The sequence below is a fragment of the Microbacterium sp. UFMG61 genome, assembly GCF_015354505.1.
In the GTDB taxonomy this organism is placed as follows: domain Bacteria; phylum Actinomycetota; class Actinomycetes; order Actinomycetales; family Microbacteriaceae; genus Microbacterium.
Map to the genome: position 1 here is coordinate 1 of NZ_JACAFP010000012.1, position 56,381 is coordinate 56,381.

At 69.1% G+C, this 56,381-nt stretch carries 56 protein-coding genes and 1 pseudogene (1 of these 57 running past the window's edge); 42 read left to right on the forward strand and 15 right to left on the reverse strand.

Translation table 11 applies throughout. The annotated features are described in order from the left end of the window. Positions 1–169 precede the first annotated feature (169 nt). Positions 170–1,717, forward strand: a complete 1,548-nt coding sequence (locus tag IXW21_RS14945; RefSeq protein ID WP_194765055.1) for an MFS transporter — start codon at positions 170–172, stop codon at positions 1,715–1,717. A 48-nt stretch (positions 1,718–1,765) separates the two neighbouring features. Here the strand turns inward: IXW21_RS14945 and IXW21_RS14950 are convergent, their stop codons facing one another. After that, entirely contained in the window at positions 1,766–2,407 is a 642-nt protein-coding gene (locus IXW21_RS14950) for an SDR family oxidoreductase (RefSeq protein WP_194765056.1), read from the reverse strand. A 105-nt stretch (positions 2,408–2,512) separates the two neighbouring features. Next, positions 2,513–3,955 carry a DUF6421 family protein gene (locus IXW21_RS14955; protein WP_194765057.1) on the reverse strand — a complete coding sequence of 481 codons (1,443 nt, stop codon included), beginning with the start codon at positions 3,953–3,955 and terminating at the stop codon, positions 2,513–2,515. 71 nt (positions 3,956–4,026) lie between these two features. On the opposite strand from IXW21_RS14955, the gene IXW21_RS14960 reads away from it, so the two are divergent. Next, entirely contained in the window at positions 4,027–4,485 is a 459-nt protein-coding gene (locus IXW21_RS14960; RefSeq protein ID WP_194765058.1) for an Lrp/AsnC family transcriptional regulator, read from the forward strand. A 37-nt stretch (positions 4,486–4,522) separates the two neighbouring features. Here the strand turns inward: IXW21_RS14960 and IXW21_RS14965 are convergent, their stop codons facing one another. Then, on the reverse strand, positions 4,523–5,557 hold the full coding sequence (locus IXW21_RS14965) for an ArsR/SmtB family transcription factor (protein WP_323742271.1): 1,035 nt from the start codon (positions 5,555–5,557) through the stop codon (positions 4,523–4,525). A 45-nt stretch (positions 5,558–5,602) separates the two neighbouring features. Here IXW21_RS14965 and IXW21_RS14970 point away from each other — a divergent pair, with 45 nt between their 5' ends. The 8 genes from IXW21_RS14970 to IXW21_RS15005 all read left to right on the forward strand — a co-directional run bounded on the left by IXW21_RS14970 (position 5,603) and on the right by IXW21_RS15005 (position 10,622). Further along, on the forward strand, positions 5,603–5,977 hold the full coding sequence (locus IXW21_RS14970; RefSeq protein ID WP_194765059.1) for a cupin domain-containing protein: 375 nt from the start codon (positions 5,603–5,605) through the stop codon (positions 5,975–5,977). 35 nt (positions 5,978–6,012) lie between these two features. Further along, the gene (locus IXW21_RS14975; RefSeq protein WP_194765060.1) at positions 6,013–6,303 is read left to right on the forward strand and encodes a DUF4287 domain-containing protein; all 291 of its coding nucleotides are present in this window, start codon (positions 6,013–6,015) and stop codon (positions 6,301–6,303) included. A 29-nt stretch (positions 6,304–6,332) separates the two neighbouring features. Further along, positions 6,333–6,977, forward strand: a complete 645-nt coding sequence (locus IXW21_RS14980) for a dihydrofolate reductase family protein (RefSeq protein ID WP_194765061.1) — start codon at positions 6,333–6,335, stop codon at positions 6,975–6,977. Positions 6,978–7,027: 50 nt separating this feature from the next. Next, complete coding sequence (locus tag IXW21_RS14985; protein ID WP_194765062.1) at positions 7,028–8,005, forward strand: 1,4-dihydroxy-2-naphthoate polyprenyltransferase; 978 nt, start codon at positions 7,028–7,030, stop codon at positions 8,003–8,005. A 74-nt stretch (positions 8,006–8,079) separates the two neighbouring features. Beyond that, the gene (locus IXW21_RS14990) at positions 8,080–8,358 is read left to right on the forward strand and encodes an SAV_915 family protein (RefSeq protein WP_194765063.1); all 279 of its coding nucleotides are present in this window, start codon (positions 8,080–8,082) and stop codon (positions 8,356–8,358) included. Positions 8,359–8,362: 4 nt separating this feature from the next. Next, a complete protein-coding gene (locus IXW21_RS14995; protein ID WP_194765064.1) occupies positions 8,363–8,662 on the forward strand; it encodes a hypothetical protein in 300 nt (99 codons plus the stop codon). Continuing rightward, the gene (locus IXW21_RS15000) at positions 8,662–9,849 is read left to right on the forward strand and encodes a hypothetical protein (protein ID WP_194765065.1); all 1,188 of its coding nucleotides are present in this window, start codon (positions 8,662–8,664) and stop codon (positions 9,847–9,849) included. The genes IXW21_RS14995 and IXW21_RS15000 overlap by 1 nt, the downstream gene beginning before the upstream one ends. Further along, positions 9,837–10,622: a hypothetical protein gene (locus IXW21_RS15005; protein WP_194765066.1), complete on the forward strand. Its 786-nt coding sequence runs from the start codon at positions 9,837–9,839 to the stop codon at positions 10,620–10,622. The genes IXW21_RS15000 and IXW21_RS15005 overlap by 13 nt, the downstream gene beginning before the upstream one ends. A gap of 39 nt (positions 10,623–10,661) precedes the next feature. Here IXW21_RS15005 and IXW21_RS15010 read toward each other — a convergent pair whose 3' ends face one another. Beyond that, a complete protein-coding gene (locus IXW21_RS15010; protein WP_194765067.1) occupies positions 10,662–10,979 on the reverse strand; it encodes a DUF4229 domain-containing protein in 318 nt (105 codons plus the stop codon). A 50-nt stretch (positions 10,980–11,029) separates the two neighbouring features. Further along, complete coding sequence (locus IXW21_RS15015; RefSeq protein WP_194765068.1) at positions 11,030–11,932, reverse strand: hypothetical protein; 903 nt, start codon at positions 11,930–11,932, stop codon at positions 11,030–11,032. Between the two features lie 121 nt (positions 11,933–12,053). On the opposite strand from IXW21_RS15015, the gene IXW21_RS15020 reads away from it, so the two are divergent. The 5 genes from IXW21_RS15020 (at position 12,054) to IXW21_RS15040 (ending at position 18,059) form a co-directional block, all read left to right on the forward strand. Then, the gene (locus IXW21_RS15020; protein ID WP_194765069.1) at positions 12,054–13,064 is read left to right on the forward strand and encodes a glycosyltransferase family 2 protein; all 1,011 of its coding nucleotides are present in this window, start codon (positions 12,054–12,056) and stop codon (positions 13,062–13,064) included. Then, positions 13,061–14,419, forward strand: coding sequence for a polysialyltransferase family glycosyltransferase (locus tag IXW21_RS15025; RefSeq protein ID WP_194765070.1), 1,359 nt, complete (start codon positions 13,061–13,063; stop codon positions 14,417–14,419). The genes IXW21_RS15020 and IXW21_RS15025 overlap by 4 nt, the downstream gene beginning before the upstream one ends. A 4-nt stretch (positions 14,420–14,423) precedes the next feature. Next, positions 14,424–15,692 (forward strand): acylneuraminate cytidylyltransferase, encoded by a 1,269-nt coding sequence (locus tag IXW21_RS15030; protein ID WP_194765071.1) that lies wholly within the window; start codon positions 14,424–14,426, stop codon positions 15,690–15,692. Positions 15,693–15,777: 85 nt separating this feature from the next. Next, a complete protein-coding gene (locus tag IXW21_RS15035) occupies positions 15,778–16,650 on the forward strand; it encodes an N-acetylneuraminate synthase family protein (protein WP_194765072.1) in 873 nt (290 codons plus the stop codon). Between the two features lie 17 nt (positions 16,651–16,667). After that, positions 16,668–18,059, forward strand: a complete 1,392-nt coding sequence (locus IXW21_RS15040) for a DUF6716 putative glycosyltransferase (RefSeq protein WP_194765073.1) — start codon at positions 16,668–16,670, stop codon at positions 18,057–18,059. 9 nt (positions 18,060–18,068) lie between these two features. Here the strand turns inward: IXW21_RS15040 and IXW21_RS15045 are convergent, their stop codons facing one another. After that, a complete protein-coding gene (locus IXW21_RS15045) occupies positions 18,069–18,671 on the reverse strand; it encodes a TetR/AcrR family transcriptional regulator (protein ID WP_194765074.1) in 603 nt (200 codons plus the stop codon). 120 nt (positions 18,672–18,791) lie between these two features. Between IXW21_RS15045 and IXW21_RS15050 the strand changes: the two genes are divergently transcribed. Continuing rightward, a complete protein-coding gene (locus IXW21_RS15050; RefSeq protein WP_194765075.1) occupies positions 18,792–19,505 on the forward strand; it encodes an SDR family oxidoreductase in 714 nt (237 codons plus the stop codon). 31 nt (positions 19,506–19,536) lie between these two features. Further along, positions 19,537–20,535 carry an NADP-dependent oxidoreductase gene (locus IXW21_RS15055; protein WP_194765076.1) on the forward strand — a complete coding sequence of 333 codons (999 nt, stop codon included), beginning with the start codon at positions 19,537–19,539 and terminating at the stop codon, positions 20,533–20,535. A 67-nt stretch (positions 20,536–20,602) separates the two neighbouring features. Here the strand turns inward: IXW21_RS15055 and IXW21_RS15060 are convergent, their stop codons facing one another. Continuing rightward, positions 20,603–21,394: an ABC transporter permease gene (locus IXW21_RS15060; RefSeq protein WP_194765077.1), complete on the reverse strand. Its 792-nt coding sequence runs from the start codon at positions 21,392–21,394 to the stop codon at positions 20,603–20,605. Next, a complete protein-coding gene (locus IXW21_RS15065) occupies positions 21,391–22,437 on the reverse strand; it encodes an ABC transporter ATP-binding protein (protein ID WP_194765078.1) in 1,047 nt (348 codons plus the stop codon). The genes IXW21_RS15060 and IXW21_RS15065 overlap by 4 nt, the downstream gene beginning before the upstream one ends. 61 nt (positions 22,438–22,498) lie before the next feature. Between IXW21_RS15065 and IXW21_RS15070 the strand changes: the two genes are divergently transcribed. Next, positions 22,499–23,485 (forward strand): helix-turn-helix transcriptional regulator, encoded by a 987-nt coding sequence (locus IXW21_RS15070; protein WP_194765079.1) that lies wholly within the window; start codon positions 22,499–22,501, stop codon positions 23,483–23,485. Here IXW21_RS15070 and IXW21_RS15075 read toward each other — a convergent pair. Next, positions 23,474–24,409, reverse strand: a complete 936-nt coding sequence (locus IXW21_RS15075) for a hypothetical protein (protein WP_194765080.1) — start codon at positions 24,407–24,409, stop codon at positions 23,474–23,476. The two genes, IXW21_RS15070 and IXW21_RS15075, sit on opposite strands and share 12 nt — an antisense overlap. 135 nt (positions 24,410–24,544) lie before the next feature. Here IXW21_RS15075 and IXW21_RS15080 point away from each other — a divergent pair. Then, a pseudogene (locus tag IXW21_RS15080) lies at positions 24,545–24,620 on the forward strand. 24 nt (positions 24,621–24,644) lie between these two features. Here IXW21_RS15080 and IXW21_RS15085 read toward each other — a convergent pair. After that, on the reverse strand, positions 24,645–25,838 hold the full coding sequence (locus tag IXW21_RS15085; RefSeq protein WP_194765081.1) for a low temperature requirement protein A: 1,194 nt from the start codon (positions 25,836–25,838) through the stop codon (positions 24,645–24,647). A gap of 108 nt (positions 25,839–25,946) precedes the next feature. Then, positions 25,947–26,561: a TetR/AcrR family transcriptional regulator gene (locus IXW21_RS15090; RefSeq protein WP_194765082.1), complete on the reverse strand. Its 615-nt coding sequence runs from the start codon at positions 26,559–26,561 to the stop codon at positions 25,947–25,949. A gap of 70 nt (positions 26,562–26,631) precedes the next feature. On the opposite strand from IXW21_RS15090, the gene IXW21_RS15095 reads away from it, so the two are divergent. Both IXW21_RS15095 and arfB read left to right on the forward strand, forming a co-directional pair. Then, on the forward strand, positions 26,632–27,918 hold the full coding sequence (locus IXW21_RS15095) for an MFS transporter (protein WP_323742272.1): 1,287 nt from the start codon (positions 26,632–26,634) through the stop codon (positions 27,916–27,918). 59 nt (positions 27,919–27,977) lie between these two features. Beyond that, a complete protein-coding gene (gene arfB, locus IXW21_RS15100) occupies positions 27,978–28,418 on the forward strand; it encodes an alternative ribosome rescue aminoacyl-tRNA hydrolase ArfB (RefSeq protein WP_194765083.1) in 441 nt (146 codons plus the stop codon). A 22-nt stretch (positions 28,419–28,440) separates the two neighbouring features. Here the strand turns inward: arfB and IXW21_RS15105 are convergent, their stop codons facing one another. Next, entirely contained in the window at positions 28,441–30,513 is a 2,073-nt protein-coding gene (locus IXW21_RS15105; protein WP_194765084.1) for a bifunctional lysylphosphatidylglycerol flippase/synthetase MprF, read from the reverse strand. Positions 30,514–30,725: 212 nt separating this feature from the next. Between IXW21_RS15105 and IXW21_RS15110 the strand changes: the two genes are divergently transcribed. The 4 genes from IXW21_RS15110 (at position 30,726) to IXW21_RS15125 (ending at position 34,906) form a co-directional block, all read left to right on the forward strand. Further along, positions 30,726–31,772, forward strand: coding sequence for a PQQ-dependent sugar dehydrogenase (locus IXW21_RS15110; RefSeq protein ID WP_194765085.1), 1,047 nt, complete (start codon positions 30,726–30,728; stop codon positions 31,770–31,772). Positions 31,773–31,986: 214 nt separating this feature from the next. Further along, positions 31,987–32,340: a PLD nuclease N-terminal domain-containing protein gene (locus tag IXW21_RS15115; RefSeq protein ID WP_194765086.1), complete on the forward strand. Its 354-nt coding sequence runs from the start codon at positions 31,987–31,989 to the stop codon at positions 32,338–32,340. Further along, positions 32,337–34,016 carry a 2-succinyl-5-enolpyruvyl-6-hydroxy-3-cyclohexene-1-carboxylic-acid synthase gene (gene menD / locus IXW21_RS15120; protein WP_194765087.1) on the forward strand — a complete coding sequence of 560 codons (1,680 nt, stop codon included), beginning with the start codon at positions 32,337–32,339 and terminating at the stop codon, positions 34,014–34,016. Before IXW21_RS15115 ends, menD begins: the two co-directional genes overlap by 4 nt. Before the next feature lie 47 nt (positions 34,017–34,063). Beyond that, a complete protein-coding gene (locus IXW21_RS15125) occupies positions 34,064–34,906 on the forward strand; it encodes a polyphosphate kinase 2 family protein (protein ID WP_194765088.1) in 843 nt (280 codons plus the stop codon). Between the two features lie 114 nt (positions 34,907–35,020). Here IXW21_RS15125 and IXW21_RS15130 read toward each other — a convergent pair whose 3' ends face one another. Continuing rightward, positions 35,021–36,307 carry an isochorismate synthase gene (locus tag IXW21_RS15130; protein WP_194765089.1) on the reverse strand — a complete coding sequence of 429 codons (1,287 nt, stop codon included), beginning with the start codon at positions 36,305–36,307 and terminating at the stop codon, positions 35,021–35,023. A gap of 232 nt (positions 36,308–36,539) precedes the next feature. Between IXW21_RS15130 and IXW21_RS15135 the strand changes: the two genes are divergently transcribed. The 6 genes from IXW21_RS15135 (at position 36,540) to IXW21_RS15160 (ending at position 42,568) form a co-directional block, all read left to right on the forward strand. Further along, on the forward strand, positions 36,540–37,103 hold the full coding sequence (locus IXW21_RS15135) for a hypothetical protein (RefSeq protein WP_194765090.1): 564 nt from the start codon (positions 36,540–36,542) through the stop codon (positions 37,101–37,103). 9 nt (positions 37,104–37,112) lie between these two features. Beyond that, positions 37,113–37,847: a class I SAM-dependent methyltransferase gene (locus IXW21_RS15140; RefSeq protein WP_194765091.1), complete on the forward strand. Its 735-nt coding sequence runs from the start codon at positions 37,113–37,115 to the stop codon at positions 37,845–37,847. 43 nt (positions 37,848–37,890) lie between these two features. After that, positions 37,891–38,952 carry a polyprenyl synthetase family protein gene (locus IXW21_RS15145; protein WP_194765092.1) on the forward strand — a complete coding sequence of 354 codons (1,062 nt, stop codon included), beginning with the start codon at positions 37,891–37,893 and terminating at the stop codon, positions 38,950–38,952. A 58-nt stretch (positions 38,953–39,010) separates the two neighbouring features. Further along, positions 39,011–40,405: an FAD-dependent oxidoreductase gene (locus IXW21_RS15150; protein ID WP_194765093.1), complete on the forward strand. Its 1,395-nt coding sequence runs from the start codon at positions 39,011–39,013 to the stop codon at positions 40,403–40,405. 62 nt (positions 40,406–40,467) lie between these two features. Then, positions 40,468–41,520 carry a hypothetical protein gene (locus IXW21_RS15155; protein WP_194765094.1) on the forward strand — a complete coding sequence of 351 codons (1,053 nt, stop codon included), beginning with the start codon at positions 40,468–40,470 and terminating at the stop codon, positions 41,518–41,520. Positions 41,521–41,548: 28 nt separating this feature from the next. Continuing rightward, entirely contained in the window at positions 41,549–42,568 is a 1,020-nt protein-coding gene (locus IXW21_RS15160) for an alpha/beta hydrolase (protein WP_194765095.1), read from the forward strand. Between the two features lie 6 nt (positions 42,569–42,574). On the opposite strand, the gene IXW21_RS15165 is transcribed toward IXW21_RS15160, so the two are convergent. After that, the gene (locus IXW21_RS15165; RefSeq protein WP_228528618.1) at positions 42,575–43,210 is read right to left on the reverse strand and encodes a GntR family transcriptional regulator; all 636 of its coding nucleotides are present in this window, start codon (positions 43,208–43,210) and stop codon (positions 42,575–42,577) included. A 497-nt stretch (positions 43,211–43,707) separates the two neighbouring features. Between IXW21_RS15165 and IXW21_RS15170 the strand changes: the two genes are divergently transcribed. Next, complete coding sequence (locus IXW21_RS15170) at positions 43,708–44,397, forward strand: GntR family transcriptional regulator (protein ID WP_194765096.1); 690 nt, start codon at positions 43,708–43,710, stop codon at positions 44,395–44,397. Positions 44,398–44,996: 599 nt separating this feature from the next. Here the strand turns inward: IXW21_RS15170 and IXW21_RS15175 are convergent. Then, positions 44,997–45,485: a YajQ family cyclic di-GMP-binding protein gene (locus IXW21_RS15175; RefSeq protein ID WP_194765097.1), complete on the reverse strand. Its 489-nt coding sequence runs from the start codon at positions 45,483–45,485 to the stop codon at positions 44,997–44,999. Positions 45,486–45,674: 189 nt separating this feature from the next. Here IXW21_RS15175 and IXW21_RS15180 point away from each other — a divergent pair, with 189 nt between their 5' ends. The 10 genes from IXW21_RS15180 to IXW21_RS15225 all read left to right on the forward strand — a co-directional run. Beyond that, positions 45,675–46,883, forward strand: coding sequence for a sugar ABC transporter substrate-binding protein (locus tag IXW21_RS15180; protein WP_194765098.1), 1,209 nt, complete (start codon positions 45,675–45,677; stop codon positions 46,881–46,883). A 67-nt stretch (positions 46,884–46,950) separates the two neighbouring features. Then, on the forward strand, positions 46,951–48,555 hold the full coding sequence (locus tag IXW21_RS15185; RefSeq protein WP_194765099.1) for an ABC transporter permease subunit: 1,605 nt from the start codon (positions 46,951–46,953) through the stop codon (positions 48,553–48,555). A gap of 1 nt (position 48,556) precedes the next feature. Beyond that, a complete protein-coding gene (locus IXW21_RS15190) occupies positions 48,557–49,486 on the forward strand; it encodes a sugar ABC transporter permease (RefSeq protein ID WP_194765100.1) in 930 nt (309 codons plus the stop codon). A 105-nt stretch (positions 49,487–49,591) separates the two neighbouring features. Next, positions 49,592–49,744 (forward strand): hypothetical protein, encoded by a 153-nt coding sequence (locus tag IXW21_RS15195; RefSeq protein ID WP_194765101.1) that lies wholly within the window; start codon positions 49,592–49,594, stop codon positions 49,742–49,744. A gap of 122 nt (positions 49,745–49,866) precedes the next feature. After that, on the forward strand, positions 49,867–50,961 hold the full coding sequence (locus IXW21_RS15200) for an ABC transporter (RefSeq protein WP_194765102.1): 1,095 nt from the start codon (positions 49,867–49,869) through the stop codon (positions 50,959–50,961). Between the two features lie 8 nt (positions 50,962–50,969). Beyond that, positions 50,970–51,461, forward strand: a complete 492-nt coding sequence (locus IXW21_RS15205) for a hypothetical protein (RefSeq protein ID WP_194765103.1) — start codon at positions 50,970–50,972, stop codon at positions 51,459–51,461. A 61-nt stretch (positions 51,462–51,522) separates the two neighbouring features. Further along, entirely contained in the window at positions 51,523–52,170 is a 648-nt protein-coding gene (locus IXW21_RS15210) for a spermidine/putrescine ABC transporter substrate-binding protein (protein WP_194765104.1), read from the forward strand. A gap of 205 nt (positions 52,171–52,375) precedes the next feature. Next, positions 52,376–52,852, forward strand: coding sequence for a DUF2975 domain-containing protein (locus tag IXW21_RS15215; RefSeq protein ID WP_194765105.1), 477 nt, complete (start codon positions 52,376–52,378; stop codon positions 52,850–52,852). Further along, entirely contained in the window at positions 52,852–53,073 is a 222-nt protein-coding gene (locus IXW21_RS15220) for a helix-turn-helix domain-containing protein (RefSeq protein WP_194765106.1), read from the forward strand. Before IXW21_RS15215 ends, IXW21_RS15220 begins: the two co-directional genes overlap by 1 nt. Then, positions 53,070–56,381, forward strand: partial view of an SCO7613 C-terminal domain-containing membrane protein gene (locus tag IXW21_RS15225; RefSeq protein ID WP_194765107.1) — the 5' portion only. Its footprint extends 516 nt past the window's final position; 3,312 of the gene's 3,828 nt are visible here — the first part of the coding sequence; it begins with the start codon at positions 53,070–53,072; the stop codon falls past the right edge of the window. Before IXW21_RS15220 ends, IXW21_RS15225 begins: the two co-directional genes overlap by 4 nt.

Here is a 56,381-nt window from a genome sequence, read left to right on the forward strand (position 1 = left end):
ATGGGTTCGAGGGTAGGCGTGGCCTCCGACATTCGGAAGGGGTGTCCCGATCCGCGGACCTCGTCCCGTTCTGCGGACTGTTCTGCCGGATTCGGGCGCAGATCGGGGCCGAGTCCGCAGATCGGGACACCCCTTCCGAATGTCGGAGGCCACGCCTACCCTCGAACCCATGGAGCGCACCGCTGCGAAGACCGCCTTCGCCAACGTTCTCGTCAACACGCTCATCGCGAACGTGACGACGAGCTTCCTGTGGTTCGCCCTCACGTTCTGGGTGTACATCGAGACGCAGTCCGTGCTGGCCACCGGCATCATCGGCGGCGCGTACATGCTCTTCATCGCCTTCTTCGCGATGATCTTCGGCACGATCGTCGACCGCAACCGCAAGCACACGGTCATGCTGCTCTCGAGCGTGATCTCGGCGGTCGCGTTCCTCGTCGCGGGTCTGCTCTACGTCTGGCAGCCCGAATCGGCGCTGCTCGATCTGGGCGGACCCTGGTTCTGGCTGTTCTCGGTCGTCATCCTGTTCGGCGGGGTGATCGAGCAGCTGCGCAACATCGCGCTGTCCACGACGGTCACGCTGCTGGTGCCGGAGGAGAGGCGTGCCAACGCCAACGGCCTGGTCGGCACGGTGCAGGGGCTCGCCTTCCTCGTGACGAGCGTGTTCTCGGGCCTGTCGATCGGCTTCCTCGGCATGGGGTGGACTCTGGCGATCGCGATCGGCGCGATGGTGCTGACGTTCGTGCATCTGCTCTTCATCCGCATTCCCGAGGGCACGCCCACGCCCGACCCGGATGCCAAGAGCGCGCTCGACTTCCGCGGCAGCGTGACCGCGATCAGGCTGGCGCCGGGACTGTTCGCGCTGATCATCTTCTCGACCTTCAACAACCTCATCGGCGGCGTCTACATGGCGCTCATGGATCCGTACGGACTCACGCTGTTCGATGCCCAGACGTGGGGCTTCGCGCTGGCGTTCGCGTCGACCGGGTTCCTGATCGGCGGTGGACTCGTCGCCAAGTTCGGCCTCGGTGCGAAACCCATGCGCACATTGTTGCTCGTGGTGATCGCGATGGGCCTGCTCGGCTCGGTGTTCATGCTGCGCGAATGGTGGCCGTTGTACGTGATCGGCATGTGGGTCTACATGGCGCTGGTGCCGCCGGCCGAAGCGGCCGAGCAGACGATCATCCAGAAGGTCGTGCGATACGACCGGCAGGGGCGGGTGTTCGGCGTGGCCGCGGCGATGGAGGCCGCGGCGGCTCCGGTCACGGCGTTCCTGATCGCCCCGATAGCCGAGTTCCTGATCATCCCGTACATGAGGACCGACGCAGGCCAGCAGCGGTGGGGGTGGCTGCTCGGCGAGGGCGATGCGCGGGGCATCGCGTTGATCTGCCTGTTCGCCGGCCTCATCATGGTCGTCGCAGGAACCCTGGCGTTCTTCACGAAGTCGTACCGCAAACTCACCGTCCTCTACGCGAGCGCGCCCGAGCAGGACCCCAGCGCAGAGAGTGACGAGGCTGTAGCAGAGAGTGACGACGCTGGCGAGGGCGACGACGTCGGACAGAGTGACGACGCTGCAGAGGGTGACGGTACCGACCACGCTACCCACGCCGACCACGCCGACCACGCCACCCACGCCACCCACGCCACCCACGCCACCCACCCCGATGCGCCGCCGCCGGTGCGTGGGCTCCCTCCGGAGATCCCTGAAGTGCGACGCTGATATGACGCGGGTGCGACGCTGTTACTACGCTGACCTCGCCCGACGGGTTCAGTCGAGCGTGATGACCTGGTCGTTCAGCTCGACGGCGTCGACATCCCAGAGTGCCAGCACACGACGCGTGAGAGAGTCCGGGTCGAGCGCCTTCGCGCGGAACACGACGGATGCTGCACGGAGCGGTTCACCGGCATCCCGCGCGGCCTTGGCGAAGCCCTGAGCCACAGCGCGGGTCCACGCCTCGCTCGCGGCCTTCACAGCCGCGTAGTTCGCGCCCCCGGCGAGCGGGCGCCCGACGGCCGTCGACGACACGATCGCGAAGCGACCGGCATCCGAGGCGCGCAGGGCGCTGTCGAACGCCCGGCTGCTCGCGCGCACGGCCTCGAGAGCGGGAAGGAGGGCGCCGAAGTCGGCATCCGTCTGTCCGGCGAGTCCGCCGCCACCCCGCCATCCGCCGACCAGCGGGATGACCGCGTCGACAGCGTCGAGGCGCATCGCCAGATCGGCCATCGACTCGAGCGAGGTCGCGTCGGCGACGTCGACCTCGGCTCCGATCGCTCGTAGCGGCTCCAGCCGATCGGCCGACCGACCGGTCGCGACGACCCGTGCGCCGCCGTCGACGAGAGCCCGCGCGACGGCGAGACCCGAGTCGCTGGTCGCGCCGGCGAGGATGATCGTGCGATCAGTGACGCTCATGTACTCCACTTTCCTCTAGAGACAGCTCTGCGGCCACCCCCGGAAGGAATGGCCGCAGACGCCGCGTCCGATCGCCCCCGCGACCGGACCCCAGAAATGCGCCGGTCAGTGATCGGTGCCCCGGATGCCGACGGTCGATTCGATGACCGGCTTCATCTTCTTGTCGAGGGTCTCGAAAAACATCGACAGCGGGAACTCGTCGTCCATCACGGCATCCGTGTACCCCTTCGGCGTGCCGGCGAGGATCTCGTCCGACAGGCCGCGGGCCCACTGCGATGCCGGGTGCGGCGTGAGCGTTCCGCGTACGAGCTCGTACGCGGCGAGCCAGTGAGCGACTTTCGGGCGGTCGATCGAGTGCCAGTACAGGTCGTCGATCGCGTCGCCCAGCGCGACGACGGCATCGGGCACGTTGTCCCAGTCGAAGGTGAGAGCGGTGTCGGTCCAGTGCAGCACTCCGCGCTGGTGCAGCCAGGCGAACAGCAGCTGTCCGCCGACGGCGTCGTAGTTGCGCGTGCGGGTGCCGGTGATCGAGAAGCGGAAGATCCGGTCGAAGATCACCGCGTACTGCACGAGGTGCGCGTAGTCGTGCATCTCCTGCTCGGTCTCGGTGAGCTCCTCACCCGCGGCGATGCGGGCCGCGAGGGAGCGCTCGATCTTCACCGACTCGCGGAACGCCGTCATGTCACAGCGCATCTCCTCGAGCGAGTAGAGGAAGAACGGCATCCGCTGCTTGATCATGAACGGGTCGAAGGGCAGGTCGCCGCGCATGTGGGTGCGGTCGTGGATGATGTCCCACATGACGAAGGTCTTCTCGGCCACCTGCTGGTCGTCGAGCATCGCGGCAGCGCGCTCCGGCAGGTCGAGGTTCGTGATCTCGGCGGCCGCACGGGTGACCCGGCGGTAGCGAGCGGCCTCACGGTCCTGGAAGATCGCACCCCACGTGAACGACGGGATCTCGCGCATCGCGACGGTCTCGGGGAACAGCACGGCCGAGTTCGTGTCGTAGCCGGGCGTGAAGTCGACGAGGCGCAGCGAGACGAACAGCTTGTTGCCGTAGTCGCCGGCTTCGAGGGCGGCGATGAACTCCGGCCAGATCGTCTCGACGATGAGCGCTTCGACGAGGCGGTCGCTCGAACCGTTCTGCGTGTACATCGGGAAGACGACCAGGTGACGGATGCCGTCGACGCGGTGCTGCTGCGGCTGGAAGGCCATGAGCGAGTCGAGGAAGTCCGGCACACCGAAGCCCTCCGAGACCCAGCGGTCGAAGTCGACCACGGAGGCGGCGAGGTATTCGGCATCGTGCGGGAAGGCAGGGGCGAGAGCGCGGATGCCGGCGGTGATCGCGGCGACGAGGTCGCGAGCCTTCTGGTGGGTCGCTGAGCCTGTCGACGCGTCCGGGATCGAGCCGTCCTTGATCTGCATCTCGCGGATCGCGATCGCGGCGTCCTTGAGCTGGGCCCACGCCGCGGAGGACTCGGCGATCGACGCGTCCTCGACGACCTCGGGTTCGCCGACGATGGCCTGAGTGTTCAGGGTGGGAGTGGACATGGAACCTCCGATCGGGGATCGCGACGTAAAAATTCCGGCATATACGGAATCCTGACGATAATCTTACATCTATGGATGATCCTGTCGACCTCGCGATCCTGGCCGAGATCTCCCGCGACGGACGGGCCACGCTCTCGCAGCTGTCCGAGGCTGTGGGCCTCTCGGTCTCGGCCGTGCAGTCGCGTCTGCGCCGTCTCGAGACGCGCGGAGTCATCTCGGGCTACCGCGCGATCCTCGACCCCGAACTGGTCGGCACGCCGCTCTCGGCCTTCATCGAGATCACCCCGCTCGATCCCGCCCAGCCCGACAACGCCCCCGAGCTCCTCGAGCATCTGGCCGCGATCGAGGCCTGCCACTCGATCGCCGGCGACGCGAGTTACATGCTGTTCGTGCGGGTGCCCTCACCGCGAGCGCTGGAAGAGCTGGTGCGCGACATCCGCACCGCTGCCAACGTGAGCACCCGCACCACGGTCGTGCTGCAGACCTACTACGAGCACCGGCCCATCATCCCGGTCAGCGACGAGGACTGACGCCGACTCCGGCTCTCGTCGGACCGCGCGCAGTCGCTCAGAGGACCGCGCCCACCATCGCCTCGCCCAAGGGGGTGCGCAGATGACGCATCCGGGCGCCGTCGCGTTCGCTGGACACGAGTCCTGCCTGTCGCAGCACGGTGAGGTGGTGCGAGGCGGTCGAGACGGCGATCCCGGCATCGGCGGCGACCTGCGTGGTCGTGCGAGGCGCCCCCGCCGAGAGCAGGATTCCCGCACGCGCCGCGCCGACCAGCGCCCCGAGTGCATCCTCGATGTCGTGCGCGCTGCGAGCCCACCCGGCTGTCACGCCGCGGGCCGGATAGAACAGCGTGGGCTGCGCAGGGGGTTCGGTCAGCACCATGCATCCCCACGATGACATCACCGAGGGCACGAGCACGAGGCCGCTGCCGTGACAGTCGACGATCTCGCTGTGCCGGCGCAACGCGACACGAACGGCGCCCTCGCCCCAGCTCACCGACGGATGCAGTCCGCCCGCCATCCCCGCGATGCCGGAGGAGGCGATGACCCGGGCGCGCACGGCGATGTCTGCGCGCAGTATGCGCTCGAGCTGCGGCCATACCGGCGCGAGCGCGGCCGACCAGACCTCCCACCACGCGTCCGCGATCATGGCGCGTGCGCGGGCAGGGGCCTCTCGCATCTCGCTCAGCGCCCGCTGACGTGCGCCCGATGAGCGGAGCACCATCTTGCCGAAGTCGACGCGCATGGGCTCGAGCGGCGTGCGACGAAGTGCCTCGAGTTCGCCCTCGGGAGTCATGTCCCACTGCGGTGTCGCGGTGAGGAAATCCGGCAGGTATCCGTCATCGCCGATGACGGCGGCCAGCAGTCTGAAGCTTTCGAGTGGCAGCCGGTCGCGCACCACCCGCAACCACCCCCACTGCAGCGGATGCCGTTCGGGGCGAAGCAGCACGCGCACGGCGTGGGCGAGTTCATGCCCGGGTGAGATGCCGAATCGCACGGCCTCGACATCGCCGGGGCTCAGCGAGAACTCGACGCGATGCCCGGGATGCTCGATCCCCTCGACCGGCATCCGCTCGTGCGTGTTTCGATCCACATCGAAACTCTAGGAGACGACGCAGGCGGTGTCGACACTGGGGACATGAGCAGCACGCAGATTCCTCTCGAGGTCGTGGCCGGAGCGGCGATCCGCATCGGCACGGGCCGAAGCCGCCGTTTCGTGGGGGCGGAGCACGGCGCCGACGTGTCGTATTTCTACGTCGAGAACCGACCGGGCGAAGGTCCGGGACTGCACTGGCACCCCTACTCCGAGACCTGGGTCGTGCTCGACGGCACGGCTCGCATCACGGTCGGCGACGAGACCTTCATCGCCCGCGCCGGCGACACCGCCACCGGCCCGGCCTTCACGCCCCATTGCTTCACCAACGTCGGAGAAGGGATGCTGAGACTCATCGGCATCCATGCCTCGGCGACCATCATCCAGACGTTCCTCGCCGATGACGGAACCGACGACTGAATCAGCCCACTCGCAACGCATACCCAGGAGTAACCATGTCCTTTCAGGCATACCTCGACAAGGTCGAGACCCAGACCGGCCTCACCCCTCGGCAGTTCGTCGACCTCGCCAAGGAGCAGGGCTTCGACGAGACGACGAAGTCGACCGTCGTGCTCAACTGGCTCAAAGAGGAGTACAGCCTCGGCCACGGCCACGCGCAGGCGATGGTGCACGTGATCCTCAAGGGGCCCAAGATCAGAGACAAGCACGTCGGCAAGGGCGGAGCGCACGGCGACGCATCCGACACGCTGTGGCTCGACGGCAAAGACAGCAACCCGAACGCCTGACCGGCGTCCCCACGATCAGAGGAGCCAGTATGGCAGTCCGCGTCGACCTCAACATCTCTCTCGACGGATTCGCGACGACGACCGATCAGACTCCCGAGAGTCCCTTCGGCGACGACTGGCCACGACTGGTGGCTGCGTACGCCGCCACGCGCACCTTTCGCACCCGCGTGCTGGGAGACGACTCGGGCGCCGGCACGACGGGCATCGACGAGAAGTACGCACACGCCTACTTCGAGGGCATCGGCGCCGAGATCATGGGTGCGGGCATGTTCGGTCTGCACCAGTACGCGGATGACCCGCAGTGGCGCGGATGGTGGGGGGACACGCCGCCGTTCGAGGTGCCGGTGTACGTGCTCACGCACACCCCGCGAGACTCGATCGAGTTCGAGAACGGCACGGTGTTCCACTTCGTCGATGCCTCGGCGGAGGAGATCCTCGCCCGCGCGATCGAGGCGGCCGGCAGTGGCGATGTGCGTGTCGGCGGTGGCGTGAATGTCGTGCGGCAGTTCCTGCGCGCGGGACTCGTCGACCGTGTGCACCTGGCGGTGGCGCCGCTCGTGCTCGGCAGCGGAGAGCGTATCTGGGAAGGGCTCCGCGGCCTCGAGAACGGCTACGACGTGAGCTCTGAGGTGGCGGAGAGCGGCGTCACGCACCTGACCTTCACCCGTCGCTGAGGCCCTTCGCTCGGTGGGGAGCATGGCTCGCGGCCAGTAGGATTCCCTGCGTGGCAGCATCCTCGAAGCGCAAGAAGAACCAGGCCCGCGTGAGCGGCAATCCCGCCAAGCGGGCCAGCGGCAACCCCGCCAACCGGCCCGTCGTAGAGGCGGGCCCGGTCACGGTCGGCGACTGGATCGGTGCGGCCCGTCTGCGCACGCTGCCGCTCGCCGTCGCTCCGGTCGTGATCGGCACCGGAGCCGCGCGCAGCACCGGCCCCGAGTTCCACTGGGTGATCGCCCTGGCCTGCCTCGCGGTCGCGGTGCTTCTGCAGATCGGCGTGAACTTCGCGAACGACTACAGCGACGGCATCCGCGGCACCGATGCGGTGCGGGTCGGGCCCGCCCGCCTCACCGCCTCCGGCCGGGTGAAGCCGCGCACCGTGCTGATCATCGCCCTCGTCTTCTTCGCGCTCGCCGCCGTCGTCGGCCTCGCGATCGTGATCCGCACCGAGCAGTGGTGGATGCTGGCGGTCGGCGCGGCCTGCATCGTCGCCGCCTGGTTCTACACGGGCGGCAAACGCCCTTACGGCTACAACGCTCTCGGCGAGGTCTTCGTCTTCATCTTCTTCGGACTCGTCGCGACTCTCGGCACGACCTGGGTGCAGGTCTTCGAGCTGCCGCAGCAGGCCTGGCTCGGAGCCATCGCCGCGGGCCTCTTCGCGTGTGCGGTGCTGCTCGCCAACAACCTGCGCGACATCGATCAGGACCGCGAGGTCGGCAAGCGCACCCTGACGGTGCTGATCGGCACGCGCGCCACGCAGGTGCTGTTCACGCTGTTCGTGCTGGCGCCGTTCGGCATCCTTGCCTTCCTCGCGCTGCTGTACCCGATCGCGTGGGTGGGTCTGCTCGCACTGCTCGCGGGACTCCCGGCGATCCTGATCGTCTGGACCTACCGGCAGGCGAAGGAGCTCGTCATCGCCCTCGCGCTGACGTCGCTCACGGCACTGCTCTACGCCGGTGCATTGTTCTGGGCGTTCGCCGGCTGATATACCAGTCAACGCTTTCCCGAGATGCCACGGCAACCTATGCTGGACGCGGTTTGTGACCGGGGGGAAAGACCATGGAAATCGTATCGGAACGGAATGTGCCGCCCGTCGTCTATGTGCCGGTCGAGTCGCGTGATGACGAGGGCCGCACGGGCATCGCGTTGATGCGTCTACGCACCGGGCAGCTCGCTGTGAGCGCCTACTCTGCGCTGGATCGCCTGCAGAAGGTCTGGGGAGTCGGGCAGCAGTGGATGCTCGTGCGAACACCTGAGCTCGAGGCGCAGGCCGCTGAGATGAACATCACCCGGATCCTGATGGACCCGGACCCACGTCCGCAGCGTGGCGGGTGGTGACCCCGTGACCGGGATCGAAGCCGACACCACCGAGATCCGGTTCGCCGCCTCGCAGCTGCACGAGGCGGCCGATCTGCTCGGAGCGGCGTCGAGCAGCTTCCCCGACACGGTCGATGCGGGTGAGGGGTCGCAGCCCATCGGAGATGTCCTCGGCCGGCTCAGCCATTGGGCGGCGCTGAACGCGGGAGTGCATGCGGACGTGGCCGGGCTGCTGCAAGACATCGCATCGAAGATCATCGACGATGAGGAGGCCGTCGCCGACGCGCTCAGCCGCATCTCGGCTCAGCTCGAGGACGAATCCTGATGGCCGGCTCCTGTGCCATCGAGGTCGGCGGCAGCCCGTCCGCAGTTCGCGCCGCGGCGGAGTGGGTGCGGCACAAGGTGGAGGATGCGGCGTCCGAAGCCGACGTGATCGATGGTCTGATCGCGACCACTTCGGCCTCGTACTGGCAGGGGCGGGCAGGAGATGCGTTCAGCGACATCGCCGGCGACCTGGTGTCCGCGTCTCGGGAGATCGCGGATCACGCGGGCCCGTTCGCCGAGATCCTGCACATGTTCGCGGGTCGTCTCGAGCGCATGCAGGAGCACTTCGAGGGCTTCCTGGTGTCTGCTGCCGATGCGGGGCTGGTGGTCACCGGCACGACGATGCATGAGCCCTCCTGGGTGGGGCCGGTGCCTCAGAGCGACCACGATGATTCTTGGGAGCAATGGCGCGCGCATCAGAAACGCCTGCGCACCTACGATCGCATCCAGAACGATGTCGTGCTGTGGCACGCAGACCACAAAGCGTGGATCGTGGCACACCTGGTCGACTACGCGGGCACGATGCCGGCGATGTCTCAGGCCCAGGAGTTGAACGAGGGGATCAGAGAGACGGCCGGGATCGGCTTCTCCGCGACGAACAAGTACGTCGACGTCTCGTGGGAGCAGAAAATCGCGCACCTCACGTCCGAGGCGGAGTGGTTCGCGCACGCCGCCGCCGAGGTGTCGAGAAGGTCCTGGGCCGCGGGCGACCCGGCACTGCGTGCGAAGCTGCTGGAGGCGATCGAGAACGGCACACCGGACCATCTGCGAGAGGTGTCGCGAAACGTCGACTCCGTCGTCGAGGTGACCAGGTCTCTCCGGCACATTCTGGACACGGTGGGCGGACCCGCCGTGGATATCGGGCTCGGTGCCTGGGCCATCGCCGACGGCAAGGAGCCCGTCGACGTCGTGGTGGAGTGGGTGGGCGGCCTGGGAGCCACGGGCATCGCGGGTGCCGTGGTCGCCGGAGCGACACTGCCGGTGTGGGGGTCGGCGGCCGTCGTCATCGGCGCGGCCTCAGCAGGAGCGATGGGGGCCGGAGCGATCTGGGAATCCACGCCGCCGTCGTGGCGCCAGGGCATATACGAGTTCTCCGAGGATGGCTTCATCATCGTGGGAGACGTCGGCGAGAAGGTCGGCGACTGGTTCGTCGACACGGCCATCGACATCGGTGAGTGGTTCAACTGATGGTGGATGCCGAGAGCTCAGGCATGCCGAAGGGATCTCGGCGGATCGATGGATTCGTCGTGCAGGCGCGGCGCCAGGAGCAGCCTGAGCCCCCCACACAGGCCCCGACCTGGGCGGTGGTCGCGCTCGGCGTGCTGTTGCTCGTGGGCCTGGGCTTCGTCGTGGCCACCGGGCACCCGGCGCTCTACGCGTTCGTCGCCGTCATGGTGGGTGCGGGTGTCCTGGAGCGTGCGCTCGACGGGCGCACGCCGTCGTGGGGTGAAGGCCATGTGGTCGCGGATATCGAGTCCGACGGCGTGACGTTCCGCGCCTACCGACGGACTGTCGCGCTCGCGGTCCTCTTCTTCGCTGCGCTCGCCGCGGCGTCGGTCCTCTTCGTCGTGGTGTGGACCACGCCCGGTCTCGACCTGCCGATGTTCTTCGGCGGTTTCGCACTCGTTCTCGCCGCCGGGCTCGTGTACGCAGCGCGGCTCATCGTGCGCAGCATCCGGCGCGTCGACATTCGGTTGAACGCCGACGGTGTCACCGCCGTTCGCGTTCTCGGTGCGAGCGAGACCGTGAGCTGGAGCTCACTCCTCGCAGCCTTCCCGGTGGGACGGGCGATCGTGCTCACGACGTCGGTGGACGTCATGCAGTGGCCGACGGATCGCTTGCGCGCCGATCCCGTCGCCGTCGCCGCCATCATCGATCGGTGCGCAGCGCTCGATCAGCATGATCGTCCGTCGATCGTCGCCGTCATCGAGGAGATGTTCATCACGCCCGCCGGTCGATGACCGAGCGCGACGCTTCTCCGTGAGCTGTCGGTCTCGCCGTCAGACCCGCGGCGCAGACCCCGTAGCGCCGGAATCGGGACGCCCGGCGCCGTCGATCGCCTCGTCTTCGGCATCCGCGTCGGCCTGAGCGGCCTCGCTGCGTCCGCCCCGACGCTCGACGAGGCGCGCCGAGGCATCCGCGAGCGGAGCCCGCAGGAACAGCATCGAGATGCTCACGCCGATGAGGGCGGCGAAGATCGCGGCGAGCCACCAGAACTCGCGGAAGATCGGGAAGAAGAACCACATCACGGCCAGCGGGACGAGGAATGCCAGCAGCCGCAGCACGGTGTAGACGAGGAAAGGCGCACGGTTCTTCACCCGAACAGTCTACGTTCGCACTCTGAGGCACCGGCTGGGAGCGGGGCTCGTCAGGAGTCGATCCCCAGGGCGCGGAACGGGATGCCGCGCACGACGCGGTGCCACGGATGCTCGCCGAGCGACCACAGCAGCTTCGCGTCGAGGTCGAGGGCGAGGTCTTCGCAGCCGACCGGCAGCGGCACCCGGTCGCGCTCGAGGGCATCTCGTCGCCCGGTCCACAGAGCGCCGGGGTGCATCCGGTCGGACTGCGACACGAAGTGACGTTCGCCCCAGCGCACCGCGCCCTGCATGCGCGGGAGCCCGGGCGAGAAGCGCTCCTGCTCCTCGAAGCGACCCTCGTCGGTCTCGGGGATCGTGTACTCCGCGATCCGGCCGGAGTCGGCCGTCACGTACTCGCCGATCAGCACTCTCCTCAGGGGTGTGCCGTCGGCGTCGAAGACGCGGCCGAGATACGAGCAGCGCAGGTCGATCGGATGCACGCGCGTGCGTACGGCGACGAGAGCGGATGCCCGCACGCCGCGCCCCGAGAGTCCGGCGACCCGACGGGCCTCGGCGCCCCGCACCCGCCGGATGGCGGACAGGTCGAACTCCCAGATGCCCCGGCCCGTGGCGGCGACGAAGAGCCGGTCGCCGAACCAGGCCAGACCTCCGGCGTGGATCGGCGCGGGCTGCAGCATCCCGTCCTCGTCGATCGCGAGCAGCACGTCGAGGTGCCGCGAGCGTTCGAGGTCGACGAAGGCGACCCTCGAGGCGAGGTGCGTGCCGTCGAGCTTCTGACGGAACCAGCTCACGGCCAGTGTGCGTCGCCCCTGCCACTCGCCGAGGTCGACGCCCTGCGGATACCAGCGGCGGGTCCAGGTGCGAGCGCTGAGCCAGCGCAGGTCCACGGTGCCACGGTGCCTCTGGCGCACCGGGCGCCACGTCGTCCCGAACGGCCACAGCATGTGTCCCATCGTCGCCGATCCGCACCGACGGCGCGAACCGGCCGTGCGAGACACCGCGCGTTCACCTCGTCGTCTCCGATCGGCAAGGAGCGCCTGACACCATGCCGGGACCGTCCACCCCGGGAGTTCCGTGCGCACACCGCTCGTCACCGTCATCCTTCCTGCCAAGGACGCAGGCGCGTACATCGGCACGACGCTCGAGACGCTGACCCGCCAGTTCGACGACCCGGCGGCGCTGAAACTCGTGGCGATCGACGACGGGTCACGCGACGGCACCGGCACGCTGATGCAACGGTACGCGGAGCGGTTCCCCCACGCCGAGGTCCTCACCAATGCGACCCCGCGCGGGCTCGCGACGGCACGCAACCAGGGGCTCGCGCACGTCGAGGGCGACGCGTTCTGCTTTCTCGACGGTGATGACTGGATGCAGCCGCGGCGCCTCGAGGTGCTCGCGCGCCGACTCGACGACCTGGGCTGCGACTTCGTGCGCACCGACCACGTGACGGTCACCGAGGGAGTACGTGTGCTGAAGCCGGCGCCGTATCCGTGGCGCGGTCGCGTCGCGTCGCCGCGCGAGGCGATCCTCCCCGAAGACGAGTCGACCATGGTCGACTACCCGTTCGCCTGGGCCGGCATGCTGCATCGCCGGGTGCTCGACGACGGCCTCGCAGCCTTCACCCCCGGGCTCTTCACGGCCGAGGACCGCCCCTGGATCTGGCGCCTGCACCTGCAGGCCCGCTCGTTCGCGGTGGTCGACGCGCCGGCGCTGCTGTATCGGCGTGGAGTCGCGACCTCTCTCACGCAGGTGCGCGACCGGCGGCAGCTCGACTTCGTGCGGGCGATGCACGAGGTGCTCGACGTCGTCGAGGCGGATGCCGACGCTGCGCGCTTCCTACCGAAGGCGGTGTGGACCGTGCTCGCGCTGAGCTCACGGCATCTGGTGCGCGCTCGCCGCATGACCCCCTCGTTGCGGAGGGAGATGCGCAGCGGCATCCGAGGTCTTCTCCAGCGGCTGCCCGAAGGGGCGACGGGGACCGTGCTGACCCGGCTCGATGGGCCGCGTCGCCGGGTGCTGGCCTCCCTGCTCCGCGAGGCCGCCGCCGGATCGGAGAGCGTCGCTGCGGACGGTGTTCGCGTATGACCCAGCTCTTCGCGCTGCACAGCGCCTACGGCCTCGCGACCGCGGTCGCAGCCCTCGACGGGGGTCTGCTGGGGGCGCGCGGCGAGCGGCTGCTCGTGCCGTTCCACTCGTCCCGTGTGCCCGAGACCTCGGTCGGCATCATCGCGGATCCGGCACTCGCGACCCTGCGCGCGCGCTTCGACCGGATCGAGGACCTCGACGAGCTGGTCGGGCCACTGCATCCCGGTTCGTGGGATCCGGAGCCCGCGGATCTTCCGCTCCTGCGACGATTGCTGACGCGCGCGTGGGGTCTCGACGACGACCTCGAGATCCTGCTGCAGAGCCCTCAGGTCGCTCCCGCGCGCACCCTGATGCTGGTCTTCCCGCATGCGCGCATCACGATCGTCGGAGACGGGCTGATGACCTACTCGCCGATGCGCATCGCGCTGCCGCACACCGTCACCGCGCGTATCGGCCGGGTCGTGCACGCCGACGTCGTGACGGGGATCGTGCCGCTCGTCGGGTCGCCGCACGCCGAGCCGGTGCCGGTGCCGCCCGAGGCGTTCGGCGTCGTGCTGCGCGAGGTGGCCGATGCGGTGGCCGAGGACGCCGCGCCCGACCACACCGCACCCGGTGACGTCTCGACCGTGCTCGTGCTCGGGCAGTACCTCTCGGCGCTCGGACTGGTGAGTGAGGCCGAGGAGGTCGCTCTGCAGAGCGCGATGATCGACCGCGCCGCCGCGCACGATCCGCAGCGCATCGTCTTCAAACCGCATCCGTCCGCGCCACCCCGTCTCACCGACGCACTGCGCGACCGGGCTGCGTTCCACGAGCTCGAGTTCGACGAGTATCGCGGGGCCCTCTCGGCCGAGATGGTCGCTGAACGTCTCGACGCCCGCGCGGTGATCGCCGGGTTCTCGACCGCGCTTCCGACCGTGCAGACCGTGTTCGGCCGCGAGATCGATGCGGTCGGCGCCGACACCGTGCTCGCGCGGCTCTCCCCGTACGAGAACAGCAATCGAGTGCCGGCGACGATCGTCGACGCGCTCACGCGGCGTGACTCGCCCTATCGGGATCCCGAGCGGATGCAGCTGCTGATCGACGCGGTCGGATACGTCATGCAGCCCGGCGTCGCCCGTCACCTGCGGGCTCGGGCGGAGGAGCTGCTCGCGGCGATCACTCCGGCGGATCGTGACCGGTACTTCGACGCAGAGCGGCTGACCGCGCTGCGATTGCCGGGCGCTCCCACCGAGGGCGCGGTGCGTCGCGCGCTGCGCCCCGCGGGCGGAGTGGGTCGCGTCGAGGAGCTGCGGCTGACGGCGACAGGTGCACGACGGCGTCTCGCCAGGGCATGGCGAGCGATCAGAGGACGGTGACGGGATGACCCCCGAAGAGAAGACCCCGACGACCGGTGCCGGTACCGGCGCGGATGCCGGAACAGAGACAGGGCGCGCGCGGACGGTCGCGATCATCCCCGCGCGCGGCGGGTCGAAAGGCGTCCCGCGCAAGAACGTGCGGCGCGTGGGCGGGGTGCCGCTCGTGGAGCGCGCCGTGCGCAGTGCGCTCGCGGCCGGCGGGATCGACCTCGTGGTGGTCTCGACCGACGACGAGGAGATCGCGACGGTCGCCGCAGCCGCCGGCGCCCGGATCGTGCGGCGTCCGGCCGAGATCTCGGGTGACACGGCGTCTTCGGAGAGTGCGATCCTGCACGTGCTGACCGAACTCGAGCGGGCGGGCGAGCAGGTCGACGTCGTGGCGTTCCTGCAGGCGACCTCGCCGTTCATCCCGAGCGAGGCACTCGCCGGCGCGGTCTCCGCGGTCGCCGAGGGGCGGGCCGACAGCGTCTTCTCCGCCTTCGAGACCTACGGGTTCCTCTGGGCCCGCGCCGGCGATCAGCGGGCGGCGGTCGACGAGCAGGCGCATGCCGGCACCCAGCCGGATGCGGGCACGGCCGTCGCCCTCAACCACGACGCCACGCGCCGGCCGCGGCGTCAGGACCGCGAGCCGCACTTCCTCGAGACCGGTGCGTTCTACGTGTTCCGCGCGGAGGGGTTCCGCGAGGCCGAGCACCGCTTCTTCGGGCGCATCCGCATCGCCGAGGTGCCCGAGTGGTCGGCGATCGAGATCGACGACGAGCAGCAGCTGCGGATGGCCCGGGCGCTCGCCGCGCTGTACGAGTCGCCCGAGCGGATACCTGTGCGTGCCGTGGTGACCGACTTCGACGGGGTGCACACCGACGACACCGCGACCATCGACGCCGATGGTGTCGAGCGGGTACGGGTCAGTCGGGAGGACGGCATGGGCGTGTCCCTGTTGCGCAAGGCCGGCATCCCGATGCTCATCCTGTCGACCGAGGTGAACCCGGTCGTGCGGGCGCGCGCCGACAAGCTCCGGGTGCCGGTGCTGCACGGCATCGACGACAAGGAGTCGGCGCTGCGCGCGTGGGCCAAGGAGAACCGCATCCCGCTCGCCGAGATCGCGTACCTCGGCAACGACGTCAACGACCTGCCCGCGCTGCGCATCGTCGGATGGCCGATCGCGGTGGCCAACGCGCATCCGCTCGTGATCGACGCGGCGCGTGTCGTGCTGCGTCGAGTGGGCGGCCAGGGGGCCGTCCGCGAGCTGATCGAACGGGTGTTGCCCGCCTGACCGACGCCGGTAACCCTCAGGCCTCCCGTCGTTCACACTCGGCGCGTACCCAGGGGAGAAGGCCATTTCGACCACCGGAGGAATCATGACTGTCAGCATCGGCTCACGCGTCATCGGGGGCGGTCACCCCGCCTATGTCATCGCCGAGATCGGCCTCAACCACAACGGCGACGTCGACATCGCCAAGCGACTGATCGACGTCGCGGCCAAGGCGGGCGCCGACGCCGTGAAGTTCCAGAAGCGCACCCCCGAGATCTCCACCCCGGAGCACATGCGCGACGTGCCGCGCGAGACGCCGTGGGGCACCATGAGCTACCTCGACTACCGCCGTCGCGTCGAGTTCGGCCGCGACGAGTACATTGCGATCGGCGATCACGCCACGATGCAGGGCCTCGACTGGTTCGCGTCGCCGTGGGATGTGCCGAGCGTCGACTTCCTCGAAGACCTCAACGTCGTGGCTCACAAGGTCGCCTCGGCCAGCCTCACCGACACCGAGCTGCTGGTCGCGCTGCGTGAGACGGGCAAGCCGATCATCCTCTCGACCGGCATGTCGACGATCGAGCAGATCGACCGCGCGCTCGCCACGCTCGGCACCGACCGGGTCGTGCTCATGCACGCCACGTCGACCTACCCGCTCGAGCCCGAAGAGGCCAATCTGCGCGCGATCGCCACGCTGCGCGACCGTTACCCCGGGGTGCCGGTCGGTTACTCGGGCCACGAGCGCGGACTGCAGATCTCGCTCGCCGCCGTCGCGATCGGCGCGGTCGCGGTCGAGCGCCACATCACCCTCGACCGCACCATGTGGGGGTCCGACCACGCCGCCTCGCTCGAGCCCACCGGCCTCGAGCACCTCGTGCGCGACATCCGCGTGATCGAGACGGCGCTGGGCGACGGCGTCAAGCGCGTGTTCGACAGCGAGCGCGCGCCGATGGCCAAACTGCGACGCGTCTCGGCGTGACCGGAGCGGGCGCGCGCATGAGCCGTTCAGACGGGCTGCGGGTCGTCGCGATCGCCGACGCCGACTCGTTCGTGAAGTGGTCGGCGTCGCTGCTCGGCATCGTGCCCGGCATCCGCCCGCATCTGCTGCTGGTGCAGACGCCGCTGACCGCGAGCGTCGAGCAGCAGCGCACGGCGCTCGCCGGCACCGGCATGCCGGTCGAGGCCGTGACCCGCATCGCGTTCTCTCGCGCGGCGGCGTGGCTCGAGGGGCAACGCCCCGACGTGGTCCTGCTCGCCGGGCGTGGGCCGTTCGTGCGACTCATGGGCAGGGTCATCGATGCGCTCACGCATCGCCCGGTCGTCGTGGCCGGCCTGCCCGGCATGGCGATCCCCGCCCAACGCGGGGCACTCGACTACCGCCGGCATGCCGATCTGCTCGTCGTGCACTCGCATCGCGAGGCGCGGGCGTTCGCCGAGCTCGGGCGGCTCATCGACGTGCGGATGCCGACGGCTCTCGCGACGCTGCCGTTCGCGCGCTCCCGGTCTCGGATGCTCCAGGCAGACCGTGCACGCGTGCTCGCCGGCGACTCTGTGCGGCCGGCGGGCACGATCGTGGCGGATCGGCCCGACGCCCCGCGTCCGGTGCGGGCTCCGGCGACCGATATCGTCTTCGCGGCGCAGGCCCTCGTGCCGGTCGGTCGCGAGGAGCGCGCCGAGATCGCCGCGACTCTCGTGCGCGCAGCCGAGGCCGACCCGGATCGCCGCATCGTCGTCAAGCTGCGGTCACGTCCGGGGGAGTCCGAGACCCACCTCGAGCGCGATCCGTACCTCGAGCTGCTTCCGTCGCGCAGGCCCGCGAACCTCGTCGTCTCGTACGACTCGATGGCCCATGCGCTGTCGACCGCCGCAGGACTCGTCACCGTCAGCTCGACCGCGGCGGTCGAGGCGGTCGCCCTCGGCGTTCCCGTGATCGCGCTCGATTCGTTCGGCGTCAGCAAGAGCCTGCTCAACACGGTGTTCGTCGGCAGCGGACTGCTGGGCGGACGCAGAGAGGTCGTGGCGGGCCGCTTCCGGCATCCGCACCCCGACTGGCTGCGCGACAACTACTTCCACCCCGCGAGCGACTCGACCTGGTGGGAGCACGTCGAGCAACTCGTCGCCCTGCGTCGCGCCGGTGCTCTGCCGGCGAAGCGCGTGCCCGCCGCGCGCGGTGGTGCGCTGCACGAGGCATGGCACCGCGCGAGCGTGCTCGGTCGTGAGGATCGCACGCTCAGCGGTGCGGCGGCGCTCGCGATCGGGGCTCCCGCGACGAAGGCGCTCGCCGCTGTGCGTCGCGGCCGAGCGTCCGGCGACGGCGGCACATGGGCCGATGCGACCACCGACGTCACGCTCGAGCCGAACCCGTTCCACGACTCGATCCGCCGCTGAGCGCCGCGCTCACCGATCGAGCAGTGCGCCGACCTGGGTCCGGACGTCCGCGGCGATCTCGTCGATGCTCGCGTCGGCGTTGATGCTCGCCGCCAGGGTGACGAACATCGCGGCCGAGACGATGCGGGCGAGCGCCGGGGCGCGGTGCTCGTCGATGCGCGGATCGCGGTTCAGGATGCCGGTCAGAGCCGCCTCGGTCTCGCCGACGATCCTCAGCGCCTCGGCGTGATGCGCGTCTGCGGGGTTGCCGAACACCATCTCACGGAGGTAGGTGCGGCCGTTCTCGACCTGCACGCGGTTGCACTCGATGATCGGGCGCAGGAGGGCCATCGCCGCGTCGAGTGTGTCGGTGGTCGCCTCGGCCGCCGTGCGTCCGGCCTCCAGCGCCTCGGCGTAGTGCACGTTCTGCACGAGCAGGAGAAGCTCGCCCTTCGTCTTGGCGTAGAGGAAGAGCGTCCCGGTGCCGACATCCGCTCTCTCGGCGATCTGCTGAGTCGTGACGTCGTCGATGCCGTGGGCGGCGAAGAGCTCGGCCGCGGCGGATGTGATCCGCTCGAGCTTCTGCTGCTTGTTCCGCTCGCGTCGCCCGAGAGGTGTGGCCTGGCTCGACATTCGCGTCCCCTCGGAATAGAAACTGAGTACAGTCGGTTATGACTGGAGTCGCTTGTGCATCTGCTCAGCGATCACACCTCATTGTCGCAAGAAGAAGTCGCGAAGAAGAAAGAGCGGTCCGTGCCTTCACTCAACGGAGCTGTCGTCCTCGTCACCGGTGCGAACGGAGGCATCGGCACCCAGTTCGTGCACCAGGCGCTCGAGCGGGGAGCTGCGAAGGTCTACGTCAGTGCACGCACGCCGCGCGAGTGGGATGACGCCCGGGTCGTGCCCCTGACCCTCGATGTCACCGATGCGCAGTCCATCCGCGACGCCGTAGAGGCAGCATCTGACGTGACCGTGCTGATCAACAACGCCGGAGCTTCCGTGCCGACGGCGGGGATCCTCACGCACACCGATGACGAGATCCGTCGCAACGTCGAGACCAACTTCCTCGGCCCGCTCTTCCTGACGCGTGCGTACGCTCCGCTGCTGTCGGGCCGCGACGGAGCCACGGTCATCGACATCCACTCGGCTCTCGCCTGGTTCGCCGTCGGTGGCATCTACAGCGCCACGAAGGCGGCGCTGTGGTCGGCGACCAACTCGCTGCGCCTCGAGCTGGCGCCCGCGGGAGTGCACGTCGTCGGCGTGCACGTCGGCTACGTCGACACGGCGATGGCCGAGCACGTCTCCGAGCCCAAGACCGATCCGGCCGACCTCGTGCGGTCGATCCTCGACGCGACGGAACGGGGCGAGTACGAGGTGCTCGCCGACGAGATCTCGGTGCAGCTCAAGGCCGGTCTCAGTGCGCCGCTGGAGGCGGTCTACCCCCAGCTCGGCACGTCGGCCGTCTGACCTCCACCCCTGAGAGTGAAGGAGAACGATCATGCGCGCATTCGTGCTCACGAAGTACAGGCAGCCGCTCGAGCTGAGAGAGACCGCTGAACCGGATGTCGGTGACCGAGACGTCCTGATCCGGGTAGAGGCCGTCGGACTCAACCAGCTGGACGAGAAGATCCGCGCGGGCGAGTTCGCGCAGATCCTGCCGTACTCGTTGCCGGTCGTGCTCGGCAACGACGTCGCCGGCACCGTGATCCGCGTCGGCGGACTCGTCGAGTCGTTCCGGCCGGGCGATCGGGTGTTCGCGCGTCCCGACGAGCGCCGCATGGGGGCGTTCGCCGAACGCCTCGCGGTCGCCGAGTCGGATCTCGCTCTCGTGCCGACCCGCATCACGGCGGCAGAGGCCGCATCCCTGCCGCTCGTGGCGCTCACGGCCTGGCAGGCGCTGGTCGAGCGGGGTCGGGTAACGCACGGTCAGAAGGTCCTGATCCACGCGGGCGCGGGTGGTGTCGGCTCGATCGCGATCCAGCTCGCGAAGCATCTCGGAGCCACCGTCGCGACGACCGCGAGCGCGGCCAACGCCGACTTCGTCCGCCGCCTGGGCGCCGATGTCGTGGTCGACCACCGCACCGAGGACTTCGAAGAAGTGCTCTCGGACTACGACCTCGTGCTCGACAGTCTCGGCGGCGAGAATCTCGAGAGGTCGCTGCGTGTACTGAAGAAGGGCGGTCTCGCGATCGGGATCTCGGGGCCTCCCGACCCCGCGTTCGCGAAGCGCAAGAAGCTGAACGTCGTGGTGCGGCTCGCGATCGCCGCGCTGAGTCGAAAGGTCCGGCGCCAGGCGAAGCGCCTCGGAGTCAGGTACGAGTTCCTGTTCATGCGTGCGGATGGCGCCCAGCTGAGCAGCATCGCGACTCTGGTGGATGACGGGGTGATCACGCCCGTCGTCTCGAAGACGTATCCGTTCGAGCAGATCCCTGCGGCGCTCGCCGATCTCGCGGCCGGTGGTGGTCGGGGCAAGATCGTGGCGACGCTCGAGAGCTGAACGAGCAACCGGCTCTGCACCTTCCGCCGAATCGGGTGAGGAGGCGCAGAGCCGGCATCCGCTCATCTCAGCTGCTGCGGCGGATGGCACGCACTCCCACGACGAGGCCGATCGCCGCGACGGCCACAGCCGAGATCCAGCCCCACAGCACGGTCGCATCGCCGAGGTCGCCGGCGAACAGCGCTCGCTCTGCCTGCACGACCCAGTTGACAGGGTTGACCGAGGCGACCGCGCGCATCCACGCCGGGCCGTCATCGAGCGGCAGCAGCATGCCCGAGAGGATCAGCAGCGGGAAGATCAGCGACTGCTGCACGCCCCAGAACAGCCACTCGCGATCCTTCGTGGCCAGTGCCAGCGAGTACGACAGCGAACCGAGCCCGACGCCGAAGACCGCCAGCAGGGCGAGTCCGATCAGCAGTCCGGGCACGTTGATCGCGAACCCGAACGGCCAGGCGATCAGCACGATCACGAGCGCCTGCACGACGATCGGCGCGATCTCCTTGAGAGCCCGTCCGACGAGCAGCGACGAGCGGGCGAGGGGAGCGACCAGGGTGCGCTCGTGCGAGCCGGTCATCATCTCGTACTGCAGGTTCGACCCGGTCGCTCCGGTGCCGAACAGCACGATCATCACGAGCACACCCGGCACGAACCAGGCCAGGGTCTCGCTCGCCGGCTGACCCGAACCGCCGATCAGCAACGGCGCGAAGAGGCCCAGGAAGACGAGCGGCTGCAGCAGGCTGAAGATCAGCGTGAAGGGGTCGCGCAGCACGGGCTTGAGTTCGCGAGTGAGTACGTTCTTCGTGTCGCGCACGAGGTTCGCCCGCACGAGGGTGTCGGTGGTCGTGTCGGTGGTGGTCATGAGAGGACTCCTGTCTTGTCGTTCTCGCTGGTGTCGGCTGCGGCGTCCGCGCCGGTCTCGGATGCGTCGCCGCCGCCCTCGCCTGCTTCGCGCAGTGTGCGCCCGGTGAGGGCGAGGAACACGTCGTCGAGAGTGGGAGGCACTCCGGTCGCCCGGCGGACGAGGATGCCGGCGGCATCCAGTTCGCGCACGATCACCGGCAGCAGCTGATCGCCGTCGGGGACGGCGAGCGACACCGAGTCGCCGTCGATGGCCGCATCGGCCGTGCTGAGCCGTGCGATGACGGGGCGCGCGGCCACCGCATCCGCCTCGCTCGCGAAGCCGAACGTGAGCACGTCCCCGGCGAGGGTCGCTTTCAGCGACGCCGCGTCGTCGTCGGCGATGATGCGGCCCTTGTCCATGACCATGACGCGTTCGGCATAGCGGTCGGCCTCTTCGAGGTAGTGTGTCGTGAGGAACACCGTCGTGCCGTGCTGCGTGCGGAGGTCGAGGATGTGCTCCCAGAGATTCGCTCGGCTCTGCGGGTCGAGGCCCGTCGACGGCTCGTCGAGGAAGATCAGCGGCGGGGCGTGCATGAGTCCGAGCGCGATGTCGAGCCGGCGCTTCTGCCCGCCGCTCAGCTGCTGCACCGTGCGGGTCGCGAACGACGCGAGGTCGAGCGATTCGATCAGCTCGTCTGCTCTGCGGATGCTGTCGCGCCGGGTCATGCCGTAGAACGCGCCCTGGCTCAACAGCTCGTCGCGCACGCGCTGCGAGAAGCTCCCGCTCGTGAGCTGGCCGACATAGCCGATGCGGGCGCGCACTCCGGCGGCATCCGTGTGGATGTCGTGGCCGACCACCCGGGCGGTTCCCGACGTCGGAGGGATCAGTGTCGTCAGCATCCGCAGACTCGTGGACTTGCCCGCGCCGTTCGGACCGAGGAACGCGACGAGCTCGCCGCGGACCGCGGTGAAGGAGAGATCGGTGACTGCGTGCACCGGCGTCTTCTTGACGGTGAAGACCTTGGTCAGGCCCTCGGTTTCGATGATGGATTCGTTCGACATGCTCAGAGACTACGAATCAACCAGGACAGATTCTGTCCGCAATATCTGGCAATCTGACATCATGTCCGACACCACCTCTCGCGCTCTCGCGCTGCTCAACCTGCTGCAGACGCACCGGCACTGGCCCGGGACCGAGCTCGCCGGCCGACTCGGCGTCACCGAGCGCACCGTGCGCCGCGATGTCGACAGGTTGCGCGAGCTCGGGTACCGGGTCGAGTCGACGCCGGGTGCGGCCGGCGGCTACCGCCTCGAGGCCGGCAGTGCGGTGCCGCCGCTGCTGCTCACCGACGACGAGGCCGTCACGATGGCCATCGGCCTCCGGGTCGCGGCGACGCAGCAGCTCGTGGGAGGTGCGGAGGTCACTATGACCGCACTCGCGAAGCTCGAGCAGGTGCTCCCGACGGCGCTGCGGCAGCGGGTGAACGCGCTCGCCGCCTCCGTGCAGCCGTCGCGGATCGGTGATGGGCCGGTCGTGTCGCCGGCGGTATTGGGCGAGATCGCGATGGCGACGCGCGACCACGAGCGACTGCGCATGCGGTACGTCGACGGGGCGGGGGCCGAGAGCATCCGACGGGTCGAACCGCACGCCCTCGCTCCCTCCGGACGCAAGTGGTTCCTGCTGTGCTGGGATCTCGATCGTGACGACTGGCGGACGTTCCGCGTCGACCGCATCGTGTCGGTCGAGCACACGCGGGTGCTGTTCACCCGTCGCGAGATCAGCGAGGACGAGATCGAGGAGCGCGTGCTGATCGCCGCGTCGTGGACTCCGCAGAAGATCGAGGCGGATGCCGTGATGGACCTGCCGCTGTCGACCATGGAGGCCGTGTTCGGCCCGTGGTCCGACGGGGCGACGGCAGAGGGCGAGGACCGCACCCGGTGGCCGTTCGGCGGATCGGACTGGCGGGAGGCGATGTACGCGCTGCTCTGGATCCCCGAGGGCGTCGAGTACACGACGAGTCTCCCCGAGCCGCATCGCGCGGAGCTCACGGAGGCGGTGGAGCGGCTGCTGCGGGCACTCGATGCGCCCGCTCCCGCCTCACGCGGGTAGCTGCCCGCGCGCGACGAGAGAGGGCGGATTCGCGTCATCCCACCGCTGGAAGGTCTGCACCCACCAGAACGTCGCGAACAGGATCAGGGCGACGGCCTCTCCGAACAGCACCACAGGCGTCTCGCCGAAGGTCTGACGGAAGAGCAGAGCGACGACGAGCAGCAGCAGGTCGGCGATCAGGAGCCCCGCGATCCAGCGGTAGATCGATCGTTGGCGCGGAGTGGGTGGGGTCTCGCCGGGCTCGAGCGGGCCTCCGGCGTAGAGGATCGGGACGGCGGCGAACACCCCGAAGAACACCAGGGTCACCGCGAAGTGGATGCTGTGCACCGGCCAGAAGTTGAACGGGAAGTGCTCGTTGAGTGCGGGCCAGAACGCGAGCGCCACGACGACGACCGCGGTGATGACGGCGATGACCGATACCAGGCGAGCGGAACGGTTCGGGGTGCGGGTGCGGCGTCGGATCGCCGCCATCGTCACCACCACGGCCACGACCACGATCGCGTAGACGGCGATCCCGGCCTTGGCGGTGCCGATGCTCGCCGAGGGAATGCAGTCCGCCGTGTCTGGGCAGGCGAGATGGCCGATCGCGCGAGAATCGGCGAGCCCGGTCGGGACGATCGCGATGAGCGGCGCGAACACCGCGCACACATCGAGCAGGGTCGTCGCCCGGCTGCGTCCGGAGAGGGCGAGGAGTACGACGGATGCCGCGATCAGCGCTCCGACGAAGATGTCGCGCGCCGGGGTGTAGAACGCGTGACTGATCGAGGCGAGCGGGTGCCAGCCGACGATGAGCGGCTCCCACGTGATGACGATGCTCTGCAGAGCCACGCTGACGAGCAGGGTGAAGACGATCAACACGAGGGAGAGCCGCAGGTAGCGGTGGGTCTTCTGTCCGGTCGTCGCGGGGGACTCTGCGGCTGCCATGAGGCGACCGTACACCGCAGCGCGGACGGAGCCGGATGACGCGGCGTGACGCTTCCGGACACGCGGCGACTCACTCTGTCAATCCCCGCAACGATCCTGGTGTTCCGGTGTGGCGCGAGGTAACGTCATCCCCATCGCGGCGATCCGGGCGGTCCCGGGCCTCAGCTCATATCTGACGGCGTTGCGGGTTCGACTCCCGCCGTCGCGTCCACTCTGTCCGGATCCGGATGCCCGGTCAGCCCCCTGAGCGGCGGCCGCGGTGCAGACGCTCGACGGTCTCGCCGGCGGCGACTCCGACGAGAACCACCGCGCTCGTGATCGACAGCGTGAGGGCGTTGACGGTGAAGCCCGCGAACCCGACACCGGCGAGCACGACGAGAGCCGCCAGACCGATCAGCTGAGCTCGCACCCAGCGCCCCTCGAGCACGCGACGGAACAGCGCCGTGCCGGTGAGGAAGAGGATCGGTGCGCCGACGACGACGACCGTCGCCGCGAGGCCGCGCTGGTCGGGAAGCGCGAGCGTCTCCTTGTCGCCCACGCTCATCAGGACGATGCCGGCGATGATGGGCAGATGCACCCAGGTGTACGCGGTGCGGGCGAGCCGGGCAGGCTCCTCTGAGGCCTCGATCGCCTCGGCGCCGACGCGTTCGCCGTGATCGAAGTAGATCCACCAGGCCGCCGCTGCAGTGACGAACGCCGTCGACATCGCAGCGATGGATGCGGCGGACGATTCCTTCTCGACGAACGCGAAGCCGGTCACCAGCAGGCCTTCGCCGAGCGCGATGAGCACGAAGAGGGACGTGCGCTCGGCGATGTGCGGACCGGAGAGATCCCAGGAGCGCAGCTGGACCTTGCCCCACCCGGGCACCGGGAAACCGAGCACCGTTCCGAGCAGTTCGAGTGCCAGCGCCGCGGCCCACAGTGGCAGCTGCCATTCGAGGGGCAGCAGTGCGCCGACGATCCACAACGCGCCTCCTGCGACCGTCCAACACAGGATGCGCGAGAAATCGCGGGCCACGCGCCGATCGTGACGGGCTGTCGCCCACACGATGAAGGCCGTGCGCCCGACCTGGAGCACCACGTAGGCGATCGCGAACGCCCACGCGCGATCGCCGAAAGCCTCGGCGATCGAGACGCTCATCACGAGAGCCACGAAGGCGAGTGCGATCACCGCCCCGCGCACCGGAAGCTTCACGGGGTCGAGCCAGTTCGTCACCCAGGTGGTCGACACCCAGGCCCACCACAGTGCGCACACCATGATGACGCCCTCGAAGGCGCCCAGAGGAGTCTGGTTGTCGTAGAGGTAGGCCGACAACTGGGTCAGCGCGAGGACGAACAGGAGGTCGAAGAACAGCTCGACGTACGTCACTCGATCCGCGCGCGGAGAATCCGTGGGGCGCAGCACGTCGCGGGCCATCCCGAATGCCATGGGACCATCCTGGCATCGCTGATCGAGACCCGGACGCGCTCGCTCTGAAATGGCGCGTCTGCAGAGGTTCGTGATCCCCGAGAACGGTGTCCTCGGGATCGCGGGTGCTTATCCCGAGTGCGCGGTGAGCGCCGCCTCGACCGGAGCCCACCCGTTCTCGAGCACCGCGAACCCGGCCTCGAGGATGCCGAGCTGGTCGTCGTTCTCGTTGACGAGCAGCTGCATCTGCAGCACGAAGCGCGAGTACACGCGGATCTCGGCGGTGGGGTCGTCGAGCCCGAGCTCGTCGGCAATGGCCTCGGCGAGTGCATCCTCGTGGCGGAGCCACATCTTCGCGGCGTAGTCGCGCAGGGCCGGCGTGTCGTTGAGAAAGCGCAGGAAGATACGGGTGACGTCGTTGCCGTGCTCGTCGATGTTGGCACCGACCTCGGCCGTGTAGAAGGCGCGGATCGCACGGTTGATCGTCACGCCCTCCGCGCGACCGCGCACGGCGGAGACGAGGCGATCGCGCTGCTCGTCGTCTTCGTCGAACACGAGCGCCTCCTTCTGGGGGAAGTGCGCGAACACTGTGGTGGGGGAGACGTCGGCGGCATCCGCGACCTCCCGGATGCTGACGTTGTCGAAACCCCGCTCCAGGAACATCATCGTGGCGACGTCGGAGATCGCCTTGCGGGTCGCCGCCTTCTTGCGCTCGCGGCGTCCGAGGGGTTCGGTGTTCGACATTTCTCCAGCGTATCGCGGACTTGATACAAAACTGGCTTGACAACAAAACTGGTATTGATACAGTTCCGGAGTGACATCACCGAACCCCACGCTCGCGCGCAGCGAAAAGCGCGCCTGGATCATGCTCATCGTGCTGACGATGCTCACCGTCATCGGTATGACCGTCGTGCTCCCCGTCCTCCCCTTCGTCGTGCTGCAGTACGTCTCGCAGGAGGGAGACCTCGCGATCTGGGTCGGCGTCCTCGAAGCGATCAACGGCCTCTGCGCCTTCCTGGTCGCCCCGTTCCTCGGCCGCCTGTCCGACCGCTTCGGTCGGCGACCCGTCATCATCGCGGCCGCGTTCGGCGCGGCATTCGCCATGACGCTGTTCGGCATCGGCGGCGCGATCTGGGTTCTCGTGCTCGCACGGGTGATCCAGGGCCTCACGGCCGGCGACCTGCCGGCGCTCTTCGCCTATCTCGCCGACATCACGCCTCCCGAGAAGCGTGCGCAGCGGTTCGGTCTGCTCGGGGCGCTCTCGGGCATCGGCATGATGATCGGGCCGGCTGTCGGCGGCCTCCTCGCCGCCGTGAGTCTGCAGCTCCCGGTCTTCCTCACAGCCGCCGTCAGTATCGTCATCGCGATCCTCAGCATCTTCCTGCTCCCCGAGAGCCTGAAGCCCGAGAACCGCATCGCGCGGATCCGCACGCGCGAGATCCAGCCCTTCGCCGTCTTCACGAACGCGTTCGCACGCACGGAGCTTCGGGGGCTCATGATCGGCTTCGGTCTGCTCGCTCTGCCGTTCGGCTTCTTCGTCAACAACTTCAGCGTGCTCGCCCTCGACTCGATCCAGTGGGGTCCCACGCAGATCGGTCTGCTCACGGCAGGCGTCGGCATCATCGACATCCTCATCCAGGGCGTGCTGCTCGGCATCCTGCTCCCTCGCATCGGCGAGCGCGGCGTGATCGTGAGCGGCATCATCGCCCAGATGATCGGGTTGGTCGGACTCGCGGTCGTCGCCTCGATCTTCGCCCAGCCGTGGGTCTTCATCGTCGGCGCGCTCATGCTCGCCGCCGGGCAGGGCGCCTCGACCGCTGCTCTCGACGGAGCCATGTCGAATGCGGTCGGCGACGACGAGCAGGGCTGGCTGGGTGGCGCGACGCAGTCGCTGAACGCGGCCATGGGCACGGCTGCACCGCTGATCGCGGGCGCGCTGTACGCCACGGTCAGCCACGCGGCGCCGTACTGGCTGGGTGCTGCGCTCATGGTGATGGCGGCGATCGTCGTCGGCCGCGCGCACATCGCGAACACCGCGAAGCGGGGGCACGTCGAGAGCGCGGAAGACGCTGAACCCGCCCTCGCCCACGCCGACAGCTGAGCCCGTCCCGCGCGAGCGGCCTGAGCCCCGGCGATCCCGGAGCGCGGGATGATGGATGCATGCCCACGCCCCACCGTCCCGGTCTCCGGGTCTCGGCGAACCTCACGATTCCGGAGTCCGAGCTGTCGTGGCGGTTCTCGCGCTCGTCGGGGCCGGGCGGGCAGGGGGTGAACACGGCCGATTCCCGAGTGGAGCTCGTGTGGGATGCCGCGCACTCCGCCGTGCTCTCACCGCATCAGCGCGACCGCATCCTCGACCGCCTGAACGGCCGGCTCGTGAACGGCACGATCACCATCGCGGCATCCGAGTACCGGGCGCAGCTGCGCAATCGCGACGCCGCACGCGAACGACTCGTGAGTCTCGTCGCCGAGGCGCTCCGCCCGCCGGCGCCGCAGCGCCGAGCGACGAAGCCGAGCCGCGGGTCGAAGGAGCGGCGACTGACCGCGAAGAAGCGCCGGACCGATGTCAAGCAGATGCGCAAGCCGCCGCGCGACGGCTGACGCGACCGATGCGGACGGCGGGTCAGTCCTTCGTGCCGCGCACCAGCTCGAGACCGGCCCCCGCGAACTGCCGCAGTGTCGCATCCGGCAGGAACGCCCGGGTGAGTGCGGTGCCGATCGCGGCGAGGTCGCTCTCGTCGCGGAACAGCAGGTACATGGTCTCGTAGCGCGGGTGGAACTTCTGCTTGAAGCGGTGCAGCGAGCCGAAGCCGTAGACCGGTTCGAGGGCATCGGCGAGGCGGTCGCTGAGAGCCGCGATCATGCCCGCGTCCGGCGGATAGTCGTGGGCCAGGGGAGCGCCCGACAGCGACATGATCTCGGCACCCTCCTCCGAGAACTGTCGGGCCGATGACCCGATCAGATACTCCATGACCGGCGCGAAGCCGCCGTCGCGCCGCCGCATCAGGTCGAGGGTCCATCCGCGGATGCCGCCGCCGTCGCCGTACACGGGCAGCCACGACAGGAACCCGTCGACGTCGCCGTTCGGCGCGAGGGCGAGGGCGAGCCGCACCTCGGGATCTTCCGCCTCGTCCAGGGTCCCCAGCGTGAACCGCATCTCGGGCAGGTCCTTGTCGCCGACCCAGGCTTCCGAGATCGCACGCAGCTGCTGTCGCACGCCCCATGGCTCGTCGGCCAGTCGGGTCATGCGGAACGTCATGTCTTCGCGACCCGCGCGATTGAGCGAGCTGCGCACCGAGTTCCAGCGCTTCCCGGTGAACTCGAGCCCGGGCAGATCGACGATCGTATCGTCTGCGACGACCAGACTCCGCCAGCCCTCCGGCACCGCATCGCGGGTCGCGTCGTCGGCGCTGAAGAAGCACGGAACGAGCCCGGCCAGCTCGGCGGTGCGGATGAACTCCGCGACGGCGTCGGCGCGCGCACCCGCGGGGCCGATCGGATCCGCGAGAGCCAGCGCCACACCGGCGCGGCGCTGGTAGGCGACGATGCCGCCGGCAGTGCGCGCGTAGCTGTTGCCGTCCCACGTCGTCATCCACGACAGCGTGCCGCCGCCGTGAGCGCGCAGCGCGGTCTTGACATCGTCGACGGTGGGGGCGGGCTGGATTCCGAGGAGCGACTTGCGCTTCGCCCGGAAAGCCCGGCGCACCGCGATCATGTACGCGAGCATGATCACCCACAGGAAGCCGTTCGCCAGGGCGAGCTCGGTCTCGCCGTCCCAGCGCAGATCGATGTCGGCCTGCGAGAAGACGGTGATGAGGATCAGCACGAGTGCGGCGATGACGATGTTGAACAGCCCGAGCAGGATCACCAGCACCCACGACCAGCGGCGTCCTCGGCGGAGGCCGGTGATCAGCACGCCGATGACGACCAGATCGATGGCCAGATCGATGAACCCGCCGGAAGCGGGTTCGGTGGGGCCGAAGGGTCCGTCCGTGGCGACGAGGGTCGTGATGATCTCGACGGCGCCCAGCACCAGCAGTGCGACCACGGCGATGAGGCGCTGCTCGCGCACGGTGGTCCGCTGCACGCGCAGGGTGCGGTCGGCGAACAGGATCAGCAGCACGGCGAGCAGGTGCTCGAGGTCGGCGACCGCGCCCCAGAACAGCATCGCGATGAACACGAATCCGAGCAGCACGAGCCACCCGCGCACCCGCCACGGCGGGCGGAAGAGGCCGACGGCCGCGGCGATGCACGCCATGGTTCCTCCGGATGCGCCGACGTCGAGGGCCTGGGCCTGGGCCTCGGCCCACGCCCACGGGAGCTGCGACGCGAAGGCGAGCAGCAGCGCCGTCGCGAACATCGCGAACAGCTGGCCGATCCAGTAGTACGCGAGGGCGACGCGGCTGCCCCGGCGGAATTCGAGGTACGCCATTCCCCAGAACCCCGAGATCGTGAAGAGGTAGACCCAGGGCGCGTTCACGAAGAAGGTGCCGGTGAGGGGCGTCCACCACTTGCCGTCGAGGAAGTTCGGCAGCCCGTACGCGACGGTCTCGAACAGCGGTGTGTCTTCGAAGGGACGCCACAGTCCCTGCCACGCCACGCCGACGATCAGGATGAGCAGCACCATGGTCAGCGTCGCCGGGATCCGCCGCACGACGGCGAGAACGGGATGCGCGGGGGTTCGCGTCTCGGTCATGCGCTCAGCGTAGCGAGGACCCCGCGCCGCGTGGAGTGCGCCGTCGTGGCGAACAGTGGCTCCACGCCCACCGGAATCCCACACCGCCGCAGACCATGAAGCACGCTGCGGCGATACGGGATCCGTGGGCGGCAGATCTGCGCTCCGTGATTCCGCTCGGCCCCGATACCGCCTTGAATGGAGTCATGCCCGACGACTCCCGCCTCCGCTCTATGACATCGTTACGACGTGCGGCGGTCGCGCTCGCCGCGGCATCCGCATCCGTCGTCCTGCTGGTGTCGTGCACTGCCGAGCCGACCACGACGTCCGTGCCCGCGCCGGAGTCGTTCGTCGAGGGGCTCGACGCGCCCTGGTCGATCGCGTTCCACGACGACGTGGCTCTGGTCAGCGAGCGTGACACGGCGCGGGTGCTCGAGGTCGCCGACGGCGGCGAGACGCGCGAGATCGGCGTGATCGACGATGTCGAACCCGGCGGCGAGGGCGGTCTGCTCGGGCTCGCGGTGCACGACGGCGAGCTGTACACCTACTTCACCGCGACGGACGAGAACCGCGTCGAGCGACGGGAGATCCGCGGAGAGGCCGGCGATCTGTCGCTCGGCGAGCCGACCGTCGTGATCGACGGCATCCCCGCGGCGGGGAATCACAACGGCGGACGCATCGCCTTCGGTCCGGACGGGATGCTGTACGTCACGACCGGCGATGCGGGCGATCGCGACAGCGCCCAGGATCTCGATGCGATCGCCGGCAAGATCCTGCGCCTCACACCCGAGGGGGAGGTCCCGGCGGACAATCCGTTCGACGGCTCGCCTGTGTACAGCTACGGTCACCGGAACCCGCAGGGCATCGCCTGGGATGCCGACGGCGCGATGTACGCGAGCGAGTTCGGACAGGACACGTGGGACGAGCTCAACGTGATCGAAGCGGGAGGCAACTACGGCTGGCCCGAGGTCGAAGGCCTCGCCGGTGACGACGACTACATCGATCCCGTGCAGCAGTGGTCGCCGGATGCCGCGAGCCCGAGCGGCATCGCGGTCACCGGATCCGACGTCCTGGTGGCGAACCTGCGCGGCGAGCGCCTGCGCAGCGTGCCTCTCGACGATCTGTCCGAGAGCGCCGAGCAGTTCGTCGGCGAGTACGGTCGTCTGCGCGACGTCGTGGTGGGTCCCGGGGGCGCGTTGTGGATGCTCACGAACAACACCGACGGGCGCGGAAGCCCCACTGACGGCGACGACCGCATCCTGATCCTCGGCCGCGACTGAGCTGTGCGGCCCGAGACCCGAGGTTCGCCGCGAGACCCACCGCCACGCCGGGGGTCTCGCGCGCGATCTCCGGTTTCAGCTCCCGGCGGCGCAGGCGCATCGACGGATCGGTCATGGTCCGCGCAGTCTAACGATCGGGTGTCGGAAAGCGATCTCAGCCCTCTCAGCGCCGCTCGACCGATCCGCCCCGCGCACACCCGCCTACACTGGAGGTGTGGCGAGACTGTTGATCGTAGGCGGCTTCCTGGCCGCCATCTTCTGGGTGTACAGCATCGTCGACTGCGCCGTGCAGCCGTCGACGCGGCACCGCGGCGTGCGCAAAGCCGTCTGGGTCGCGATCGTCGTGCTCATCCCGGTCATCGGCGGCATCCTCTGGTTCGTCATCGGCCGCCGTCGCGCGAACGACCCGGGCGACGCCATCCGCGTCACCGGTCCCGACGACGACCCGACGTTCCTGCGCACCATCAGCAAGAGCGAACAGGATGCGCGCATCCGCCGCCTCGAAGAGGAACTCGCCCGCCTCGAAGACGAGACCGACGACGGCGCAGCGCCGGACCCGCGTCCGTGACGGCATCGCCCGCTGCGGAGTCTCCCGCGACGGATGCCGCAGCATCCCTCATCGCCGACCTCATCGCGCACGGCGTGCGCGATCTCGTGCTCTCACCCGGATCCCGCTCGCAGGCCCTCGCGCTCGCCGCGGTGCACGCCGCGAACCAGGGGCACCTTCGTGTGCACGTGCGCATCGACGAGCGCGTCGCGGGCTTCACCGCCCTCGGCCTGTCTCGCGAGAGCGGGGCACCGGCGGCGGCGATCTGCACCTCGGGAACCGCCGCCGCGAACCTCCTTCCTGCCGCGATGGAGGCCTTCCACTCCGGCGTGCCGCTGCTGCTGCTGACGGCCGATCGTCCGCCCGAGCTCCGCGGTGTCGGTGCCAACCAGGCGACCGTCCAGCCGGGCATGTTCTCGCCGTGGGTGCGCGAGCAGATCGACGCCCCCGTGCCGGGCGACGGCGACTGGTCGGGGCTGGGCGCCCGCGCGGTCGAGATCGCGATGGGTGCGGATGCTCCGCACGGCCACCCCGGCGTCGCCGGGCCCGTGCACCTGAACCTGCCGTCGCGCGAGCCGCTGTCGGGTCTGATCCCCGCGATCCGGGTCGCGCCCGGTGAGGTTCCGCACCCCGTGCTCGCAGCCCCCCTGGTGCTCGACCGAGGTCCGCGCACCGTCGTGATCGCCGGAGCCGATGCGGGTGCGGATGCCGAAGAGGTCGCGCACGCCGGATCGTGGCCGCTCATCGCCGAGATCGTCAGCGGCGCGCGTTTCGGTCGCCAGGTCGTGCACGGCTACCGTGCGCTGCTCGGCGACGCCGACCTCGGCGGGCGCATCGAGCGCGCGGTCGTGCTCGGCCATCCGACTCTCAGTCGCGAGGTCACCCGTCTGCTGTCGCGCGCCGACGTCGATGTGGTCGCGGTGCGCCGCGGCGGAGAAGACCTCGACCTCAACGGTCGCACCACGCCTGCGGCATCCGTCGCCGTCGCGTCCGGCCCCGCCGATCGCGAATGGCTCGGGGCGTGGCTCACGGCATCCGCCGCCCGCGCCGTCGATCTCAGCGAGCGAGCTCCCGATCCTGAAGGGCTCGCCTCGACCGACTTCGCCGCCCGCCGCGACGCCGTCAAAGCCGAGCTCGAGGCCGTGCGACGTCCGCTCGACCGGGAGCTGCTGGTGGATGCTGTCTGGCGGGCGACCTGGCCGCATGACCGGCTCGTGTTCGGGTCGTCGCGACTGGTGCGCGTGGCCGACGGCGTACTCGGCGGCAAGAAGGTGCCCGTGCACGCGAACCGCGGGCTCGCCGGCATCGACGGCACGATCGCGACGGCGACCGGCATCGCCCTGGCCAGTCAGGCAGGGGGAGCGCCGGGTGTCACGCGTGTGCTGCTCGGCGACCTCGCCTTCCTGCACGATGTCGGCGCGCTGCTGCTGCCGCCCGACGAAGACGAACCGCGCCTGCAGGTCATCGTCGGCAACGACGGCGGCGGCACGATCTTCGACGGGCTCGAAGTGGCATCCACCGCGGCCCGCGCCGACCTCGATCGCGCGTTCTACACCCCGCACACCGTGCGGCTCGAGCAGCTCGCCCTCGCCTACGGGTGGGAGTACCAGCGCATCACCACCCGCACGGCTCTCGATCAGGCGCTGACCACCCCGGCCGGCGGGCGTCAGCTGATCGAGGTCCCGCTCACGCGCTGAACCCTCGCGACGTTGTGGTCCGCCGCGCGCCCGGGCAGGATGAACGGATGAATGCGCACGCGTGGTCCCAGATCCTGCAGGTGGGCGACGGCTTCCGTCTCGCTGACGTCGATCCGTCGAGCACGCCGGGCTATCACGGCAAGAAGGCCGACGGAGCCCGTGATCTCGCAAGCGGTCTCGACGAGCTCAACGACCTGCAGGAGCGCCTGTTCGCCGAGAGCCGGGTCGGGGTCGCGAAGGACTCGGTGCTGCTGATCCTGCAGGCCATGGACTCGGCCGGCAAGGGCGGGATCGTGCGGCACGTCGTGGGCGGGGTCGATCCACAGGGCGTGGCGCTCACGGCGTTCAAGGCGCCGACCGACGAGGAACGCGCCCACGACTTCCTCTGGCGGGTCGCGCCGAGACTGCCTCAGCCCGGCTACATCGGCGTCTTCGACCGCTCGCATTACGAAGACGTGCTCATCGGGCGGGTGCGCTCGCTCGCCCCGGCCGACGAGATCGAGCGTCGCTACGACGCGATCAACGACTTCGAGGCGCAGGCGGCGGCCGCGGGAACCCGCATCGTCAAGGTCATGCTGCACATCTCACCCGACGAGCAGAAGTCACGGCTCATGGAACGTCTCGACCGGCCGGACAAGCACTGGAAGTACAACCCCGGCGACGTGGACGAGCGTCTGCTGTGGGACCGGTACATGGCCGCCTATCAGACGGTGTTCGAGCGCACCTCGACGTCGGTGGCACCCTGGCACGTGATCCCGGCGAACCACAAGTGGTACGCGCGTCTTGCCGTGCAGGAGCTGCTTCTCGCCGCGCTGCAGGGCATCGACCCGCAGTGGCCTGCCGCTGACTTCGATATCGCGGCCGAGAAGAAGCGCCTCGCCGCGAGCTGAGCTGCGGGCCGCGTTCACAAGTCAGCATGATCGCGGCAGGGTCGGCCGGATCGCGCCCGTCAGAGCCCGCCGTTCACGATTCATGCTGAATCGTGAACGCGGCGTCGCGGGCACTCAGGCGAGCGCGTCGACCAGCGGGCGGAACTTGACCCGGGTCTCGAGCAGTTCCGATTCAGGATCCGACCCCGCCACGATCCCTGCCCCCGCGTAGGCGGTGACGGCGAGTTCGGCGCCCTCGCCGGCGGTCGCGAACTGTGCGCAGCGCAGTGCGATGGCCCACTCTCCATTGCCGGCGGCATCGACCCAGCCGACCGGGCCGGCGTAGCGCCCGCGGTCGAACGGCTCCAGCTCGCGGATCGCCGCGATGGCCGCGGGGGTCGGTGTGCCGGCGACGGCGGCGGTCGGATGCAGCGCGCCCACCAGATCGAGCGACGAGCCGCCATCGGCCAGTTCTCCCTCGACGTCGGTCGCCAGGTGGAAGAGATTCGGGAGCTTCAGCAGGAACGGCTGCTCGCTCGCGGCGAGGACCCGTGTGTGCGGGCGCAGTGACGCGAGCACGCTCTGCACGGCGTACTGGTGCTCGTCGAGATCCTTCGTGCTCGAGGCCAGATGAGCGGATGCCTCGGTGTCGGCATCCGCGTCGGCGCCGCGTCCGATCGTCCCGGCCAGCACGCGCGCGGTCACGGAGCGCTCCTGCACGGTGACGAGGGTCTCGGGGCTCGCGCCGATCAGTCCGTCGACGGCGAACGCCCAGGTGTCGGGGTAGCCGGTCGAGAGCGCGCGCACGAGTCTGCGCAGGTCCGACCCGGCCGGGATGCTGCCGGTGAGGTCGCGCGCCAGCACGACCTTGCTCAGCTCACCCGCGGCGATGCGCTCGAGTGCGCGTCTCACGGAATCCTGATATCCCTGCGGACTCTGGTCGCCCGGACCCACCGTGCCCGCCCAGTGCGGCCCATACTCCTGCGTCTCGGCATCCGGGAACACGCCAGCGGTGTCGGTGCCGGTGTCGGTGTCGGTGCTGGCCGTGCGTCGGATGCTCGTGACCCACGTCCGCCCGCGGTGCCTGCCGACGATCAGCGACGGCACGATCAGCACGCTGTCCGCCGCCGAGTCCTCGTCGAACGTCAGCGCTCCGAAGGCCACGAGCCCCGTGCCCGGCAGTGTCAGGGGGTCGGTGATCTCGGCATCCTGTGCGAGGTCGCGCCATGCGGTCGCGATCGCCTGGGATCGCAGCTGCTCCGTGCCCGCGGGAACCCTGATGGTCGCCACGATGCCGCCGTCGACCGCCACGATGCCGTCGCCGCGGCGCAGCCACGCGAGGGGATTCGCCGGGTCGGCATAGGCCAGGAGATCCTCGACCGGATCGATCTCACGAGTCTCCACGACCAGCCTGCTGCTCACCTCTCCAGCCTAGTTCCCCTGTTCCCGACCGGCCTCGCCGCGGCGCAGGACGTAATCGGTCGAGACCGCCCTTCCGTCGCGAGACCCGCGACCGCGACAGGGGTTTCGCTGCGCAAGGGCGGTTTCGCCGCGGAGGGGCGGTTTCGCTTCGGAAGGGCGGTTTCGCTTCGGAAGGGGGGTTTCGCTTCGGAAGGGGGGTTTCGCTTCGGAAGGGCGGCTTACGCTGGGGGCCATGAGTGACGCACGCCCCGCCCCCGGCACCGAGATGGTCTTCCAGTGGAGCAAGTGGGACGGCTCTCCGCACTGGCGTCACGAGTGCGTCTACCTCGGCTCCGACGACTGGGGCGATTGGGTCGGACAGCCCGCGGGGTGGCACAGCGCTCGTCCGGGGGCGGCGTTCGACGCGGCGACCCCGAACGTCACTCTCATCCCTCGGCAGCCCGACTACGCGCTGACGGTGAACCGCGACCATCCGAAGGGGATGCGCGTCTACATCGACCTCGGGTGGGACATCGGCTGGTCCGACGATCCGCTGCTCGCGGTCGGGATCGACATGGACCTCGACGTCGTGCGGGTCATCGGAGAGCGCGGCACCTGGGTCGACGATCGTGACGAGTGGGCTGAGCACAGTGCGCGGTTCGGGTATCCGGCCGACGTCATGACGCGCCTCGAAGACCTGGCGCTCGACCTCGAGCACAGGGTTCGGGCGCAGACGGCTCCTTTCGACGACGCGACCGCCGATGTCTGGCTCGATCGTCTGGATGCTCTGCGGCTGGCGCCCAGGGCTCGCGCCTAGACTGGACCCGTGACCCCGAACGAAGCCAACCGCGCCGATCTCGGCAAGGACCCCGCCCGCGTCAGCGGCATGTTCGACCAGGTCGCCGCGGGCTACGACCGCACGAACACGGCGATGACCGTCGGCAACGATGCACTCTGGCGTGCGGCCACGACCCGCGCCGTCGCTCCGAAGCCGGGGGAGAAGATCCTCGACCTCGGTGCGGGCACCGCGTCGTCGTCGGCATCCCTCGCGCGCAGCGGCGCGCAGGTCGTTGCCGCCGACTTCTCGCCGGGCATGCTCGCCGAGGGGCAGCGCCGCCACGGCAGCATCCGCAATCTCTCGTTCGTGCAGGCGGATGCCACTGACCTGCCCTTCGATGACGAGGAGTTCGACGCCGTCACGATGTCGTACGCGCTGCGCAACGTCAACGACCCGAAGAAGGCGTTGCGCGAACTGCTCCGCGTGACCAAGCCCGGCGGTCGCCTCGTCATCAACGAGTTCTCCACTCCGCCGAGCGGACTCTTCCGCGCCGGGTACCGCTTCTACAACTCGCAGGTGCTGCCGCGCGTGGCCCGCGTCGCGGGGACCAACGGCGACGCATACGACTACCTCAACGAGTCGATCCGCGACTGGCCCGACCAGAAGAAGCTCGCCTCGTGGATCCGCGAGGCCGGCTGGACGGACGTCGCCTACCGCAATCTCTCCTTCGGCATCGTGGCCCTGCACCGTGCACGCAAGCCCGAAGCGAGCACATCCGCGTGAGCACGTCGAGATCCAGCACGCCCGACGACGGTAGGGTGAGAGCGTGACTTCGAGCCGCGTAGCCCCTGGTTCGCGACTGGCGAGCCGTCTCGGTTTCAGCGACCGTGTCTTCATCGGCACTGCGGGCCGTCGTGTCGCGCAGGCGATCGAAGACGGTCTCGAGAAGGTCGAGACGGGCCTCGCAGACGACGTGCGCGTCGCCGATCCGCTGGCCGACGCCGCGAGTCGGTATCTGTACGAGGCCGGAGGCAAGCGCATCCGTCCCGTGCTCACGCTGCTCGCCGCCCAGCTCGGCGACGGCAACACCGAACAGGTGATCGACGTCGCCAAGGCGCTCGAGATCACCCACCTCGGCTCGCTGTACCACGACGACGTCATGGACGGCGCCGACCGCCGCCGCGGCGTGCCCGCGGCGCAGACGGTGTGGGGCAACAACATCGCCATCCTCACCGGCGACATCCTGTTCTCGCGTGCGAGCCAGCTCATGTCGCGTCTGGGCGAACGGGCGATCCGCCTGCAGGCCGACACGTTCGAGCGACTCGTCCTCGGGCAGATGCACGAGACGATCGGTGCACAGCCCGACGACGACCCCATCGAGTTCTACATCCAGGTGCTGGCTGACAAGACCGGCTCTCTGATCGCGGCGGCCACGCAGGGCGGAGTCATCTTCTCGAACGCGCCCGCGCAGTACGAAGAGCCGCTGCGCGTCTACGGCGAGAAGATCGGCGTGGCGTTCCAGCTGCTCGACGACGTGATCGACCTCTCGGCCAAGCCTGAGGACACCGGCAAGGTGCCCGGCACCGACCTGCGCGCCGGCGTGCCCACCATGCCGTATCTGCTGCTCAAGGCCGAGACCGACGACGCGTCGATCGACCTCGCCGCCCGCATCGACGACGGCGTCGCCCGCATCGCCGAGGGAGCGGACCCGTCGATCCTCGACGGACCGCTCACCGAGCTGCGCGATCACGCAGGCACTCAGAAGACCCTCGCGCTCGCGCATTCCTGGACTCAGGATGCGATCGACGCGCTCGCCCCGCTTCCGCGTGGCACCGTGCGCGAGGCGCTGACGCGCTTCGCCGAGACCCTCGTCGAACGCTCCAGCTGATCGTGCCGCGGCCCCGCGCCGCATGCACCTGACGTGACGGCTCACGAAAGGACCCCCTATGACCAAGCTCAGACTGGCCATCGTCGGAGCGGGCCCGGCCGGCATCTACGCCGCCGACATCCTGCTGAAGGCCGAGCGCAAGTTCGACGTCTCCATCGATCTCTTCGAGCAGTTGCCGGCGCCCTACGGACTCGTCCGCTATGGCGTCGCGCCTGACCACCCGCGCATCAAGGGCATCATCAATGCGCTGCGCGATGTGCTCGACCGTGGTGACATCCGCCTGTTCGGCAACGTGCGCTTCGGTGAGGACATCACGCTCGACGACCTCAAGAAGCACTACAACGCGGTGATCTTCGCCACCGGAGCGATCCGCGACACCACCCTCGACATCCCCGGCATCGACGCGGTCGCCTCGTACGGCGCCGCCGACTACGTCAGCTGGTTCGACGGCCACCCCGACGTGCCGCGCGAGTGGCCGCTGGACGCCGCTTCGGTCGGCGTGCTGGGCAACGGCAACGTCGCTCTCGACGTCGCGCGCATGCTGGCGAAGCACGCCGAGGATCTGCTCGTGACGGAGGTGCCCGAGAACGTCTACGAGGGGCTCAAGGCCAGCGAGGTGACCGATGTGCACGTCTTCGGACGCCGCGGACCCGCACAGGTGAAGTTCACGCCGCTCGAGCTGCGTGAGCTGGGCGAACTGCGCGACGTCGACATGGTCGTCTACGACGAGGACTTCGACTACGACGAGGCATCGAAGGATGCCGTGGCCAGCAACAAGCAGGTCATGGTCATCGACCGCATCCTGCAGTCGTGGCGCAAGCGCCCGTCGGTCAACGACGCCAGAGGCGATGAGAACAACGTCGGTGGCACGGCATCGCGTCGTCTGCACCTGCACTTCTGGGCCCGTCCGGTCGAGGTCCGCAAGGACGAGGCAGGGCGCGTCGCCGCGCTCGTCTACGAGCGCACGAAGCCCGACGGTCAGGGCGGTGCCGTGGGCACCGGCGAGATGCGCGAGGTCCCTCTGCAGGCGCTCTACCGCGCGATCGGCTACTTCGGTTCGCCGCTGCCGGGTGTGCCGTTCGACAAGAAGCACGGTGTGATCCCGAACCGCGAGGGCCAGGTGCTCGCGAAGGACTCGAACCAGCAGATGACCGGCATCTACGCGACCGGCTGGATCAAGCGCGGACCCGTCGGCCTGATCGGCCACACCAAGTCGGATGCGATGGAGACCGTGCGTCACATCATCAACGACCAGGGCTCGTGGTGGCACCCGGAGGACCCGTCCGAAGAGGCGATCCCCGCGCTGCTGCAGGAGCGCGGCGTGAAGTGGACGGACCTCGACGGCTGGCACCGCCTCGACGAGCACGAGATCTCTCTCGGCGCACCGCACGAGCGCGCCCGCGTCAAGGTCGTGCCGCGTGACGAGATGGTGCGCGTCTCGCGAGGTGAGTGACCGTCACAGAATCGTTGTGTGCCCTCCGCTTGTCGGAGGGCACACGTCTTTAGGCTGGGCGCATGCGTCTGCGTCTGCGTCCACTTCTCGTTCTCGGCACCGTCGCCGCGATCGTCCTCGCCGGATGCACGGCGCAGCCCGCGCCGAAGCCGGAGCCGACCATGTCGGAGTCCGACGCCGTGACGCCGACCCCGACCCCGACCGCCGAACCGATCGCGACGCCGGAGCCGGCCTTCGACGTGACCTGCGACGATGTGGCTGCAGAGATGTCGGCGCTGTTCGGCGAACCGTCGAGTCCTGTCGAGCCGGTGCTGTCCGTCGTGTCGACGATGAGCTGGATCCCGGGGCCGGCTCAGTACATGTTCCAGCAGGTGGGCGGAATCGCGTGCACCGCCGGCGAGGAGGCCGACCGCAGGTGGGAGGTCACGATCGTCCCCGATGCGCAGACCGTGATCGAGGGCGCGACCGAGCGACAGGGGTACTGGGGCGAGCAGGCAGGCTGCGTCGAAGGCATCTGCACGTTCGAGTTTCCGGATGGCGATGTGCTGCTCTCGGCCACGGTGTTCGAGCCGGGTATCGCTGCGGACGAGACTGCACGAGTGGACGAGGCGATGCGTCGACTCGCCGCCGATGCGGCAGCGACCCTGCGGGATGTCGAGCACATCGACAGCGACATCGTCGGAGCGCCGTGCGAGAGGTACATCACAGAGCAGCAGGTGAACGAGCAGTTCGGGGTGTCGGATGCGACGCTCTACACGGACTTCGGCGGATGGGGCATCCCGGCCGAGATCTATCACGTCGCCAACGGCGCCCGGATCTGCATGTACCGCACGTCGGCGGGCGAGTACGAAGGACCCACCTATCTTCTCTTGACCGCTCTTCCCGGCGGCGCCTGGGCGTTCGAGCAGCAGGCAGGCGATCCGGCGACCGTCGAGGGTGCGGATGCCGCTAAGACGAGCACCGGCGAGCACGGAGAGAGCTTCCTCGACGTGCAGGTCGGAGGGGACTGGATCAGGCTCGTCACATACGACGACGGCTCCGGTGCGGCCGACCCCACGCCGTCGGCGGAGTCGGTGGTGCGCAACCTCACAGTGGGGCAGCCCGCTCCTCAGTAGCCTGCGGCTCGTGGGCTAGCCTGGCCGCATGACTGACTGGAGACCCGACGTCCTCGGCGACGAGTTCGAGCAGCTGACGCTCGAGCTCGGAGAGGACGACGAGGGGCCGGTCGTCGCCACCCTCGTGCGCGCGCTTCCGGGCGAGCAGCCGTGGTGGGATCTTCGCCGATGGGGGAGTGCGCTGCGGCGCAGGCCGCTGAACGACGTCGATGTGCTCTACGTACATGGGTGGTCGGACTACTTCTTCCAGAAACGGCTCGCTCGGTTCTGGACCGCCCGTGGCGCGCGCTTCTTCGCACTCGACCTGCGCAAGTACGGCCGGAGTCTGCGCGATGGTCAGACGCCCGGGTACATCACCGACCTCGCGACCTACGACGAAGACATCGCAGCAGCCCTCGATGCGATGGGGCGCGGTGCGGAGGGGGCTTCCTCGACGCGCCGGCTCGTCCTGCTCGGACACTCGACCGGTGGGCTCACGCTCAGCCTGTGGGCGTCACGTCACCCCGACACGGCTGACGCCGTGATCCTGAACAGTCCGTGGCTCGAGTTCCAGGTCGCGTCGGCCCGGCCGCTGATCGCGCCCGTCGCGGAACTCCAGGCGCGCTGGGCGCCCCGCGAGGTGGCGCCCCAAGTCGACCTCGGCTTCTACACCCGCGCACAGCAGGAGGTGGCCGACCCTGATGACCCGGTCGAGACCAACCCGCTGTGGCGCCCCGCACAGACGATGGCGGTGCACGCCGGATGGTTCCACGCGATCCTGACGGGACACGCGACGGTGGCGCACGGGCTCACGATCGATGCGCCCGTGTGCGTCTTGCTGTCGTCGAGATCGGCGACGCCCACGCGATGGTCGGAGGATCTGACCCGTGCCGACTCCGTGCTGGTCGTCGACGATATCGCTCGCGCGGCGCTGAAGCTCGGAACCTCGGTCACCGTCGAGCGGATCGACGGTGCTCTGCACGATGTCTTCCTCTCTCGCCATGAGGCGAGAGAGGAAGCCTATCGTCGTCTCGATCGGTGGGTCAGAGGCTGGTCGGCCGTGGGCTGAACGGCCTCACACGTAGTACATCGCGCGAGCGAGGCGCTCGGCGTCGTCGGCATCGCCGCTCAGGACCGCCGCGCGGAAATCGCGGTAGACCTGCAACATGCGCGCACGGTCCCCTTCGGGCAGGGTCCACGAGCGGAGATTGCGGAACAGCGCCATGCTCGCGTCATTGATGAGCACCTGGTGCTGGACGTTGCGGCTGCGATCGCTGAGGAAGGAGAAGACCTCCCAGCGTGCGTCGGACAACTGCTCGCCGTCGTCGAGCGCACTGCACATCCTGTCGACGAGAGTCGCGAGTTCCTCGCGCTCGTCCTGCGTCATCCGGCTCACCCCCATGCGAGCGGAGACGCCGGCCTGATAGCCCGCGAACTCGAGGGTCTGCTCGACGACCTCGGGTGTGACCGTCGTGACCTCGGTGTACCTGCTCGGGTACATCGTGACGAGTCCGAGCCGCTCGAGTCGCTGCAGCGCCTCGCGCACCGGAGTGCGCGACACGTGCAGTTCTTCGGCGACGTCGACATCGCGGATGCGATGCCCGGGTTCCAGCACGCCGTCGACGATCTGCGCCCCGATGTGCTGGAAGACCTCCTCTGCCAATAACTGCTTACTCTCTCGAATACTCGTCATCGAGCTGTTGCTGATCATGGATTGCCCCCAGTTGCATGTCCACTTCCGGGCCCCCCAAGATGTGCCCGGACGCTCACTACATCACGAACTCGGTCGCGATGCCAATAATCCACAAGTGCATTTTCCGGCGGGCCTTCAGGGGCTCGTCGGCGGTGCATCCTCGGGGGATTCGTTGACAGGAATCTGTGGCCGGCGGGCGTGGGACGCCCGCCGGCCACGAACGATGTCGTGCACGGAGCTGCACTGCGCCCAGTCCCCACAAGGCGGGAACCATGATCCGCAACGCGGACCGTGGTTCGGCAGCGCGTCATGCATCGACGCATCGTCAACCACACCGAGATGCGGCTGTTTCCAGTCTCAGGCACCCGGCCCCATATATCGGAATGGGATTCGTGGAGAGCGTTGTCGCGCGTCTCGACCGTCGGAGAGGACGGGTTGCGCCGGGGTGCGCGATCGTCACGGATCCGATCCCCCCTTCCCGCTCAGGGAGTCCTGTGTCCACTAGCGTGGGGATCGTGGACAAACGGCAGCGGGCTCTCCTGGCACTGCCGTCCGGCGAACTCTCGAACAGCTCCGCGTTCCAGGTGTTCGAAGACATGCTCGCCTCGATCTATGACGGCGAGCTCGCGCCCGGCGACCCGGTGAGCGAGAACGACATCGCCAAGAAGTACGGTGTCTCGCGGACTCCGGCGCGAGAGGCGATCCAACGGCTCAGAGAACTCGGGTTGGTCGAGGCGTCGGCCGGTCGCACCTCTCGAGTGGTGCTGGTGTCCGAGCAGACCGTCCGCCACGCTCTGGTGGTGTGGGAGGCGCTCATGATGGCCGCAGCCACCGAGACGGTCACACGCATCGACGCCGCCGACATCGAGCTCATGCAGGCGAGCATCGATGAGTTCCGCGAGGCGGCGAGCCGCGGAGACGCGGGACGGGCCGCGCAAGCGAACTACGATCTGTTCGCCGCGCTTGTCACGAAATCGACCAATCCGCTCCTCGTGAAGAGCGTCGCGCTCACGGTCCACATGATCCGGCTCGGCGGTATGTCCTTCCCGCGGTGGGTGGATGCGAAGCGGCTCGGCGCCGCGCACGTCGCTCTCATCGACGCGCTTCACGCGCGGGACGTAGACGCCGCGAAGGCGGCGATCAGTGCCGCGGCCGACTTCCGACTCGCTCCTGATCCGGATGCCGTCGGTGCTCTCGATTCGTAGCCGCCGACACGGCTTCGGCTCGCGAGAGAATGCTTGACGATTCCCCCGTCAGCACTTGTATACTGGTATGCAAGTAGGGTGATCGATGCGTATCCGGTTGGGGAGCCGAATGCGCGCTTCTGGGGCGATGAACTACTTGCGGGTCTTGCTGGTGGCCTTTTGGGGAAGAGTGTCAGCAAGACCCACAACCTCTCTGCGCCGTCATCGCCGTGCGCGACAAGGTGTTTTCCTCTGGCCCCGCGCATCGGGGTGCAGGCCCGATTTCACCGCATCGCCTTAGGGCTCATCGCCCACATGCAATCGAACTTTCGCCGGGGCCTATCAATTCACTAGGTAATCTAGTTATATTGGTGATGACCCGATCCCCAGTCGGGAGAGATGGAGATCGTCCGAGGTTTCAGCCGGTGGTGCTGGCCTCGAGTATCTCGTTCCGGGAGGTCCGGCCCCTCGTCCCCAGAACACGGGTCGGACCTCCTCGAGACCGGCGGTGCGCTGGATGCCGACAGAAGGCGCGGGTCGAAGGCTTCGTCGAGGAGCGGGGCTCCCAGCCACGACGAAGGGGCGGATGCGCGGCATCCGCCCCTTCGCCGTCCGCCTGATCAGCGGTAGTTGATGAACTGCAGATCGAGGTCGAGGTCGGCGCCCTTGAGCAGGGCGATCACCGACTGCAGGTCGTCGCGGCTCTTGGACTGCACACGCAGCTCGTCGCCCTGGATCTGGCTCTTGACGCCCTTGGGGCCCTCGTCGCGGATGAGCTTGTTGATCTTCTTCGCGTTCTCCGACGAGATGCCGTCCTTGAGCGTCGAGACGATGCGGAACTCCTTGCCGCTGGCGAACGGATCGCCCGACTCGAGGCTCTTGAGCGAGATGCCGCGCTTGATGAGCTTGCTCTGGAAGACGTCGAGAACGGCCTTCGCGCGCTCCTCGGTGCCGGCGATGATCAGGATCTGCTCACCGCTCCAGGCGATCGAGGCGCCGGTGCCCTTGAAGTCGTAGCGCTGCTCGATCTCCTTGCGGGCCTGGTTCAGGGCGTTCTCGGCCTCCTGGTGATCCACTTTCGAGACGATGTCAAAGGAACTGTCAGCCATACCTCAAAGTGTATCGATCCGGTCGATTCCACGCTGATCTGGAAGCGTTTCCATGGCCGTCGACACGCGCACCCCCGGTCACGGATTGGTATCGGCCCTCCGATTCATTGGGAATCGGAGCAAATCTTGTGCATACTGTAAGCGCTTGCAGTTCATGCAGGTCATCAGCACTCAGAGAGGCACACACCAATGAAGGTGAACAAGAGGGGCATCGCCGCCGCCGGCGCCATCGCCATCGTTTCGACTCTTACGCTTGCCGGTTGCTCGACCGGCGGTGCAGGCGACGACGCAGCCGAGAGCGACAGCGGCAGCACGCTGACCGTGTGGGTCGACGCCGAGCGCGTGGACGCACTGCAGGCCGCAGCCGACTCGTACGAGGAGAAGACCGGCGTCGCCGTCGAACTCGTCGGCAAGTCCGTCGACGACATGAAGGACGACTTCATCCAGCAGGTGCCGACCGGCAAGGGTCCCGACGTGGTCATGGGCGCGCACGACTGGCTCGGCGAGCTGTCGACCAACGGTGTCGTCGCCCCGCTCGAGCTCGGCGACTCCGCCGCCGACTACCTGCCCGTCGCGCTGCAGGCCGCGACCTACGAGGGCACGGTGTACATGCTCCCGTACGCGGTCGAGAACATCGCCGTGCTGCGCAATGCCGACCTGGTCCCCACTGCACCCACGAGCTTCGACGACATGGTCTCGAAGGGCACGTTCGTGGTCGAGCAGGGTACCGAGGGCAACCCGTACCACCTCTACCCGTTCCAGACCGCGTCGGGTGCCCCCGTCTTCGGCACCGACGACTCGGGCAGCTACGACGCCGCTGATCTGCAGCTGGGCAGCGAGGGCGGCTTCGCTTTCGCCGACTGGCTCGGGGCTCAGGGGGCTGCCGGCACGCTCAACACCGACATCGACGGTGAGATCGCCAAGCAGCAGTTCCTCGACGGCACCGCCGCCTTCTGGCTGACCGGCCCGTGGAACGTCGGCGCGGCCACCGACGCGGGCATCAATGTCGCCATCGACCCCGTCCCCAGCCCCACCGGTGAGACCGCCTCGCCGTTCGCCGGCGTGAAGGGCTTCTTCGTCAGCTCCGAGTCGAAGAACAAGGTCGCCGCGAACGACTTCCTCGTGAACTACATCGGCACCGAAGAGGTGCAGCTCGAGCTGTTCGAGGCGGGCAACATCCTCCCCGCGCTCACCGCTGCTGCCGACACCGCGGCATCCGACCCGATCATCGCCGGCTTCCAGGCCGTCGGCGCCGACGCCGTCCCGATGCCCGCCATCCCCGCGATGGGTGCCGTCTGGGAGTTCTGGGGTGTCGCCGAGGCGGCCATCATCAACGGCTCCGACCCGACGACGACGTGGCAGAAGCTCGTCGACGACGTGACCGCGGCGATCAAGTAACTCAACTCAGCACGATCCCTGCCGGGGCGGACCTCGTCCGCCCCGGCAGATTCACGACGGGGACGACATGACAGAAACCGCTGAGCCCACGGCTCCACTGAACAAGCGCCAGCGCCAGGCCGCGAGGATCGCCGAGGCGGCCTCCGGCCCGATCGGCTGGATGCTGCTGAAGATCCTGCTGCTGGCCGTGGTCGACGCGATCGCGCTCTATGCGGTCTTCGTGCTCTTCGGACAGCAGGAATGGCTGATCCTCGGGATCGTCGTCGCGGTGACGGTCCTCGTCAACTACATCTACTTCTCACGCAAGCGCGTGCCGGCGAAGTATCTGACGCCGGGCATCATCTTCCTCGTGCTCTTCCAGGTGTTCACGCTGCTGTACACCGGCTACATCGGATTCACGAACTACGGCACCGGCCATAACGGCACCAAGGACCAGGCGATCTCGTCGCTGCTCGCCTCGGCGCAGCAGCGGGTCGAGGATTCCGCCACCTATCCGGTGACCGTGGTCGAGCAGTTCGGCACGTACGGCCTGCTCGTGACCGATCCCGAATCCGGCGACGCCCTGCTCGGCACGAGCGAGCAGCCCCTGCAGGAGGTCGACGCGGACTTCGAGGGCGGACGGGCCGTCGCCGTCGACGGCTGGACGACGCTCCCGCTCGCGACGGTCTTCACCCTCTCCGAAGAGCTCGAGGCGCTCTCGGTGCCGTTCAGCGACGACCCCAATGACGGCAGCCTGCGCGCACCCGACGGTCAAAGCGGGTATCTGTACGTCTCGACGCTCGAGTACGACGCGGATGCCGACACGATCACCGACACGGACACCGGCGCGGTCTACTCCGACACAGGAGAGGGCGCGTTCACCGCCGACGACGGTGCGACGCTCATGCCCGGCTGGCAGACCACCGTCGGCTTCGACAACTTCATCCGCGCGGTGAGCGACGAGAACATCCGCGGCCCGCTGATCTCGGTGACGATCTGGACGTTCGTCTTCGCGCTGCTCTCGGTCGCGACGACGTTCTTCCTCGGACTGCTGCTCGCGCTGGTGTTCAACAACACCCGCATGCGGTTCCGCAACGGCTACCGCATCATCCTGATCCTGCCGTACGCCTTCCCGGCCTTCCTCTCGGCGCTCGTGTGGGCCGGAATGATGAACGAGAGCTTCGGCTTCATCAACCAGGTCATCTTCGGGGGAGCGGACATCCCGTGGCTCACCGATCCGACCCTCGCCAAGGTCTCGGTGCTGCTCGTGAACCTGTGGCTGGGCTTCCCCTACATGTTCCTGGTCTGCATGGGAGCGCTGCAGGGCATCCCCGACGAGGTGAACGAGGCCGCCGTGATGGACGGTGCGAACCCGTGGCAGATCTTCCGACGCATCAAGCTGCCACTGCTGCTCGTGACGGTGGCCCCGCTGCTGATCTCGTCGTTCGCGTTCAACTTCAACAACTTCAACCTCATCTACATGCTGACGAAGGGCGGGCCGCGGTTCGACGACGTCAGCATCCCCGTCGGGCACACCGACATCCTGATCTCGATGGTCTACAAGGTGGCGTTCACGGGCCAGTCCCGCGACTACGGCCTGGCATCCGCCTTCACGATCCTCATCTTCATCGTGGTGGCGACGATCTCGATCATCAGCTTCCGCAAGACCAAGGCCCTCGAGGAGCTGAACTGACATGAGCACCACCGACCTCAGCACCGCCGCCTCCGTGACGGTCTCGCCCGGCCGCGCCCCGCGTCGACGCCGTCACGGCTTCCGCTCGTGGTTCGCCGACACCGGATGGCGTCACGTCGTCGCCATCGTCGTCAGCGCCTTCGCGCTCTTCCCCCTGCTGTACGTCGTGTCGGCGTCACTCAACCCGAACGGCACGTTGACCGGATCGAACCAGCTGTTCTCGGCGTTCGGCATCGACAGCTACGTGCGCATCCTCAGCGACCCGCAGAATCCGTACGGCCTGTGGTTCCTCAACACCCTGCTCGTCGCGGTGATCACCGGCGCCGTGACCGTCTTCATCGGTGCTCTCGCCGCATATGCCTTCTCGCGCATGCGCTTCGCGGGCCGTCGCATCGGCCTCGTCACGATCGTCGTGGTCCAGATGTTCCCGCAGCTGCTCGCGGTGGTCGCGATCTTCCTGCTCATGACGACGCTCGGCGACTGGTTCCCGGCGATCGGGCTCAACACGCACACGGGACTGATCCTCGTGTACCTGGGTGGCGCGCTCGGGGTGAACACCTACCTGATGTACGGCTTCTTCAACACGCTCCCCATGGAGCTCGACGAGGCCGCCCGCATCGACGGCGCGGGCCACGCGCGCATCTTCTTCACGATGATCCTGCCGCTGGTGGCACCGATCCTCGCGGTCGTCGCGCTGCTGTCGTTCATCGGCACGGTCAACGAGTACGTGATCGCCAGCGTCATGCTCGTCGACGTCGAGCAGCAGACGCTCGTGGTGGGTCTCACCAAGCTCGTCGCGAACCCGCGCTACGCGGACTGGTCGGCGTTCTCGGCGGGCGCCGTCATGGCGGCCGTTCCGGTGATGATCCTGTTCCTGTTCCTGCAGCGGTACATCGTGGGCGGTCTGACGGCGGGCGCGACCAAGGGCTGAGCGCCCAGGGCTCGAGCACCCGGGACCGTGCGCTCAGAACGGAGCGCGCGCACCGTCTCGGCGTTGCGAGCGGACGGTCGTCGGACCTGGTCGTACGGTGGTCCCATGGCACGGATCGGGGGACGCAATTCGGCGATGAGCTGGATCGCCGCGGTGTTCTGCACGGGCGTGGTCGCGGCGCTGATCTGGTTCGCGATCCCGATGTTCCCGACGCTGGAGGCGTTCGTCGGCGATGCGCTCCGTTCGCTGTTCCCCTGAGGCGGCGAGGCCCCTCCTGCCCTGTGATCACGCGGTATGGCGACACGTCGGCACGCCTGCGTGGGGGCGCGGTCTCGCGGCGGTAACCTCGCAGAGCACACACCCGATGAGAGGCGCACCCCATGAGTGACCCCGAGGTTCCCCAGCCCGAGCGGCCGAAGGACGTCAACGACGTCGTCGACAGCGCGAACGCTGGTCTCGAAGCCGCTGAGGCCGCGCGTGCAGACGTCGCCGCCGCTCCGGCCGAGACCACCGCGGCCGACGCCGCGACCCCGTCCGCCGATCCGGCGATCGACCCCGATCTCGCGGCTTTCGAAGCCGCCGAGCGCGACCACCCGGGCACGTTCGCGACGCCCGAGCTGAACAACCCCGCGTTCCTCGACCCCGAGCCGGATGCCGACCCGACGTGGGACACGAAGGCGGATGCCGCGTCATCCGACGCCGCGAAGTCCGACACTGCGACGGATGCCGCCACGACGACGGCCTTCACCGCACCTGCGCCGCCCGCCGCGAACACCGGCCTGCACGAGGAGTCGGCCATGGCCGGTGCCGCGTACGCCGGAGCATCCGCCGCCGACACGCGCATCGTGCCGTCCGAGCCCGCCCGCACGGAGTCCGCTCCCGCCGACACCGTCATCGCGCCCGTGCAGCAGCAGCCGATCTTCGTGCAGGCTCCCGAGCCGCCGCGCGAGCGCGGCAACCGCGGCACGGCCGGTGCGATCGGCCTGCTGGCCACCCTCGCGTTCGCGATCCTGTACCTGGCCGCGACGCTCGGTGTCCGCGCGTTCGAGGGAGAGGTCACCGGAGCGAACATCGCGGATGCGGCGATCGCCCCGCTGGTCACCTGGAGCTACTGGGTTCCTGTGGCCGTGTTCTTCTTCGGCTTCTGGCTTCTCGGTGCGTTCATCAACCGCGGACGCTGGGGCCTGTGGGTCGTCTTCGGCATCATCGTCGGCGCGATCGCCTACGGCGGGCACCTCCTGGGCCAGCTGTTCCAGGCGCCGTTCTGGCTGCTCAGCGCGAGCGAGGCCAACGAGCTCATCGGTTCGCAGCTGCTCGCACCCCTGGCCATCGCCGCGTTCGTCTTCGCGCGTGAGCTGACCATCTGGTTCGGCGCGTGGGTCGCACGCAGCGGTGCCCGCAAGACCGAGCTCAACGCCGAGGCGCAGCGCGAATACGAGCGCACGCTCGAAGCCGGCCCGACCCTGTCGCGATAGTCACGACCATGTCATCGCCGAACCCCCGTGGACCCGAGTCCGCGGGGGTTTCGGCCGTTCTGGCACTGGTTCTCGCGACGGTCGGCTTCTTCGCGCTGGCCGTCTTCGGCCTTGGCGCTCTGACGATCGCGACCGACACCGACATCATCGCGGTCGAGGGACTCGGGCAGATCCCGGGGGCCGCCGGCATGCTCGTCGCGGTGCTGGCGTTCGCACTCGGACTCTGGGTGGCGCTGCGCCGCGAGCATCCGTCGTTCCTGTCCGTTCCGGGCATCGGCGTGGGGGTCGGGCTCGCCCACCTCGTCGCCGTGTGGGTGGGAGTGGTGCTGGGCACCGGCGACCTCGTGGTCGCCACCGCCGTGGCCGGCGACCTCGTGCGCGGGGGAGCGAGCCTGGTGCTTCTGCTCGTCGCCGCGGTGGCCGCCTGGGGCGGCATCGCGCTGCGGCGCACCCGAACGAGCCACCCGCAGTGGCCATGGGAGAAGGACGACGACGAGTAGGACGCAGGATTCCGGCTCGTCAATCGGCGCCCAGCGGGCACGGTCGTCGTACGCTCTACGTGTGGAGCGCTCGCTGGAGACGCAGGTCGACCAGGCTGTTCAGGCCTGGCTGCGCTGGGTGCCGCGCTGGGAGCCGGCCACCCATCGAGGGCGAGTCGCGCCCTGCCGCCGGTGTCTCGGCTCGCCGATCCTCTCGGCCGCAGGCATCGCGGGCAACACCCCGCACGGTGTGCAGCACGGTCTGTCGACGCGGATCAAGACGATCGTCGATCATGCGGTCGCCGAGTACACCGAGCGCAATCTGCCTGTGCTGCAGCGCGAGCTCGACCAGCAGGCCGCCCGCAACCGCGCCCGCGCGTATCGGCCGTCGGAAGATCTCGACCCCGAGTTCGACGGGATGCCGCTGGATCCCGATCCGGTTCCCGGGGCGCCCTTCCTCTTCACGATCGCGGGTCTCGCCGACGACGCGGCTGCCGAGCTCCCTCCGCTGCCGCCGCTGAGCGACGAGGAGAAAAGCGCGCTGCGACAGGAGGTCGGCCTCGCCGACGAGTACGCCAATCTCGTCGGACGCGAGATCTGCGGCATCCTGCTTCGCCACCGCCTCTACATCCAGGCCGCGATCTCGCAGCACGTCGAGCCGCAGATCGAGGCGATGCTCGCCGAACTGACGCAGTCGCTCGACTCGCCGTTCGACCCCGACACGCCCTGACCCGACACGCCCTGACCCGAGACACCCTGACCCGACCCCGCTGAGCTGTTCAGACACCGACGGTACGGCGCGGTGAGTCCCGCACGTCTCGTCCCGCACGTCGGACCTGCGTATCCGCTGAAAGACGAGGGATGCCGTTGTCATCCGCTCTGCACGGTGGGTATCGTTTTTCGATAGATATCCATTGCTCATCGATAGGGGCGCCATGCATCCTCGAGTCTCTCGCGCGCTGAAGGCGCTGATCGTCGTCCTGCTCGCGCTGCTGCTCGCGAGTCAGATCCTGGTGATCCCCGAGGTCGCGCGCATCACTGCGCTGCGCAACCCCGACGTCGTGCAGCTCGAGGTGCCCGGCATCATCGGCGCGGTCGTCTTCATGGCGCTCATCGAGGTCACGTTGGTGTGCGTCTGGTTCTTGCTGTCGCTCGTGCAGACCGACCGCATCTTCCGGGTCGAGGCGTTCCGCTACGTCGACATCATCCTCGGGGCGCTGGTCGCGGCGGGGGTGCTGATCCTCGCGTCCTACCTCGTGATCGTCGCGAACCGGGCCGTGTCGCTCTCGCTGTCGCTGCTCGCGATCCTCGGTGTGGTCGTGAGCGCCGCGCTCGCCTTGCTCGTCGTGGTGCTGCGCGGTCTGCTGCGCAAGGCGCTCGAGCTCGAGCAGGATCTCTCCGAGGTCGTCTGATGCCCATCGTGATCGATCTCGACGTGCAACTCGCGCGCAAGAAGATGAGCGTGCAGGACTTCGCCGACGCCATCGGCATCACCCCCGCGAACGTCGCGGTGCTGAAGAACGGCCGGGCCAAGGCGGTGCGCTTCACCACGCTCGAGGCGATCTGCCGCGTGCTCGAGTGCCAGCCGGGTGACATCCTGCGCTGGGTGCCCGATTCCGAGGAGGCATCATGACCGTGCCGCTCACCGCATCGGACGCATCGGCGGCGCCGGTCGCGCCTTCGGTCACGTGGGGCGAGACGGTCGCCCGGCACCTGCTCGACGAGCGCGCGTGCCCGGTCTGCCACACCGCGCTGCAGTGCGGATGCTGTGCGCGCTGCGGCGCCGACCTGCGCGGGACGATCGGCGTCACCGTGTGGGAGTCGTCGCTCGCGGCCGCGACGGCGCTGCGCGCACGGGAAGAGCTGCTCCGCCGCATCCCTGTCGTGCGTGCTGCGGCGGTGTCCGCGCGCAGCCACGCCTCTGCTCCCGCAGCTCCCGCCTCCGGGGCGCCGGCATCGTCGCTTCGCGCATCCTCTCCGCCCGCGCCGCCCGTGGGCGGATCACCGCGCGGGGGAGACGCCGATCCGCAGGGGAGCGCCACGCTGCAGTCGGTGCTCGCCACCGCGGGTGCGGGTCTCTTCGCCGTCGCGGCGATCGTCTTCACGTACTTCAACCCCGACCTGGCCGACCGTGCTCTGCGCAGCGTGATCGTCGGGCTCATCACCCTGCTGTTCCTCGGTGGCGCCTGGCTGCTCTCGCGGCGCGGGCTCCGGTTCTCGGCCGAGGCGGTGGGCGGACTCGGTCTGGTGTTCGCGGGTCTCGACATCCATGCGGTCGCCCAGCTCGCGGCTCCCGGAGTCGACCCGTGGCTGACGTCGGCGCTCGCGACGGCGGCTGCCGGTGGCGTGATGCTGCGTGTCGGGACTCGTCGCGGCATCCGCATCTGGCAGTGGACCGCCGTGCTGGCGATGGCGCTCACTCCCGCGATGCTGGGTGCCGCCGGCGGAACCCCGCTGACCGCCGCGATCGGCGCGATCGGCGTCGCGTTCGCCGGGGCGGCCCTCATCGAGTGGCTGCGCCTGCCGACGGTCGAGGTCGTGACACTCACCGTCGTGCAGCTCGTCGCCGGGCTGACCGCGCTCGTGCTGGTGTGGCGGGTCGACGCGGGCGACACCCTGCTCTTCCTGTTCACGGTGAGCGCGCTGCTCGCGCTGATCGCGACACATGCGGTGATCGCCGCACGACGCATGCTCGCAGGACTCTGGGCGTTCGGCGCCGGGGGTGTCGGGTCCGTGGCGCTCATCGTCGCGGTCGTCGCGCTCACCGGGAACGGCGTGGTCGCGACCTCGATCCTGTTCGACGGCTCGGTGATGCTGGCCGTCGTCCCGGCATCCGCCGCGCTGGCGCTCGTGCTGATCGGCGCGGTCGTGCCGCTGCCGCGGGCGGTGCCGCGCAGGTTCGTCGTGGCCGGTGCGCTCACGGTGCTCGCGGGGCCGGCGCTGCTGGTGCTCGCCCCCTCGGCGCTCACGGGACTCTCTACGGTGCGCGAGTTCCTGCGAGTGAACGATGAGATCGGTCCGGTCGGCATGCCGGGCTGGGGGCTGCCGCTCGGACTGCTGGCGATGTGTGCGGGACTCGGCGTGTTCAGCGTGCTCGCGCGGCGTCGCGACGGCATCCGCCGATTCGCGAACACGACCACGCTGCTCGCGCTGTGCGCCGGGGCGATCGCGGTGCTGGTGGTCGGGTGCGGTCCTCAGCTCGTGCTGCCGGCCGCGATCGCGGTGCTCACGGTGCCGGTGGTGCTGCTCGCCGCCGCGCTGTGGGTGCTGCCGACGCTGCTCGAAGGACGCGGCCTGCGGATCACCGCGCTGACCGCCGCGCATGTCGCGCTCATCGCCGCGGTGATGATCGCCTGGCGTGAACCCGCCGTGGTGCCGCTCGCGGGCGCGGGCACGCTCGTCGCGCTCACTGCTCTCGTGGCCGTGCTGCCGACCCCGCGGCGGTTCCTCTACGTCGGTGCCGGGTTCGGGTATGCGCTCGTCCTCGTCGCCACCGCGCTGAGCCTCGCGGGAGTCGGGGGAGTCGCGCAGCTGTCGCTGACGGTCTCGACCGGCCTGCTCGCCGCGATCGCCGCGACCTATCTGCCGTCGGTCGGCGCTCGGGCGTGGCAGGCGGTGCTCGTCGTCTCGGCCGTGCCGTTCGGCATCGGCATCCTGCAGGTCGTGGTCGAACGCAGCGGATGGACGGCGCTGTCGACCGGACTCATGTTCGCGCTGGCCCTCTCGCTCATGCTCACCCGCCGGCCCGGACTCACCCTGCTCGTGCGCACGGCGGCCGCTGCGATGCTCGTGCCGACGCTCGCCGTGATGATCGTGTGCCTGGGGGCGCGGCTGCTCGAGGCGAGCGGATCTCCCGTGGCGCTCCCGATCATCGCGGTGCTCGTCGCCCTCGTGCTGCCGTCGACCTCGATGGTCCGAGAGGTGCTGCGCGCCCGAGGGCACTCCCCGGCGACGGCCGATGCGGCTCGCGTCGCGATCGAGGTCTCGGCGCTGGTGACCGGGGCGATCGCCACCGCGCTCGCCGTGGGCCGCGAGGCGGCCGGCCTCGGCACGACCTTCCTGGTGCTCGTGATCCTCGGCCTCGGCGCCGCCGCGCAGGCGCTGTTCGCCGGTCGCCGCTACGCCTGGGCGGTCGCCGGCGCCGCGTTCACCGGGGCCCTCTGGTCGGTGTGGGGGATGGTCGGCGTCGACGTGTTCGAGGCCTATCTGCTGCCGCCCACGCTCGGTGCCGCGATCGTGGCGGTGCTGCTCACGCTGCGCGGACACCGGGTCACCGCGCTGTACGGCGCCGCATTGCTGGTGGCGATCGGACCGATCGTCGCACTCGTCGCGGTGATGGAACCGGATGCCGCGGGGCAGGGGCTCGACGTGCAAGGACTCGGTGGGCAGGGCTCTCTCGTGCAGGGTGACGTGATGTGGCGCGTGCTCGGGCTGCTCGCGGCGGCCTGGGCGCTGCTGGCACTCGAGGGGCTCGTGCGCAGACCGACCGGGCCGCGGATGCGTCGGCTCCGCGCTCTGCAGATCCCCACGCTGCTCGGGGCCGCGCTCGCCGCGACGGTCGCGTCCGTGCAGGGCATCCGCCTCGGTCTCGGGTGGGACCAGCCGACCTGGCACGGGGCGGGGCTGTTCCTCGCGTGCCTCGGCGTGAGTGCAGTCGGTGCGGCCGCGCTCGCGCTGGCGGCCCACGGCATCCGTCGCGCCGCGCCCTCGGGCTCGCCTCTGCGCGCGAGCCGGTGGCTCGCGGCGCCGGCCGCGCTCGCGCTCGCCCTCGGCGTGTGGTTCGCGATCGAGCGCGACTGGTTCTCGATCTGGGCCATGTGGGGCCTGATGCTCGCATACCTCGTGATGGTCGTCGTGACGGCATCCCGTCTGCGTCGGGGTGTCACCGCGCTGCCGCCGGTCTGGTTCCTGTTCGGGATCGCCTTCATGACGGCGATCGTG

Bases quoted from the DNA above. Each gene is read 5' to 3' on its own strand.
- IXW21_RS14945 (WP_194765055.1), top strand. From the start codon at position 170: ATGGAGCGCACCGCTGCGAAGACCGCCTTCGCCAACGTTCTCGTCAAC.
- IXW21_RS14950 (WP_194765056.1), bottom strand. From the start codon at position 2,407: ATGAGCGTCACTGATCGCACGATCATCCTCGCCGGCGCGACCAGCGAC.
- IXW21_RS14955 (WP_194765057.1), bottom strand. From the start codon at position 3,955: ATGTCCACTCCCACCCTGAACACTCAGGCCATCGTCGGCGAACCCGAG.
- IXW21_RS14960 (WP_194765058.1), top strand. From the start codon at position 4,027: ATGGATGATCCTGTCGACCTCGCGATCCTGGCCGAGATCTCCCGCGAC.
- IXW21_RS14970 (WP_194765059.1), top strand. From the start codon at position 5,603: ATGAGCAGCACGCAGATTCCTCTCGAGGTCGTGGCCGGAGCGGCGATC.
- IXW21_RS14975 (WP_194765060.1), top strand. From the start codon at position 6,013: ATGTCCTTTCAGGCATACCTCGACAAGGTCGAGACCCAGACCGGCCTC.
- IXW21_RS14980 (WP_194765061.1), top strand. From the start codon at position 6,333: ATGGCAGTCCGCGTCGACCTCAACATCTCTCTCGACGGATTCGCGACG.
- IXW21_RS14990 (WP_194765063.1), top strand. From the start codon at position 8,080: ATGGAAATCGTATCGGAACGGAATGTGCCGCCCGTCGTCTATGTGCCG.
- IXW21_RS15000 (WP_194765065.1), top strand. From the start codon at position 8,662: ATGGCCGGCTCCTGTGCCATCGAGGTCGGCGGCAGCCCGTCCGCAGTT.
- IXW21_RS15015 (WP_194765068.1), bottom strand. From the start codon at position 11,932: ATGGGACACATGCTGTGGCCGTTCGGGACGACGTGGCGCCCGGTGCGC.
- IXW21_RS15025 (WP_194765070.1), top strand. From the start codon at position 13,061: ATGACCCAGCTCTTCGCGCTGCACAGCGCCTACGGCCTCGCGACCGCG.
- IXW21_RS15030 (WP_194765071.1), top strand. From the start codon at position 14,424: ATGACCCCCGAAGAGAAGACCCCGACGACCGGTGCCGGTACCGGCGCG.
- IXW21_RS15035 (WP_194765072.1), top strand. From the start codon at position 15,778: ATGACTGTCAGCATCGGCTCACGCGTCATCGGGGGCGGTCACCCCGCC.
- IXW21_RS15040 (WP_194765073.1), top strand. From the start codon at position 16,668: ATGAGCCGTTCAGACGGGCTGCGGGTCGTCGCGATCGCCGACGCCGAC.
- IXW21_RS15045 (WP_194765074.1), bottom strand. From the start codon at position 18,671: ATGTCGAGCCAGGCCACACCTCTCGGGCGACGCGAGCGGAACAAGCAG.
- IXW21_RS15055 (WP_194765076.1), top strand. From the start codon at position 19,537: ATGCGCGCATTCGTGCTCACGAAGTACAGGCAGCCGCTCGAGCTGAGA.
- IXW21_RS15060 (WP_194765077.1), bottom strand. From the start codon at position 21,394: ATGACCACCACCGACACGACCACCGACACCCTCGTGCGGGCGAACCTC.
- IXW21_RS15065 (WP_194765078.1), bottom strand. From the start codon at position 22,437: ATGTCGAACGAATCCATCATCGAAACCGAGGGCCTGACCAAGGTCTTC.
- IXW21_RS15070 (WP_194765079.1), top strand. From the start codon at position 22,499: ATGTCCGACACCACCTCTCGCGCTCTCGCGCTGCTCAACCTGCTGCAG.
- IXW21_RS15075 (WP_194765080.1), bottom strand. From the start codon at position 24,409: ATGGCAGCCGCAGAGTCCCCCGCGACGACCGGACAGAAGACCCACCGC.
- IXW21_RS15085 (WP_194765081.1), bottom strand. From the start codon at position 25,838: ATGGCATTCGGGATGGCCCGCGACGTGCTGCGCCCCACGGATTCTCCG.
- IXW21_RS15090 (WP_194765082.1), bottom strand. From the start codon at position 26,561: ATGTCGAACACCGAACCCCTCGGACGCCGCGAGCGCAAGAAGGCGGCG.
- arfB (WP_194765083.1), top strand. From the start codon at position 27,978: ATGCCCACGCCCCACCGTCCCGGTCTCCGGGTCTCGGCGAACCTCACG.
- IXW21_RS15105 (WP_194765084.1), bottom strand. From the start codon at position 30,513: ATGACCGAGACGCGAACCCCCGCGCATCCCGTTCTCGCCGTCGTGCGG.
- IXW21_RS15110 (WP_194765085.1), top strand. From the start codon at position 30,726: ATGACATCGTTACGACGTGCGGCGGTCGCGCTCGCCGCGGCATCCGCA.
- IXW21_RS15125 (WP_194765088.1), top strand. From the start codon at position 34,064: ATGAATGCGCACGCGTGGTCCCAGATCCTGCAGGTGGGCGACGGCTTC.
- IXW21_RS15135 (WP_194765090.1), top strand. From the start codon at position 36,540: ATGAGTGACGCACGCCCCGCCCCCGGCACCGAGATGGTCTTCCAGTGG.
- IXW21_RS15150 (WP_194765093.1), top strand. From the start codon at position 39,011: ATGACCAAGCTCAGACTGGCCATCGTCGGAGCGGGCCCGGCCGGCATC.
- IXW21_RS15155 (WP_194765094.1), top strand. From the start codon at position 40,468: ATGCGTCTGCGTCTGCGTCCACTTCTCGTTCTCGGCACCGTCGCCGCG.
- IXW21_RS15160 (WP_194765095.1), top strand. From the start codon at position 41,549: ATGACTGACTGGAGACCCGACGTCCTCGGCGACGAGTTCGAGCAGCTG.
- IXW21_RS15165 (WP_228528618.1), bottom strand. From the start codon at position 43,210: ATGATCAGCAACAGCTCGATGACGAGTATTCGAGAGAGTAAGCAGTTA.
- IXW21_RS15175 (WP_194765097.1), bottom strand. From the start codon at position 45,485: ATGGCTGACAGTTCCTTTGACATCGTCTCGAAAGTGGATCACCAGGAG.
- IXW21_RS15180 (WP_194765098.1), top strand. From the start codon at position 45,675: ATGAAGGTGAACAAGAGGGGCATCGCCGCCGCCGGCGCCATCGCCATC.
- IXW21_RS15185 (WP_194765099.1), top strand. From the start codon at position 46,951: ATGACAGAAACCGCTGAGCCCACGGCTCCACTGAACAAGCGCCAGCGC.
- IXW21_RS15190 (WP_194765100.1), top strand. From the start codon at position 48,557: ATGAGCACCACCGACCTCAGCACCGCCGCCTCCGTGACGGTCTCGCCC.
- IXW21_RS15195 (WP_194765101.1), top strand. From the start codon at position 49,592: ATGGCACGGATCGGGGGACGCAATTCGGCGATGAGCTGGATCGCCGCG.
- IXW21_RS15200 (WP_194765102.1), top strand. From the start codon at position 49,867: ATGAGTGACCCCGAGGTTCCCCAGCCCGAGCGGCCGAAGGACGTCAAC.
- IXW21_RS15205 (WP_194765103.1), top strand. From the start codon at position 50,970: ATGTCATCGCCGAACCCCCGTGGACCCGAGTCCGCGGGGGTTTCGGCC.
- IXW21_RS15215 (WP_194765105.1), top strand. From the start codon at position 52,376: ATGCATCCTCGAGTCTCTCGCGCGCTGAAGGCGCTGATCGTCGTCCTG.
- IXW21_RS15220 (WP_194765106.1), top strand. From the start codon at position 52,852: ATGCCCATCGTGATCGATCTCGACGTGCAACTCGCGCGCAAGAAGATG.